The 57,671-nt window shown below is 46.8% G+C and carries 56 protein-coding genes and 1 other annotated feature (1 of these 57 running past the window's edge); of the genes, 44 read left to right on the top strand and 12 right to left on the bottom strand.

The features are described from left to right. Positions 1–68 carry the beginning of an ABC transporter substrate-binding protein gene (locus NZ043_RS00280; RefSeq protein ID WP_256332210.1) on the bottom strand. 1,237 nt of this gene lie to the left of the window's left edge, so the window shows 68 of its 1,305 coding nt (coding positions 1–68); the start codon lies at positions 66–68; its stop codon lies off the left edge, out of view. A gap of 177 nt (positions 69–245) precedes the next feature. Here NZ043_RS00280 and NZ043_RS00275 point away from each other — a divergent pair, with 177 nt between their 5' ends. Together NZ043_RS00275 and NZ043_RS00270 are read left to right on the top strand one after the other, a co-directional pair. Continuing rightward, positions 246–2,123, top strand: coding sequence for a sensor histidine kinase (locus tag NZ043_RS00275; protein WP_133386017.1), 1,878 nt, complete (start codon positions 246–248; stop codon positions 2,121–2,123). Positions 2,124–2,127: 4 nt separating this feature from the next. Continuing rightward, positions 2,128–2,937, top strand: a complete 810-nt coding sequence (locus NZ043_RS00270; protein WP_083677409.1) for a response regulator — start codon at positions 2,128–2,130, stop codon at positions 2,935–2,937. On the opposite strand, the gene NZ043_RS00265 is transcribed toward NZ043_RS00270, so the two are convergent. The 4 genes from NZ043_RS00265 to nirB form a co-directional block, all read right to left on the bottom strand. Then, a complete protein-coding gene (locus NZ043_RS00265; RefSeq protein ID WP_062835575.1) occupies positions 2,938–3,567 on the bottom strand; it encodes a YfbR-like 5'-deoxynucleotidase in 630 nt (209 codons plus the stop codon). A gap of 284 nt (positions 3,568–3,851) precedes the next feature. Further along, positions 3,852–4,634 carry a formate/nitrite transporter family protein gene (locus NZ043_RS00260; protein ID WP_091028330.1) on the bottom strand — a complete coding sequence of 261 codons (783 nt, stop codon included), beginning with the start codon at positions 4,632–4,634 and terminating at the stop codon, positions 3,852–3,854. Between the two features lie 47 nt (positions 4,635–4,681). Continuing rightward, the gene (nirD, locus tag NZ043_RS00255) at positions 4,682–5,008 is read right to left on the bottom strand and encodes a nitrite reductase small subunit NirD (RefSeq protein ID WP_249912119.1); all 327 of its coding nucleotides are present in this window, start codon (positions 5,006–5,008) and stop codon (positions 4,682–4,684) included. Between the two features lie 58 nt (positions 5,009–5,066). Then, entirely contained in the window at positions 5,067–7,496 is a 2,430-nt protein-coding gene (gene nirB, locus NZ043_RS00250) for a nitrite reductase large subunit NirB (protein ID WP_133385580.1), read from the bottom strand. 275 nt (positions 7,497–7,771) lie between these two features. On the opposite strand from nirB, the gene NZ043_RS00245 reads away from it, so the two are divergent. After that, positions 7,772–8,479 (top strand): metal-dependent hydrolase, encoded by a 708-nt coding sequence (locus tag NZ043_RS00245; RefSeq protein ID WP_249912121.1) that lies wholly within the window; start codon positions 7,772–7,774, stop codon positions 8,477–8,479. 226 nt (positions 8,480–8,705) lie between these two features. On the opposite strand, the gene NZ043_RS00240 is transcribed toward NZ043_RS00245, so the two are convergent. Both NZ043_RS00240 and NZ043_RS00235 read right to left on the bottom strand, forming a co-directional pair. Then, complete coding sequence (locus NZ043_RS00240; protein ID WP_074095924.1) at positions 8,706–9,029, bottom strand: hypothetical protein; 324 nt, start codon at positions 9,027–9,029, stop codon at positions 8,706–8,708. Between the two features lie 160 nt (positions 9,030–9,189). Then, positions 9,190–10,263, bottom strand: coding sequence for a M42 family metallopeptidase (locus NZ043_RS00235; RefSeq protein WP_074095923.1), 1,074 nt, complete (start codon positions 10,261–10,263; stop codon positions 9,190–9,192). Positions 10,264–10,964: 701 nt separating this feature from the next. On the opposite strand from NZ043_RS00235, the gene spoVAC reads away from it, so the two are divergent. From spoVAC to leuS, 17 genes are all read left to right on the top strand, one after another. Continuing rightward, positions 10,965–11,417 carry a stage V sporulation protein AC gene (spoVAC, locus tag NZ043_RS00230; RefSeq protein WP_047844446.1) on the top strand — a complete coding sequence of 151 codons (453 nt, stop codon included), beginning with the start codon at positions 10,965–10,967 and terminating at the stop codon, positions 11,415–11,417. Next, entirely contained in the window at positions 11,414–12,430 is a 1,017-nt protein-coding gene (spoVAD, locus tag NZ043_RS00225; RefSeq protein ID WP_076214289.1) for a stage V sporulation protein AD, read from the top strand. Before spoVAC ends, spoVAD begins: the two co-directional genes overlap by 4 nt. Before the next feature lie 5 nt (positions 12,431–12,435). Beyond that, positions 12,436–12,786 carry a stage V sporulation protein AE gene (gene spoVAE / locus NZ043_RS00220; RefSeq protein ID WP_091028336.1) on the top strand — a complete coding sequence of 117 codons (351 nt, stop codon included), beginning with the start codon at positions 12,436–12,438 and terminating at the stop codon, positions 12,784–12,786. Between the two features lie 208 nt (positions 12,787–12,994). Then, entirely contained in the window at positions 12,995–13,951 is a 957-nt protein-coding gene (locus tag NZ043_RS00215; protein WP_036615157.1) for a MoxR family ATPase, read from the top strand. Between the two features lie 66 nt (positions 13,952–14,017). Next, on the top strand, positions 14,018–15,202 hold the full coding sequence (locus tag NZ043_RS00210; protein WP_235431636.1) for a DUF58 domain-containing protein: 1,185 nt from the start codon (positions 14,018–14,020) through the stop codon (positions 15,200–15,202). Then, the gene (locus tag NZ043_RS00205) at positions 15,199–17,412 is read left to right on the top strand and encodes a transglutaminase domain-containing protein (RefSeq protein WP_339310150.1); all 2,214 of its coding nucleotides are present in this window, start codon (positions 15,199–15,201) and stop codon (positions 17,410–17,412) included. The genes NZ043_RS00210 and NZ043_RS00205 overlap by 4 nt, the downstream gene beginning before the upstream one ends. A 110-nt stretch (positions 17,413–17,522) precedes the next feature. After that, positions 17,523–18,050, top strand: coding sequence for a YqeG family HAD IIIA-type phosphatase (locus tag NZ043_RS00200; RefSeq protein ID WP_036615148.1), 528 nt, complete (start codon positions 17,523–17,525; stop codon positions 18,048–18,050). Next, a complete protein-coding gene (yqeH, locus tag NZ043_RS00195; RefSeq protein WP_017687184.1) occupies positions 18,047–19,174 on the top strand; it encodes a ribosome biogenesis GTPase YqeH in 1,128 nt (375 codons plus the stop codon). The genes NZ043_RS00200 and yqeH overlap by 4 nt, the downstream gene beginning before the upstream one ends. A 44-nt stretch (positions 19,175–19,218) precedes the next feature. Beyond that, positions 19,219–20,088, top strand: a complete 870-nt coding sequence (gene aroE / locus NZ043_RS00190; RefSeq protein WP_339310148.1) for a shikimate dehydrogenase — start codon at positions 19,219–19,221, stop codon at positions 20,086–20,088. Between the two features lie 82 nt (positions 20,089–20,170). After that, a complete protein-coding gene (yhbY, locus tag NZ043_RS00185; protein WP_017687186.1) occupies positions 20,171–20,464 on the top strand; it encodes a ribosome assembly RNA-binding protein YhbY in 294 nt (97 codons plus the stop codon). Positions 20,465–20,479: 15 nt separating this feature from the next. Next, the gene (locus NZ043_RS00180; RefSeq protein ID WP_074095918.1) at positions 20,480–21,070 is read left to right on the top strand and encodes a nicotinate-nucleotide adenylyltransferase; all 591 of its coding nucleotides are present in this window, start codon (positions 20,480–20,482) and stop codon (positions 21,068–21,070) included. After that, positions 21,054–21,620 carry a bis(5'-nucleosyl)-tetraphosphatase (symmetrical) YqeK gene (gene yqeK, locus NZ043_RS00175; RefSeq protein ID WP_289389906.1) on the top strand — a complete coding sequence of 189 codons (567 nt, stop codon included), beginning with the start codon at positions 21,054–21,056 and terminating at the stop codon, positions 21,618–21,620. The genes NZ043_RS00180 and yqeK overlap by 17 nt, the downstream gene beginning before the upstream one ends. A gap of 17 nt (positions 21,621–21,637) precedes the next feature. Further along, a complete protein-coding gene (rsfS, locus tag NZ043_RS00170) occupies positions 21,638–21,985 on the top strand; it encodes a ribosome silencing factor (RefSeq protein WP_036615136.1) in 348 nt (115 codons plus the stop codon). Continuing rightward, on the top strand, positions 21,982–22,887 hold the full coding sequence (locus NZ043_RS00165; protein WP_036668546.1) for a S1-like domain-containing RNA-binding protein: 906 nt from the start codon (positions 21,982–21,984) through the stop codon (positions 22,885–22,887). Before rsfS ends, NZ043_RS00165 begins: the two co-directional genes overlap by 4 nt. 129 nt (positions 22,888–23,016) lie before the next feature. After that, the gene (locus NZ043_RS00160) at positions 23,017–23,787 is read left to right on the top strand and encodes a class I SAM-dependent methyltransferase (protein ID WP_249912226.1); all 771 of its coding nucleotides are present in this window, start codon (positions 23,017–23,019) and stop codon (positions 23,785–23,787) included. Between the two features lie 226 nt (positions 23,788–24,013). Next, complete coding sequence (locus NZ043_RS00155) at positions 24,014–24,970, top strand: aminoglycoside phosphotransferase family protein (RefSeq protein WP_249912124.1); 957 nt, start codon at positions 24,014–24,016, stop codon at positions 24,968–24,970. 111 nt (positions 24,971–25,081) lie between these two features. After that, positions 25,082–25,351: a binding site (T-box leader), on the top strand. A gap of 78 nt (positions 25,352–25,429) precedes the next feature. Next, entirely contained in the window at positions 25,430–27,874 is a 2,445-nt protein-coding gene (gene leuS, locus NZ043_RS00150; RefSeq protein WP_339310145.1) for a leucine--tRNA ligase, read from the top strand. Here leuS and comER read toward each other — a convergent pair. After that, a complete protein-coding gene (gene comER, locus NZ043_RS00145) occupies positions 27,855–28,700 on the bottom strand; it encodes a late competence protein ComER (protein ID WP_127545169.1) in 846 nt (281 codons plus the stop codon). The genes leuS and comER overlap by 20 nt on opposite strands. 185 nt (positions 28,701–28,885) lie before the next feature. Between comER and NZ043_RS00140 the strand changes: the two genes are divergently transcribed. From NZ043_RS00140 to NZ043_RS00130, 3 genes are all read left to right on the top strand, one after another. Then, positions 28,886–29,521: a helix-hairpin-helix domain-containing protein gene (locus tag NZ043_RS00140; protein WP_339310142.1), complete on the top strand. Its 636-nt coding sequence runs from the start codon at positions 28,886–28,888 to the stop codon at positions 29,519–29,521. A 39-nt stretch (positions 29,522–29,560) separates the two neighbouring features. Continuing rightward, entirely contained in the window at positions 29,561–30,082 is a 522-nt protein-coding gene (locus NZ043_RS00135) for a cytidine/deoxycytidylate deaminase family protein (RefSeq protein ID WP_091028354.1), read from the top strand. Positions 30,083–30,184: 102 nt separating this feature from the next. Then, complete coding sequence (locus tag NZ043_RS00130) at positions 30,185–33,052, top strand: ComEC/Rec2 family competence protein (protein WP_133385573.1); 2,868 nt, start codon at positions 30,185–30,187, stop codon at positions 33,050–33,052. 69 nt (positions 33,053–33,121) lie between these two features. Here the strand turns inward: NZ043_RS00130 and NZ043_RS00125 are convergent, their stop codons facing one another. Then, positions 33,122–33,577, bottom strand: a complete 456-nt coding sequence (locus tag NZ043_RS00125; protein ID WP_091028359.1) for a hypothetical protein — start codon at positions 33,575–33,577, stop codon at positions 33,122–33,124. Between the two features lie 259 nt (positions 33,578–33,836). Beyond that, complete coding sequence (locus NZ043_RS00120) at positions 33,837–34,139, bottom strand: hypothetical protein (protein ID WP_062835531.1); 303 nt, start codon at positions 34,137–34,139, stop codon at positions 33,837–33,839. A gap of 351 nt (positions 34,140–34,490) precedes the next feature. On the opposite strand from NZ043_RS00120, the gene NZ043_RS00115 reads away from it, so the two are divergent. From NZ043_RS00115 to holA, 3 genes are all read left to right on the top strand, one after another. Beyond that, a complete protein-coding gene (locus NZ043_RS00115) occupies positions 34,491–35,039 on the top strand; it encodes a sigma-70 family RNA polymerase sigma factor (protein ID WP_017687205.1) in 549 nt (182 codons plus the stop codon). Next, positions 35,036–36,319, top strand: coding sequence for a zf-HC2 domain-containing protein (locus NZ043_RS00110; RefSeq protein WP_289389901.1), 1,284 nt, complete (start codon positions 35,036–35,038; stop codon positions 36,317–36,319). The genes NZ043_RS00115 and NZ043_RS00110 overlap by 4 nt, the downstream gene beginning before the upstream one ends. Before the next feature lie 256 nt (positions 36,320–36,575). Continuing rightward, positions 36,576–37,592 (top strand): DNA polymerase III subunit delta, encoded by a 1,017-nt coding sequence (gene holA, locus NZ043_RS00105; protein ID WP_091028363.1) that lies wholly within the window; start codon positions 36,576–36,578, stop codon positions 37,590–37,592. A gap of 189 nt (positions 37,593–37,781) precedes the next feature. Here holA and rpsT read toward each other — a convergent pair whose 3' ends face one another. Further along, positions 37,782–38,054, bottom strand: a complete 273-nt coding sequence (gene rpsT, locus NZ043_RS00100) for a 30S ribosomal protein S20 (protein ID WP_024628504.1) — start codon at positions 38,052–38,054, stop codon at positions 37,782–37,784. A gap of 175 nt (positions 38,055–38,229) precedes the next feature. Between rpsT and gpr the strand changes: the two genes are divergently transcribed. The 18 genes from gpr (at position 38,230) to NZ043_RS00010 (ending at position 56,294) form a co-directional block, all read left to right on the top strand. Next, positions 38,230–39,231, top strand: a complete 1,002-nt coding sequence (gene gpr, locus NZ043_RS00095) for a GPR endopeptidase (RefSeq protein WP_091013937.1) — start codon at positions 38,230–38,232, stop codon at positions 39,229–39,231. A 146-nt stretch (positions 39,232–39,377) separates the two neighbouring features. Then, on the top strand, positions 39,378–40,673 hold the full coding sequence (locus NZ043_RS00090; RefSeq protein WP_133385572.1) for a stage II sporulation protein P: 1,296 nt from the start codon (positions 39,378–39,380) through the stop codon (positions 40,671–40,673). A gap of 53 nt (positions 40,674–40,726) precedes the next feature. Then, a complete protein-coding gene (locus tag NZ043_RS00085; RefSeq protein WP_076211674.1) occupies positions 40,727–41,086 on the top strand; it encodes a hypothetical protein in 360 nt (119 codons plus the stop codon). Positions 41,087–41,231: 145 nt separating this feature from the next. Then, entirely contained in the window at positions 41,232–43,046 is a 1,815-nt protein-coding gene (gene lepA, locus NZ043_RS00080) for a translation elongation factor 4 (protein WP_076332291.1), read from the top strand. Between the two features lie 222 nt (positions 43,047–43,268). Further along, complete coding sequence (gene hemW, locus NZ043_RS00075) at positions 43,269–44,453, top strand: radical SAM family heme chaperone HemW (protein WP_036668565.1); 1,185 nt, start codon at positions 43,269–43,271, stop codon at positions 44,451–44,453. Between the two features lie 118 nt (positions 44,454–44,571). Continuing rightward, the gene (locus NZ043_RS00070; protein WP_017687214.1) at positions 44,572–45,042 is read left to right on the top strand and encodes an N-acetyltransferase; all 471 of its coding nucleotides are present in this window, start codon (positions 44,572–44,574) and stop codon (positions 45,040–45,042) included. 255 nt (positions 45,043–45,297) lie between these two features. Continuing rightward, positions 45,298–46,329, top strand: coding sequence for a heat-inducible transcriptional repressor HrcA (gene hrcA / locus NZ043_RS00065; RefSeq protein WP_076211670.1), 1,032 nt, complete (start codon positions 45,298–45,300; stop codon positions 46,327–46,329). Between the two features lie 35 nt (positions 46,330–46,364). Next, positions 46,365–46,937 carry a nucleotide exchange factor GrpE gene (gene grpE, locus NZ043_RS00060; protein WP_133385571.1) on the top strand — a complete coding sequence of 191 codons (573 nt, stop codon included), beginning with the start codon at positions 46,365–46,367 and terminating at the stop codon, positions 46,935–46,937. Positions 46,938–47,098: 161 nt separating this feature from the next. Continuing rightward, entirely contained in the window at positions 47,099–48,943 is a 1,845-nt protein-coding gene (gene dnaK, locus NZ043_RS00055; protein ID WP_091028373.1) for a molecular chaperone DnaK, read from the top strand. A gap of 129 nt (positions 48,944–49,072) precedes the next feature. Then, on the top strand, positions 49,073–50,197 hold the full coding sequence (dnaJ, locus tag NZ043_RS00050) for a molecular chaperone DnaJ (protein WP_062835521.1): 1,125 nt from the start codon (positions 49,073–49,075) through the stop codon (positions 50,195–50,197). A gap of 241 nt (positions 50,198–50,438) precedes the next feature. Further along, complete coding sequence (locus NZ043_RS00045; RefSeq protein WP_017687219.1) at positions 50,439–50,807, top strand: hypothetical protein; 369 nt, start codon at positions 50,439–50,441, stop codon at positions 50,805–50,807. 281 nt (positions 50,808–51,088) lie between these two features. Then, positions 51,089–51,268 carry a YfhD family protein gene (locus NZ043_RS00040; RefSeq protein WP_017687220.1) on the top strand — a complete coding sequence of 60 codons (180 nt, stop codon included), beginning with the start codon at positions 51,089–51,091 and terminating at the stop codon, positions 51,266–51,268. Next, a complete protein-coding gene (locus tag NZ043_RS00035) occupies positions 51,261–51,653 on the top strand; it encodes a hypothetical protein (RefSeq protein ID WP_133385570.1) in 393 nt (130 codons plus the stop codon). Before NZ043_RS00040 ends, NZ043_RS00035 begins: the two co-directional genes overlap by 8 nt. Positions 51,654–51,843: 190 nt before the next feature. Next, on the top strand, positions 51,844–52,809 hold the full coding sequence (gene prmA / locus NZ043_RS00030) for a 50S ribosomal protein L11 methyltransferase (RefSeq protein ID WP_133385569.1): 966 nt from the start codon (positions 51,844–51,846) through the stop codon (positions 52,807–52,809). Between the two features lie 3 nt (positions 52,810–52,812). Continuing rightward, entirely contained in the window at positions 52,813–53,493 is a 681-nt protein-coding gene (locus NZ043_RS00025; RefSeq protein ID WP_133385568.1) for a site-2 protease family protein, read from the top strand. Between the two features lie 138 nt (positions 53,494–53,631). Then, positions 53,632–54,396, top strand: a complete 765-nt coding sequence (locus tag NZ043_RS00020; protein ID WP_133385567.1) for an RsmE family RNA methyltransferase — start codon at positions 53,632–53,634, stop codon at positions 54,394–54,396. A 2-nt stretch (positions 54,397–54,398) separates the two neighbouring features. Continuing rightward, positions 54,399–55,745, top strand: coding sequence for a tRNA (N(6)-L-threonylcarbamoyladenosine(37)-C(2))-methylthiotransferase MtaB (gene mtaB / locus NZ043_RS00015; protein WP_047843791.1), 1,347 nt, complete (start codon positions 54,399–54,401; stop codon positions 55,743–55,745). Between the two features lie 111 nt (positions 55,746–55,856). Then, entirely contained in the window at positions 55,857–56,294 is a 438-nt protein-coding gene (locus NZ043_RS00010) for an NUDIX domain-containing protein (protein ID WP_133385566.1), read from the top strand. 63 nt (positions 56,295–56,357) lie between these two features. Here the strand turns inward: NZ043_RS00010 and NZ043_RS00005 are convergent, their stop codons facing one another. Beyond that, a complete protein-coding gene (locus tag NZ043_RS00005; RefSeq protein WP_076328112.1) occupies positions 56,358–57,359 on the bottom strand; it encodes a Na/Pi symporter in 1,002 nt (333 codons plus the stop codon). Between the last annotated feature and the right edge of the window lie 312 nt (positions 57,360–57,671).

The following is a 57,671-nucleotide window of genomic DNA, read 5'->3' as shown; positions in this document are numbered from 1 at the left end:
CCGGCAAGCAGCAGAGTGGAGAGCAGGAGCACACTTGCAAGCGAAAATAGAAATCGTTTTCTCATCATTAAACCTCCCGGAATATAAAGAAAATTGTCACTTGCCGAAACGCTTAATGTAAGCGTATTCTTATGTGGATAACTTTACTGTGAACAGCGGATGTGCTCAATAGACAAAAGCGTTCAGTTGGGTGGACATTTTCGAATGGTGTGACAGATATCATCATAGGACGAGGTGTGTGGGAATTGCGATATCGATTTGGAACGCTTCAGCAAAGTCTGTTTGCCTATTACTCTGCGGTATTTATTATCTTTTCGCTGATTGTGGCGGGGCTTCTGTATGTTTTTCTCGCAAGTGACATTCGTCATCGAAGTGAAGAACAACAGAGACAACTGGGGGTGTCAATCGTCAGTAACCTGGATCAGGAAGTGGTGAAAATGAACAACTTCTCCATGAATATCGTGTACTCCAATCTGGTCAAAGAACACTTCAGTCACTACTTGGCACCAGCGGAGGATAGCGAGCAGACAAGGACGAGTGATCCGGCATTGTATAAGGATACAACCACACTAATTGATGTCATTCTCGCGATCATTAGCAGCTCCAATACAGCCAAACAGGCCAATATCTATGATGTAAATGGCAAGATGCTGGGAGCGGGTGCATTCAACGGTCAACTGTCTGTGGATCTGACTAAGCGACCGTGGTACAAGGAAACCTGGGAGCGGAGCGGCTGGCGGGTGATTCAACTGTTAGAGGGGGGAGCTTTGCCCATGCCAACAGGTGAGGGGAAATCAGATCAATCCTACATTTCCCTTACTCGGGTGTACAAAGATGGCAACTATGTCAGCCAGGGTGTTGTTGAGATTTTGCAGGATGCCGGAACCCTGTTCCAGCATTTGAATGATTTGCAGGCGAGTAACGATGATCTTCGGATCTATGTAGTGGATGAACAAAATACACGGTTGTATCCACTTTCTTCGGTTGATGATGCTTCTCAAGCTAGCCACTTCGATGATGTGGACTTGATTCAGAATCTTTCATTTCCACCGGATACGATGCAGGAGATCACCGATCCGTTGAATCATTCCAAACAGATGATGACGTACATGACGTCACAGGAGACAGGATGGACCGTTGTTGTCATGCAGTCCAAACAGTCCCTTTTCGCGAGTCTCAACCGGATGGCTGTGATGTTTATCGGTGCGACGTTAGCTACTCTCATGCTGATTCTGGTTCTCTCGTATCTAATCTCCAAACGGGTTACATTGCCGCTACATCGCTTGCAGCGCATTATTCAGAAAACGGGTGAGAATGATCTGGTATCGGGTCAGGATTCCGGTCAGTTGTTCAAGCTGGAGCATCCCGGTTCTATCCGGGAGATGGATGAGCTAAATGATACGTTTATCCGGCTGAATCAACAGCTTGTGCAATCGTTTCAGGACAGGCTGGCGATGAAATCTCAGGAGACAGAAGCGAGATTACTGGCGCTGCAATCCCAGATGAACCCGCATTTTCTCTATAACAACATCACGAATATTAGCATCATGGCGGAAGAAAGCATGAATGAGCAGATTGTCGCGTTCTGCGCCAATATTGCGTCTATGCTGCGTTATATTTCTACTCCGGGAAAGAATGGGGTTCCACTGTCTCAAGAATTGGATTATTGTGAGCGATATCTGGAGTGTATGAAGATTAGGTTTGAGGATGATCTACACTACGAGTTTCATATTCCGGAAGAGATGCAGCTTATCCAGGTTCCGATGCTGATGGTACAACCACTACTCGAAAATGCCATGAAATATGGACTGGGTGATACCCCGCCATGGAAACTGAATATTACTGGAGATATGGATGCGGTACAGCAGACCTGGCAGATCCACGTGGAAGACAACGGGCCTGGCATGGAACCCGAAGCACTTGCCAAGATCATGCATTACATCGAACAATCACAGGAGTGGGAGCGTATGCCTGACCTTGAAATTAACGGAATGGGACTCAAGAATATATGGGTCCGATTGAAATTATGGTATGGCACGGCAGCCCGCTTGCAGATTACAAACAAGCCTTCCGGCGGTGTCCAGATTACCATAGGTGGTTCCATTGGAAAGGAGCATGACTGAACCCATGACAATCAAATACAGAACGATTATTGTGGAAGATGAAGCCCTGATTCGCCGGAATGTCTCACGCAAATTCAGAGAGTTGGACACCCGGTTTGAGGTGATTGGTGAAGCGCGGAACGGTCAGGAAGCGTTACAGCTCATTGAACATTCCGTACCTGATCTGGTTGTAACGGATATACAGATGCCGGTAATGAATGGATTGGAACTCGCCAAACATCTGTATTTTGCCTATCCGCATGTGAAAATTGTCATTCTGAGTGGTTATCATGAATTCGAATATGCGCGGCAGGCGATCAGTTACAAGGTGGAGGATTATCTGCTCAAACCATTATCGGAAGAACAGCTTCGGACACTGCTGGATGCGATGGAATTGAAGCTTGGGAGCGCTGTGGATTCGCTTGCCCATGTCAGTGCTGTGCTGGATGAACAGGTGAAGCCGGAGGATATCGCAGAGGCCGTTAAGTTGTATTTGAAGCAGAATTACATGCATGAGATTACACTCCAGGACATGGCAGGACAGATGCATTTTAGTGTGGACTATCTGGGAAAGTGTTTTAAGAAAGTAACGGGCGAGACTCCGCTGAAATATATGACAGGTCTGCGGATTAATGAAGCGAAGCGTATGCTCGTCACGCACGAGAATATGGATATCAAGACCATTGGTGGAGCGGTAGGGTACAGTGATTCCCACTATTTCAGCCGGATTTTCAAAAACAAAACGGGCATGTACCCTAGCGAGTACCGACTGCAATTGCAGGAACGAAAAAAAGCCCTGTCCATGGATGATGAGAACCATGTTGACTTGAGCTGATTACTGGGCCAGAGCTTCTTCGGTTATTTTGCGAATATCAAACGGGGAGCGGATACCTTCATCGATCATGTCGGGGAGAATCTGTTCCAGGAAATACTGTACACAGTGGAGGTCGATATTTTTGATTTTGACCAAGGCATAACGGTACATAACGATAAATTCTTTCTCCGTATTGCCACGTTGGAGCTCAGCAAAGGCTTCATATACCTGATCCATCTTGTCTGCGACTTCGAGAATCAGTCCTTCAACCGATTGGTCTTTACCCTCACGCAGCTGTCTGCGAAATATAGGCTGGAACTCTTCAGGAATATTTTCATTAATAAAATGTTCAACCATACCTTCTTCCACCTTTTGCAGCATCGAACGCAGCTCTAGTGAATAATGTTTGACTGGTGTTTTGATATCACCGATGAAGATTTCGCCATAATCATGACTGCTGGTGATCTCATATAATTTCTTCCAATCAATGGTGACTCCATGCTGTTCCTCAATATCTGCGAGCGTTTTGGCGTATTGTACCACTTTCCAGGAATGAGCGGATACGCTGTGTTCTTCGAATTTGAATTTGCCAGGTGTACGAATAATACGTTCAAGATCATTCAGTGACCTGAAGTACGTATGGATTCCCATATAAGCGTTCATCCTTTGCTCGTTGAGTATAAGTGTGAGTATGAGTCGACTATACGCTAGTTATGTCAACTGTGGATTAACGCGGATAGGGACAAAAGTAAAATGAAGTTTTAATTTTCTATAGAAGGACGAGATTATGAAAGGGAACCCTACGAGAGAGTAGCAGCTTATCGACAAACATTAAAAAGCCACGATGTGTGATTGAACGTGAGTTCGGCATCCATCGTGGCTTCAGTGTGGAGATGTTGTGCTCTAGCGCTACATAAGTGCAGTTGAATCAAAAATTATGATTTTTTACGTACCGGAGAAGTATACCAGTACGCCATTCCAACAAAGAGGGCACCGCCGATGATATTACCAAGCGTTACCGGAATCATGTTATGGAACCAACCTGCCATCGTGATTGTATCCGGGTGGTTTGGCAGCAACCAGGATAAAGAGAGCAAAGTCATATTGGCAACACTGTGCTCATAACCACTTGCGATAAATGCGTACAGACACCACCAGATAAGAACAAGTTTGGCGATATCCTCTTTGGAGCGAGCTGCCATCCAGATCGCCAGACAGACGAGCCAGTTACACAGAATGCCTCGGAAGAACAACTCAGACACGGGCGCCGCCATCTTTTTGGCAGAGACGACAAACAGCAGATGTTCCGGTGTGGCCGTTTTGAACAGACCGCTACCGACAATGAGTAGACTTAATAGAATTGCGCCGAGCAGGTTACCAACAAAGACGAGCCCCCAGTTCTTCAGCGTTTCGTTCACTGTGGTTCGGCCAGCCAGCGTACTCATGGTGAAGAACATATTGTTACCTGTAAACAATTCCGATCCGGCAAAGATGACCAGCGTGAGGGCAAGTCCGAAGGACATGCCCATCAACATGGTTTGCAGTGGTGACTGTGCCGCAAGGAGCGGAGCACCAATACTGAAGATCAGAACGATGCCAAGCCCTACATAGGCACCAGCCATTAAGGCAGCAACCATATAACGTGGCAGGCTTGCGTTCATTTGATCCCGTTTTTTAACCGCAGCTTCAATAATTCCCTCAACACTTGGTGTATACATCACGGTTTCCCCCATTATTTTGCATCAATCTTTGAACGTTTCAATGGCTATATTTCGATCCAAACCTGGCCGTTCTCTACCTTCACCGGATACATCTGCACTTGCCCATTGTCCGGTGCTTGCACAACACCAGTAGTCAAGTCAATTTTCCAATCATACAGCGGATCGTACAGATAATGCCCGGACACAATGCCTTCAGCCAGCGGTCCACCTTTAGGATGGGGGTTGTGATTATCTGCAGCGAAGATGGTACCATCCGATGCACGAAAGACAGCAAGCTGATGATCCTTAATTTCAACTACTCTTCCGATTCGTGGCAGGAATTCTTCAACTACTCCGGCAGGGAAGTAGGTGCCTGATTGTTTTGTCGTCATCTTAAACCACTCCTTATCTATATTTAACATTCCGGCAGCATTAATCTTGCGAGCTTACTTATGGACGAGCCGATACTTCGATACCATGGAACATTTTGCTTTGGCCTTCTTCATTGCGAATCGCTTTTTGCCAAGGTTCTTCAACATGCTCAAGTGCAAATTCAATTCGTTGCATCAACGCTTTACGTTCCTCAAGGTTATCCACGACAACCGAACGAATATGCTCCAGACCCATGCGTTCCACCCACTCGGACGTCCGTTCCAGATAGTTACCTGTCTCGCGATAATATTGCATGATGGCTCCGCACAGTTCAATCAACTCGTCATCTGTTTTCACTTTGCATAAGGAATCAGCCAGTCTAGCTTTAATACCGCCGTTACCACCGATGAAGATTTCCCAGCCTCCGTCGTTACCAACGATACCGATATCTTTGGTACATGCCTCTGCACAGTTTCGCGGACAACCGTTGACAGCATATTTAAACTTGGCTGGCAGATCCAGACGTTCGAATTTTCGTTCAATGCGAGCGCCCATGGCCATGGAATCCTGTGTACCGAATCGGCAGAATTGGGAGCCGACACATGTTTTGACCGTACGCAGCGATTTGGCGTATGCATAACCTGAAGGCATATCCAGTTCAGCCCAGACTTTGGTCAGATCTTCTTTTTTGACACCAATCAAGTCGAGACGCTGACCGCCAGTAACTTTGACTGCTTTCACATCATATTTGACTGAAACGTCAGCGATACGTTTGAGGTCCGCTGGTGTAGTCACCCCGCCATACATCCGAGGTACAACCGTATACGTTCCATCCTTTTGAATATTTGCGTTCATACGTTCGTTAACAAAACGGGATTCTTTCTCATCTTCGTGTGTGTCTGGTGCAATCATGCCAAGGTAGTAGTTGATCGCCGGACGACATTTGGAACAACCTTCAGGTTGACTCCAACCCAGTACATTCATGACCTCTTTGGTCGTTTGTAATCCTTTTGCACGAATCTCGGCTACAATCTCATCCCGTCCCATGGAAGTACATCCGCAGATGCCCTGTTTGGCTCCAGTACTGAAGCTGTCTCCAAGTACATATTGCAGAATCTGTTCCACAACCGGTTTACAGCCACCGCAAGAGCGGGTTGCACCGGTACAAGCTTTGATTTCATCAACAGTGGTAAGGCCCTGGTTTGTAATTACATCAACAATGGTTCCTTTGGTTACCCCGTTACATCCACAGACGATCTCGTCCTCGGGCATCGTTTCAACAGAGGTTGCTTTCTTATGACCGCCGCAGCCTGTACCCATGAGTGAGCCATACAATTCTTCGGTCATTTCGGTTTGATTTTTAATCAGTTTCTGCAATTCGGCAGAATCCGTAATGTCACCGAAGAGAACGGCGCCGACCATTTTATTATCACGAAGCAGAATTTTTTTGTAAGTCCGTTTCCAGTCATCTTTGTGCGAAATGACGGTGTGCTCTGGGCTGTCGATGAATTCACCGGTTGAAAACACGTCCACACCCGAAATTTTCAATTTCGTAGATACTACGGAACCTTCATAAGGAGCCGTTTCAACCCCGCAGATATGTTTCGCCAGAATCATACCTTGCTCGAACAATGGGGCAACGAGGCCATAACATACCCCGCGGTGCTCTGTACATTCCCCTACCGAGTACACATTCTCAAGTGAAGTCTGCATATAGTCATTCACGACAATACCCCGGTTCACTTCCATACCGCTTTCGCGGGCTACAGCCGTATTGGGTTTGATGCCTACAGCCATGACCACAAAATCAACATTCAGAACCGTATCATCTGCAAAACGTATCCCTTCAACGCGTTCGCCGCCCAGCAGTTCGGAAGTCTGCGCACCCATCTTGAACCGGATACCCTGACGTTCGAGTTCTGCTTTCAACATGGCTGAAGCTTGTGGATCAAGCTGACGCTCCATCAGATCCTGCATCAAGTGCACTACGGTAACTTCCATGCCAAGTTGTACCAAACCTTTGGCAGCTTCAAGGCCTAGCAGTCCGCCCCCGATAACGGCCGCTCTTTTGTACTGTTTAGCGGCATCGAGCATGACATTGCAATCGGCGATATCACGGAAACCGACAACACCTTCTTTGTCATGTCCAGGTACTGGGAGAATAAAGGAGTTGGAGCCAGTCGCAATGATTATTTTGTCATAAGGAACGCGAGTTCCATCTTCAGTCACAACTTCGTGCGTATCCGAATCAATTCGGGTTACGGTTGTTCCTGTATGGAGGGTAATACCATAATCCTGATACCAGTGGAGATCATTCAGTACGATGTCATCCAGTGTTTTGCTTCCTTCCAATACATAGGACAACATAATGCGGTTGTAGTTAGGGTAGGGCTCTGTGCCAAAAACAGTAATATCAAATCGCGTAGTTAATTTTAAAATTTGCTCAACGGTACTGATTCCTGCCATTCCGTTACCTATGATAACGAGTTTCTCTTTTTTTCCGTTCATGTGTGTATGCCTCCTTGGATAGACGCTGTACATTACCAACAATTTTAGTGGTTTATATTTGAAATTATACAAGTAGTTGATGAGAGTTTATGTGATTTAATTCACTAATAAAGATAGAAGAGTCATAAATATAATAGTGTGAGCCCCATCACAGAAATTTATAATTATTTTCACACAAATAAGAAATGCGAACTATTGTTCTTATTTTGTTTTCGTTGTAAAATCGGAACTGGGCCGTATTGTTCCCGATTTCTTCGAAAGGACGTTTTTGCATCATGATGGGAAGATCCCACCTTATTATCGGGACAGGCGTGTCACTTTCTGTTCTGCAGTTGGCCGGTATGCCAGTGACAGCGCCGGCAGTTACGGTTGCACTGATTGGTTCGTTATTGCCTGACATTGATGAGCCGAATTCGCTGCTGGTATCCAGAGCCTTGCCTAACAGTCTGATCAGGTTGTTACAGACGATTCTGTTGCCCACAGCTGTATTTGTGTACTTCTATGTTCATGCCAAACCATGGAACCTGTTGCTTGCGATCCTCATTGCGCTTGTGTCATTCCTGCCTTCACGTTCGCTTCGCAAAGTGTTGATGTTTGCGATTGGACTCGGACTGGTCTTCTATGGTCACGCGTTCGCACCGTGGAACTTGATTGCAGGCAGTTTGTTAATGCTCTGCACCACACTGACTCATAGGGGACTGACACATACCCTGTACGGAACCGCAATATGGGCGGGCTTGTTGTACAGCACGACCCAGCAGCAGGGACCGGAGATCTGGGTAGCGGGAGGCTCGGCATATGCGATGCATCTTTTGGCCGATTCACTAACCAATCGGGGTATTCGTCCGTTACCACCGCTCAAGTGGCGCATACGGGTGAATCTGATGAGTACAGGGACCAAGCGTGGGGCCGTTGTAGAGAATGTCTGCATTGTGCTTACCCTTATTTTGGCCTGGATTGCATTCTCGCCGCTATTTCTGTAATGACCAAATACCAGTCCTGTCTAAGGACTGGTATTTCATTTTTTTGTTCTTTTACCTGTAAGCCATGAGAGGATTATGGGGGTCAACTCGTTGTTGGCGTGCTTGATAAACCGTCAAGATCAGAAGAGCCAAATGCAAATAAAACAACAAGAATAAGCACAATTAATAGCTCGGCAAATCCGATTCCGTCAAACTCGGACATGACATCCACCTCATTTCTTGGCCACTAAGAATTAATTCTCTGTTGAAATGCCTGTATAACATCATTAAGCGTCATATCGCCGCCAGTTTCATCCAGGAATTGTACCAGTTTGTCTGAATTGGAGGGTGTGACCTTTTGAAGTGTTTTATATTGACCAACCAATTCTACAACCAATGTAGCCTCACGAAACAACGTGACAGCATCCACTCTCAACTTTCCGCTCACCAATAGCGCTGCTACAATCAGTTCGAGATTTTTCCCTTTAAGGCTTCCATTAAGGAGGGTATTAGCAGCATTTGGTTTTTTGTTAGAACCTTTATTTGATTTTCCGTTCCTTCCCACTGCCATAACAGGTCCCCCACTGGTTGGTGTTTAATTCATCTTCCGTTATTGTATCTTATGTGTAATTCCCTATAATGTTCGGCCTATTAATCTATGTGTCCAATTCATATAGTTGTGGATATAAAAAAGAGACCTCCCGAATAGTTAGGAGGTCTCTTGTCAACTGTTACGCGTTATTAATAATGGTATTCATTGTTGTCCGATCCAGACCTTTGACCAGTTTCACGATCAGTTCTTTGGCCGCATCGTAGTCATCCGTATGAATAATGGAAGACGAGGTGTGGATATAACGAGCGCAGATACCAATAACTGTTGATGGTACACCAATTCCACTCAGGTGTACTTGACCTGCATCGGTACCACCTGGTGAGATGAAATACTGCATTTTGATCTGATTGGATGAAGCCGTATCTTGAACATATTCCACCATTCCACGATGGGTGAACATACCCGGGTCAAAAATACGAAGCAATGCGCCTTCTCCGATATGTCCAAATGACTGTTTGTCACCTGTCATATCATTCGCCGCGCTACAGTCAAGTGCAAAGAAGATATCAGGCTGAATCAGATTGGCCGCCGTACGTGCACCGCGAAGCCCCAGTTCTTCCTGAACCGTTGCACCAGCGTAAAGCGTGTTAGGCAGTTTTTCCTTGTGCAACGCTTCAACCAGTTCAAGTGCAAGTCCTACGCCGTAACGATTATCCCATGCTTTGGCCATGATTTTTTTCGGGTTCGCCATCGGCGTGAATTCACAGATTGGCACGATCTGCATCCCAGGATGAATGCCCCAGGATTCTGCTTCCGCACGGTTGTCTGCCCCAATATCGAGATACATGGAATTCAGATCAACAGGTTTGTTCCGCTGGGACTCGTCCAGCAAGTGTGTAGGTGTAGAACCTACAACTCCGGTAATGCGACGATCCGGTGTGATGATTTCCAATCGCTGAGACAGTACAGCCTGACTCCACCATCCACCCAGTGGACGGAATTTGACCATACCCGTTTCCGTAATGCCTGTAGTCATGAAACCAACTTCGTCAAAGTGTCCGGCTACCATAACTTTAGGACCGGATTCCTCCCCGCGTAATACACCAAATAGACTCCCCAGGCGATCCTGGACGAACTCATCGGTATAAGCAGAAAGCTTATCTTTCATCCAGCCGCGAAGCTCACGTTCAAAACCGGATGCGGAAGGGAATTCCGTCAACGTACGGAACATATCCATCGTTTTTTCATTCATGTGTCAACAACTCCTCTGTTGGTATGTATTTCAGGTCACAGTAGAACGGCTACCCGCCTGTTGTCCTTTTAAGATGTAGTTCAAAAAGTCTTTTATCTTTTTGAACATGCACTTTAATATGCTGAGGACTTGTTATTTAACCACTGGTCACATTACAGTATGAACCTTGCGCAAGTGATTGTCCATGTTTATGTCACGTATTTAAGGCATATTTTGGGCGCTTACCGTGTCCAAGTTTCATGACTCTATCCGCTGTAGTCGCAGTCCTGATGCCACTTCAATGAATATGAATATATGGAGGAGATGTCATCATTTTGTGATGTTCTTTTTGTTCAATATTTGTTGGTCTGTTTATAGGAAGGAGCTATATATCCAATGAAGCCTCCAGAAGAGGGCACGGAAAAAGTACTGTTTATCGTTCTTTTTATCTTGCTCGTGATTGTTCTTCTTTATTTATAGAACGTATCTAAAAGTCCTCAGAACCGGCGTATTCCCATCTTGCTTCCACAACATGATCTTGTTGGAAACATATACTGTCTGTCGCCGGATACATAACCTTCCGATTATTAACAAACAATGAATATAGGATTACACACATTGGCATTCAGCCGTAGCTTTGAACCATTTTCACATAGAGGAGGTCTTGTATCTTGCCAGCTCAATCTGCATCCGGAAGCGAAAAAAAATCATCGTCCCTGTCCATGGATGAAAAGGAGTACAAAAAAGTCGCAAAAAAACATGAGCCGCCTCGTCCAATCCTGAAAAATTGCCTCAAAGCATTTCTGGTTGGGGGTACCGTCTGTTTGATTGGACAGGCAATTCAAGAGGCTTTTATGGCCGGTTTCGACATGACATCGAAGGAAGCTTCCAGTCCTACGGTGGCGGTCATGATTCTCATATCGGTTATTCTAACGTGTCTCGGCGTTTACGATAAAATGGCTCAATGGGCAGGAGCAGGAACTGCTGTGCCAGTTACCGGCTTTGCCAATTCCATGTGTTCTGCTGCACTGGAACATCGTGCTGAAGGACTGGTGCTCGGTGTAGGGGCCAACATGTTTAAACTTGCTGGTTCCGTTATCGTGTTTGGTGTCGTGGCAGCATTTGTCGTAGGGATTGTTTACGCCTTTTTGGGATTTGGAGGTGGGCACCTGTGAAACGATTGGGTCGCCAGACATGGCAGTTTGAGAATCGTCCGCGGATCATCGGTAAAGCCGCAGTTGTAGGACCAGAAGAAGGCGAGGGTCCACTGTCATCTGATTTCGATTATGTCTACGACAACCTCGAGATCGGCGAGAAAACGTGGGAAAAGGGAGAACGCAAACTGCTCGAACAGGCCTCTCAGCTGGCTTTGGTAAATGCAAATATCACCAAGGAAGAGCTTCAATTTTTTGTTGGTGGAGATCTGATGAACCAGATTATCAGCAGTTCCTTTTCAGCGCGAAAACTGGGTGTGCCTTACCTGGGTGTCTTTGGAGCCTGTTCTACTTCCATGGAAACGTTAGCGTTAGCATCCATGATTGTTGACTCTGGAGCTGGAGATTATGTCCTTGCAGGAACGGTGAGCCACAACTGTACGGTTGAAAAACAATTTCGGTATCCGACGGAGTATGGCTCCCAGAAGCCGCCTTATGCGCAATATACCGTCACAGGATCAGGGTGTGGTGTGGTCTCCCGTACTGGTGATGGTCCCGTTGTTACCAAAGCCACTATTGGACGCATTATGGATTTGGGCATCAAAGATCCCTTTAATATGGGTTCAGCCATGGCGCCAGCAGCAGCCGACACTATAATTTCTCATTTCAGGGATACGGGATTGGAACCCGGCTATTATGATCTCATTGTGACTGGGGATCTGGCTTCCGTCGGTCTGCCAATTACGAAAGAGCTTTTGCAAAAAGAAGGCATTCCCATGGAACAGACGGTTTTTAATGATTGCGGCCTGATGATCTATGATCGGGAGAAACAGCCTTATGTTGTTGCCGGGGGAAGTGGCTGCGGATGTTCTGCCACCGTTACCTATGGTCACATTTTGAACCGGATGCAGAAGGGTGATCTTAAACGGGTGCTCGTCGTTGCTACGGGAGCGCTGTTATCTCCGATTTCGTACCAGCAGGGTGAGAGCATTCCCTGTATTGCACATGCCGTAGCTATTGAAAAGGAGGGATAAAGGTAATGCAGTTCTTGTGGGCATTTATTGTTGGCGGTTTGATCTGTGTTGTCGGACAGCTTCTAATGGATGGGGTTAAACTGACGCCAGCTCATACCATGAGTACACTAGTTGTGGCAGGGGCAGTTGCTGATGCACTCGGTCTCTATGATCCGTTGGTCAAGTTTGCAGGAGCAGGTGCTTCTGTACCCATCACAAGTTTTGGCAACTCCTTGGTACATGGGGCATTGACTGAACTTGAGAAAGAGGGATGGATTGGAGTTATTACCGGGATCTTTGATCTGACAGCAGCGGGAATATCGTCAGCGATCATCTTTTCTTTTCTCGCGGCATTGGTGGTTAGACCAAAAGGCTAACATAGAATGAGAAATCTCCTTGAACATATTGCGATTCAGCAGAGGCTCCGGATAACTTTTATCCGGGGCTTTTTTGTCGTATTCATGCGTGAACTGCGGTGAATCTGACGGGCTGGAAACAAATTGTGAGTTCCTTCGAGTGTACTCGTGACTCTGGATCATGTACAATAAAAGGAAATCTGTATGCTTTTTTAGGAGGTTAGACCACATGCCTGTGCGCAAAGAGTCGATCCAAATCATATCCGCAGTTCGTTCAAATCTGGAATCCTGTATTATGGGGAAATCCTTTGAAATTCAACTTTTACTTACAGCTTTGCTTGCAGGCGGGCACGTTCTGATTGAAGACGTACCGGGAACTGGCAAAACGCAATTAATCAAGGCATTATCGAAATCCATGCGTGGTGAGTACCGGCGTATTCAATGTAATCCTGATATTTTACCTAGTGATATTACGGGCGTATCTGTGTTCCATCCGAAGGATGAGCGTTTTTATTTCCGGCCAGGTCCTGTGATGACCAACATTTTGCTGGCTGATGAGATTAACCGGGCCACAACAAAAACCCAATCGGCTCTGCTCGAAGTGATGGAGGAGCGCAGCGTAACCGTTGATGGCGATACGTATGATCTGCCACATCCATTCATGCTCTGTGCAACTCAGAATCCGATTGATTTTGAAGGTACGTATACGTTGCCGGAAGCACAACTCGACCGGTTTATGTTGAAAATAAGTCTAGGTTATCCCGATAAGGAAATTGAGAAAATTCTATTGAAACAGCATCAGCTCGGTCAGCCTGTAGATCGCCTTGAATCCGTGACTCATATGGACCAGATCTCGGCAATCCAGCAGGAGATTAAAGAGGTCTTTATCGGTGATCCGGTTATGGACTATCTGCTTGATGTTGTTCGCCAAACCCGCTCCCACCCATCTGTATTGCTGGGTGCCAGCCCACGGGCAGCCATATCGTTCATGATGGCCGTAAAAGCCTTTGCTTTCTTACAGGAACGTGATTATGTGCTTCCGGATGATGTGAAAACGATGGCCCCTTATGTGATCTCTCATCGTATTGTGCTTCGTCCCGAATCGAGACTGGACAGTATGAGTTCCGAGGCCGTTTTGAATGCCGTACTCCAGCAAGTACGCGTGCCCGTCTCCATGGGGCAATAGTTCATGAAGCCGCTTTTGAGAACAGTCAATAGAGGGTTACGCCACCCACGCGTATGGAGCATCGCAATGGTGTGGATGTGCTGTCTGGCTTATGTTTTGTTTCAGGGCGGGAAGACATCCCTTATGCTGCTGTCGATGGTGACCCTGCTCTGTGTGTACCTTGCCATTGCTGGATTTAGCGGGGTAAGACGTGCTCAAGGAGTTCGTAGGTTATCTTCTGGTCCAGACCACGAAGAATTGCTGCATGCGGGTGACCAGGTTCAAGTACAGCTGAGTTTGACTATTCCGGGATTCCTCCCGCTTCCCTATGTTGTTGTGCGTGAAATGCTGCATCGGCATAACGGAGAATCGTGGTCGTTCAAGGAAAGTTTGATTCCCAATATGAGAGGTAATGGCGAGTTGTCTTTTCAGACACCGCCACTTGAGCGGGGGAAGTATGTTTTTTCAGAAACGGAATGTGCCAGCGAGGACATATTTGGACTGATTGAACATCGGGGAAAGTTTAAGGCCAAAGGTGAGTTTCGCGTACTGCCAAGAACGGTATTTATTCCATATTGGCAGCTCTACGACCGCAAATCACGGTTATCCGGTCCTCAGACGGCGTTAACCCGCTCACGGAGAGAGACCACTCAGATCAATGGTGTACGTGACTACGTATACGGAGATCGACTTTCCCGCATTCACTGGAATGCAACGGCAAAGACAGGGAACTGGAAGTCCAAGGAGTTTGAACATGAGTCTGTGCCCAAAACCATTCTGGTTCTGGATGCGCTGGCATCAAGTTATGAACATGGGGATGCATTTGAAATTGCCGTTTCCACGGCTGCCTCTCTGCTGGAGTATGGTGTCAGGGAACGAATGGGGATGGGGTTATTGACATTGTCAGACCAGACATCCTTCATGGCCCCCAGTGAAAGTCTGATGGAACGACAGAAGATGATGCATCATCTGGTGGATATTCAATATAACGGTCAGGATACCCATCTGTTGCCCGGCGTGGAAAGAATCGCACGTCAACTGCCTCAGGGAGCTTACTTTGTCGTGATTTCTCCCCAGAAGGATGAAAAAATAATGGAACTGTTGCGCTGGGCCGATACGCGGGGCATGACTCCATGTCATATTCTGATCGATACCAGTGAATCCCGCCGAAGTGCCGAGTGGAATGCCATGTTGCGTGGAAGAGGCACGAGGTCATTCACTGTTTCTCACTTGCAGGAGCTTCCAACGGTGATGGGGGGAGGTTCTGTATGAGTACAAAAGGAAATGAAAGTATTGCGGGCAAACGATCCTGGTATCATGCAGCGTCATTGCTCTGGATTTTCCTGATTGGAATGCAGTGGATTTCATTTACGCAGGAATCGTGGTACACGGAGACCACTTCTCTGGTGTTATGGACACTTGCAGCAGTCAGTGTGCTGGAGGTCATTCTGCCCTTTAAAACAATGTATCGGGCGATCATCAAGGCGGTCGTTGTTGGTTACATTTTGCATAAAACGCTGATTGATTACACCGTGTACATCCCTTATGGCTCTTTAACGGACCGAGCGGAGCAATTCATATTACACATGACGCCGTACATCTGGTTCTCCCTGTGTGCATGGGTGATGCTTGAAGCTGCGCTTCGACTCGTGACCACAACACGTCGTATTCTTGTTTTTCTGGGTGTTAACATCATTTCGATGGGGATTCTCGATTCTTTCACCCAGATTCCACTCTGGATTGAAATCGCGTGGGTGATGTTTGCGGGAATGGGATGGCTCGTATGTCAGCATTTCCGTAACTATCAGCTACAGTATCCACAAGGTTGGAAACGAATTATCCGGTATCCTTATAAAGTCCTGGCCAATATTGCCATTATCTTTTCTTTAATTATTGTAGCCAGCGTCAATATGCCGGAGATTCCACCCACCTTGACGGACCCCTATACGGCATGGCGTAACTATACCGGAACTTCCACAAGTCAGGCAGGTAACGGAAACCTTGATATTCCCGCGGCTACCGAATCGGGATACAGCAGGGAAGACAATCAGCTTGGTGGAGGGTTTAACTTCGACTATACCCCTGTCATGTCTGTCACGACCAATGAGCGCAGTTACTGGCGCGGTGAGACACGTGCAGAGTATACAGGCACAGGCTGGGATGACCGTGGACGGGGTGCAACAGAGAATGTTGAAGCTGGACAGCCTCTGGAGAACCAAGAATCCGGTAATGTGAATACCAAACAAGTGACTCAGAACGTAACGATGCTGAATGACAATGTCTATCCGATTCTCTTTGGTGCTTATTCGATCTCGGAAGTTAGCTCGATTAATGGTGAAGACCGAACGGAACGGATGTTGTGGAATGCCGAACAGGCTGAACTGCATGTGGTGACAGACCGTCAGCAACCACAGTATCCCAAGACATATACTATCGTATCGGAAGCCCCTGTGATTGTGGAAGATGAGCTTCGTACGAAGTCATTTGAAGATCTGTATAACAGTAATCCGGCAGACGATATGTACTTGCAGTTACCTTCCCGTTTCCCTGACCGGGTATCGGATCTGGCAGCCGAGATAACAGCATCTGCGAATACTCCGTATGAAAAAGTGGCATTACTGCAAAACTATTTACAAACTAATTTTGAATACACAAACAATCCGGATTTATCTCGAAAAGTAAGCAGCGACTTTGTGGAAGGTTTCCTGTTCGATATTATGGAAGGCTACTGTGATTACTTCTCCACTGCGCTGGTGATGATGGCGCGCTCGGAGGGCATTCCTGCAAGATGGGTTAAAGGTTATGCGCCTGGACAATTGTCCCTGAATTCGGACATGCAGGCTCCACGTCAACCTGGCGCGGAGATTGAGACGACCTACACCGTTACCAATGCAGATGCACACTCCTGGGCAGAGGTTTACTTTGGTGAGTATGGATGGATTCCTGTTGAAGCAACGCCGGGCTTTGATATGCCGCTGCTGACGGAACAGCCTGATGTACAGCCTGTAGATGAGCCTGAAGAAGAGCCAGAAGAGGAGCCGGTACAAGAGGAAGAGCAGACCCCTGCACCTGAGCAGACATCGTCTGCCATCCCGACTTTTGTTATCTGGGCTGCAGGAGCCATTATTGTATTGTGGGTAGCATATATGTTCTGGCGTAATCGTTTCTCCATGCGATTCTTCCTGCTTCGTCTACGGACAGGTGGACCGCTCACCCCTGAACAGAAGGTAGTGGCAGAGACCGAGCGTTGGATTCAGTATGTGAAACGCAAAGGGTTAACCCGGAGCGGAGACGAGACACTTCGTGAATCGGTAGCCCGCTGGAGCCAGGCAAAACCTGCTGCAGAAGCGACATTGCATGAGCTTCTCACGAAGTTTGAACAGACTCGTTACAGTCCGGCGTCCGTAACTGCCGACGACTGGAAGGGCGTCTATCAGACCGCCTTGAAGCTGCGGAAGGAACTGAAAGCGGAACGAGCATAGTTGTTGCCCGTCCCGTTTTTCCTTTTTTCCTATGCCATCAGGCGCTGTATGCATTTTCAGGAAAGACGGATTTGTGATATAGTGTGTCGTATGAAACTGAGGTGACTTCTTTGTTTAAAATGTTAATGCCCAAGCTGCGTGTAGACACGGTTTTTGACATTAATCTGGAAGAGCTGTACGCTCAAGGCTACCGTGGAATTATAACTGATCTGGATAACACACTCGTTGGAGCCAAAGCCCCTGACGCTACGCCCGAACTGATTGAATGGTTTGCACGTGTGAAAGAGGCAGGTTTCAAGCTGATGATTGTGTCCAATAACAATTTGAATCGTGTATCCCTGTTTGCGACCCCGCTGGATATCCAGTTTGTGCATAGTGCACGCAAACCATCGAATGTACCGTTTCGTAGAGCAATGAAAATGATGGAGTTATCTCCTGAAAACACGATTGTAGTAGGCGATCAGATGCTTACGGACGTTTATGGAGGGAACCGAATGGGGTTATATACCGTTCTGGTACTGCCAATCTCCATTGGGGACGAAGGTTTTATGACCCGCTTCAATCGACGCGTGGAACGGATTGCTCTAACGAGTTTACGCAGGAAAGGCTTATGGCTTGAGGAGGAAAAGAAGAAATGACAGAACCGCATAACGGCAATCTTGCCGTAAGGTGCAGCGGATGCGGCGTGCATCTGCAAACAGAAAATTCGGAATTACCAGGGTTTATCCCCGAGAAGGCACTGGATCGTGAACCGGTTATATGCCAGCGCTGTTTCCGCATCAAAAACTACAATGAGTCATCATCCGTTACGGTGGATCAGGACGAATTCCTGGCGCTGCTTAGCAAAATCGGGGATAAGGATGCACTTGTCATCCATATCGTTGATTTGTTTGACTTTGATGGCAGCATTATCTCCGGTCTGCAACGTTTTGTAGGCAACAATCCGGTATTGCTTGCTGTGAACAAAACGGACTTGCTTCCGAAAGTAACCAACTGGAACAAGGTTCGCAACTGGGTACAGAAGCAAGCCAAAGAACAGGGTTTGCGTACCGTGGATGTCGTCTTGTGCAGTGCAAAGCAAAATCAGGGCTTCGACCGACTGCTTGAGCTTGTAGGTACGTATCGCGAAGATCGTGACGTGTACGTGGTTGGCGGTACCAATGTGGGTAAATCCACACTGATTAACCGTCTGATCCGTGATTACAGCGATCTGGAGCAGGAACTGACCACATCCCGTTATCCGGGAACAACGCTGGATATGGTGAACATTCCGCTGGATGATGGAAAATATATTATTGATACGCCTGGAATCGTGTATCCATGGCGTTTCAGCGAGATTGTTTCACGTAAGGATCTCGCTGCCATCATGCCGGAAAAACCGCTTAAACCGGCTGTGTATCAGCTGAATTCCGGTCAGACGCTGTTCTTCGGCGGCATGGCTCGATTTGACTTTGTGGAAGGTGATCGCCAGTCGTTCACTTGTTTTATCAGCACTGCGCTTGATATTCACCGGACAAAGCTGGAGCGTGCAGATGATCTGTACCGCGACCATCTGGGAGAATTGTTGTCTCCGCCAACCCGTGAGGATGCAGCAGAGATGGCTGAATGGACCAGACATGAATTCCGCATCAAACGCGGCAGTCAATCGGATGTATTCATCTCGGGTCTGGGCTGGATTAAGGTTAATGGCGATATTGGAGCGCTGGTTGCTGTTCATGCTCCAAAAGGCATTCGTGTACAGATCCGCCCATCCTTGATCTAGTAAATTCTCAGAATCTGTACATCAGATGGATCGGAGGCGGACTTATGTCTGAGCAGAACAAATTCAACTCTTCACTTCCCGTGTTGCTCGGTGTTATGGGTGATCCGATTGCTCACTCCAAGTCTCCGGCAATGCAGAATGCGGCTCTGCAGGCTGCAGAAGTGAATGGAATGTATATGCCACTGCATGTTCATCCGGATCAACTGGAGGCGGCAGTTCGGGGAATTGTGGCACTGGGCTATCGTGGTGTTAATGTCACCATCCCGCACAAAGAGCAGGTGATGCAGTATCTGGATGTGATCGATGAAAGTGCTCGCCTGATTGGTGCGGTGAATACCATCGTTAATGAAGGTGGAACACTGACAGGGTACAATACGGATGGTATTGGTTATGTCCGATCGCTGAAGGAAGAGGCTGTGCCGGAGCTTGCGGGCAAACGTATTGCTGTCCTGGGAGCAGGAGGAGCGGCGAGAGGCGTTATATACGCACTTGCATTGGAGAAGCCTGAACGCATCCACATTCTGAACCGTACAGCGGACAGGGCTATTGCACTTGCTTCTGATTTACGAGGCCATGGCTTGGGAGAAATCTCGGGCAGTGGTATGGAAGACGCTGCAACGGTACTGGCTACGGCTGATATCGTGATTAACACAACGGCTGCCGGAATGCACCCACATGTTGATGACGTACCGGTTGATCCTGCACTGATCCGTGAAGGAGCAGCGGTGAGTGATCTGATCTACAATCCGCTGGAGACCCGTCTGCTTCGGGAGTCACGGATGCGCGGATGTACGGTTCACGGTGGTCTGGGGATGTTTGTATACCAGGGCGCAGTGGCCTTTGAACATTGGCTTGGCATTCCGGCTCCTGTGGTGACGATGAGACGAGCAGTACTAAACAGTTTTGAAGTGTGAAAATAATAATTGAATGGTCAGGTCCGGACAGTTTTTGCGTTGTCGATCAGGGCCTGCTCAACATAAGGAGTATGGAGTATTCATGTTAAACGGTAAACAAAAGCGCTTTTTGCGGTCACAGGCACATCACCTGACCCCTGTATTTCAGATTGGTAAAGGTGGAACCAATGAGCACCTGTTCCGTCACATCGAAGATGCGATTGAGAAGCGCGAATTGATGAAAGTGCAAGTATTGAACAACAATGACGAGGACAGAAAAGAGATGGCAGAAGAAGTTGCCCGTGAAACGGGAAGTGAGCTTGTACAACTCATCGGTAACACAATCATCCTGTACAAAGAATCTCGCGATAACAAACAAATCGAACTACCTAGATAAGGGAGCGTGACGCAGGTGAAGATCGGCATCATGGGTGGTACGTTTGATCCGATCCACATGGGACACCTCCTGGCAGCTGAAGCGGCAAGGGACTCGCATGCACTGGATGAGATCTGGTTCATGCCTTCCCATGTTCCACCTCACAAACGCGGAGCCGGAGCTTCGGGACAACAACGTCTCGATATGACGGAAGCGGCTGTGAAGGGTGTGCAGCAATATGAGGTGCTGGGTATTGAGATGGAATTGGGCGGAGTGTCTTATACAATTGATACGATGAAGGAACTGTGGCGGCGCCATCCTGAACATGAATTTTATTTCATTATCGGGGCGGATATGGTGAACTATCTTCCCAAATGGGAGCAGATTGAAGAACTTGCCGAACGCCTAACCTTTATCGGGGTTGGTAGGCCGGGTTTCCAGTTACATCTGGATGATCTACCAGACGAGTTACAGGATCGGGTCTTGCTGGCCGAGATGCCCTTGGTGGATATTTCATCAACAGCCGTACGCAGACGTCTTGCCAAAGGTCATTCGGTACGCTTCATGATTCCTGATGAGGTGCACCAATACATTGTAAGGAGCGGTTTATATGGGACTAAGCCGTGAGAAACTAATACAAGCCGTATCCGGGCAAATGCCGGAAAAACGCTGGAAGCATACACTTGGCGTGATGGAGTCGGCAGTGATGTTGGCTGAAAAATACGGTGCTGATCCTGTAAAAGCGGATCTGGCAGCGATATTGCATGATGTGGCGAAGTACTGGCCCGTAGCGGAGATGGAAGCGGTCATCCGCGATAACGGATTAAACCAGGAACTTCTGCAGCATGACAAGCAGCTCTGGCATTCGGAAGTCGGTGCTTTTGTAGCCAAGCGTGATTACGGTGTAGAGGATTCCGAAGTGATTAATGCCATCCGGTGGCATACCTCGGGTCGGGTGGGCATGAGCCTGCTGGACAAGGTGGTATGTCTTGCCGATTATATTGAACCGGGGCGAGATTTCCCGGGAGTGGATCACATTCGCGAACAGGCTGAACATAGTCTGGAGGAAGGATTAATTGCCGGATTCGACTCGACGATCAGCTTGCTGATCTCGCAGCGCCGTGTGATTTATCCTTTAACCGTGTTGTCGCGCAATGACTTGATTGCTCAATTATAGATTATGGAGGTTGGTTCATGACAGTATCATCGAAAGAACTTATGAATATGGCGGTTGCTGCCGCTGACGACAAAAAGGCATCCAATATTGTAGCGTTGGATCTGATTAATGTTTCTCTGGTGGCAGATTATTTTGTTATTTGTCACGGGAATTCCGATACACAGGTACAAGCCATTGCCACTGAGATTCGCAAACAGGCTCATGCAGCCGGAGCGACGATCAAAGGTATCGAAGGTATGGATTCCGCACGTTGGGTACTGATGGACATGGGCGATGTTGTTGTTCATATCTTCCACCGTGACGAGCGTGAATACTACAACATTGAACGACTATGGTCTGATGCCAAAGTGGTGGAAACTGTATGAGTTTGATTGCTGGAACAGTCGTCTCTTTGCCGGTGTCACGTGAAGTGTCTCCGTTTGGCTTCTTTTTGACGACAGGATCGGAAGATGTACTGCTTCACTATACCGAGTTAACGCGTGATATTAAGATTGGTGAGACGCTTGAGGTCTTTGTATTCTTTGATACGGAAGATCGTCTGGCCGTAACGATGAAAAAGCCTTATCTCATGCTTGGCGAAATGGCACGACTGGTTGTGGCTGATGTTCACCCACGACTGGGCTGTTTCCTGGAAATGGGACTTGGACGGCAATTGCTGCTTCCTATTCGTGAATTGCCTGAGCTGGAAGAACTGCGTCCTCAAGTGGGGGATGAAGTCTTTGTAATCATGGAACATGACAAGCAGGGACGTCTGCGTGCCAAATTGGCCGGGGAACGTGAGCTTTCACCATTGTCTTTCCATGCGCCAACTTCATGGTTAAACGAGTGGGTTGAAGCGACGGTATACAAGCCGCTGCAGATGGGTACTTTTGTACTTGTAGAGGGCGGTGTACTGGGCTTTGGCGCGATTGGTATGATTCATTCATCTGAACGTAGTCATATGCTGCGTCTTGGTGAGAAAGTTAAATGTCGGGTGACACTGGTACGTGAAGACGGACGTGTGAATCTGGCCATGACTCAACTCAAACAAGTTGGACGTAACGAAGATGCAGACAAGCTGCTCGCCTTTATGAAAGAGCGTCCTATGGGCGGCATGCCTTACTCTGATGCAACTCCGCCGGATATCATCAAGCAGCGCTTTGGCATCAGTAAGTCCGCTTTCAAGCGTGCCTTGGGCAAATTGATGAAGGACGGATTGGTGGTCCAAAAGGAAAGCTGGACGTATCTGTCCGAATCTGCTCCTGCGGATCAAAGTGAAAACAAGTAATTCTTTTGATTAAATAGTTGTAATATGGAACTCGCATAAGGCAGGGATAGGCTGGGTAAACACCGGATGCCCCTGTCTTTGCTTTTGTTAGCAGGATTGGAAAATGAAATTGAAAGTGCGGTGCCTGACATGTCTTACCGGAAATTTGCCTATGTGTATGATGAATTAATGGAAGATATGCCTTATCCAGACTGGATAAGGTTTGCAAGAACAGCATGGGAAAAGCATGGAATGCCCAAAAGTGTCGCTGAACTTGGCTGTGGAACGGGCTCCATTACAATCCCGCTCGTGAACTCCGGTTTCGAAGTGACAGGCATTGACCTCTCATCAGATATGCTGTCGGTTGCACGCAGCAAGATGGAGGCTACGCCTCAGGGTCATCGCTTGTACCGTGAGGGCAGTGTCCGTTGGGTGCAGCAGGATATGCGGGAATGGCGAGTTCCGGAACCTGTGGATTCGGTGATATCTTTCTGTGATTGCGTCAATTATCTGCTTGAACAAGAAGATGTCATTCGAACATTCCAGCGGACATACGAGATGCTGAAGCCTGGTGGAACGTTCCTGTTTGATGTGCATCATCCCAATACCCTTATTCGTTATGATGAAGAGCAGCCTTTTGTACTGGATGAGCGCTCCGTGTCGTATATTTGGACTTGTGATCTGGATCAGGATCGCTGTGAGATTGAGCATCATCTCAGTATTTTTTCGCGTGTGGATGATGGTAGCAAGGATATGTACCAGCGCTTTGAAGAAGTTCATGTACAGCGTGCATATAATCCGGACTGGATGAAGCTGGAGTTGTCCAAAGCAGGCTTTAGAGACGTGAAGGTATATGCGGATTTTGAATGGAAAGAGGCCGGAGACAGCGCACAGCGCTTGTTCTACGTGGCTGTGAAGTAAGAGCGAATAATGAGAACTGTCCTTATGTATGTTGCATAAGGGCAGTTTTTTTGTTTGATTTACCATGGAGAATGAATAGCAATATTCTTAAATAGGGTAAAGGAATGCAAGAAAAGATATATCGACGTGACAAAAAGTATTGCCAGTTAAAGTAAAGGAGGCGATAATAGTCGGATAGAAAGCGTTTTCTGAGGAAATAAATCAAATGTCAATGTGAGGTGTAGAAGTGGAAAGTACATATAAAACAAGACTTTCGTCAGAACAGTTGAATGCCATAATAAAGCAGCATTTCTCTGCAAGTATACAGGACTACAAGGAAATGGTGGATGGCTGGGCCAATCATGCATATCTCATTACCCTAAGTGACGCACAGCGGGTGGTACTCAAAATTGCACCGTCGGCTTCGACAAATCTGATGCGCTGTGAACAGGATCTCATGATTGCCGAAGTTGAGGCACTACGCCTCATCACGGAGCTACAGGATGTTCCCGTGCCCCAAGTGCTGGCTTATGATGATTCGTTAACTATGGCTTCAGCGCGTTATTTTATCATGGAGTATATGTCTGGAACACCCTATAATCAGGTTAAGGATCAATATTCTGCGGAAGAGCAGGAAGCCATTGAACACCAGCTGGGTCGGTACAATCGTCGAATTAATGAAATCAAGGGTGAGAAGTTTGGATATTTCTCGGAGCAAAAACAGCGATATTCCACATGGAAAGAAGCATTTATGAATTTGATGGAGGACATTCTTACCGACGGGGAAGAAGCCGGGATTACATTTTCGATCGATTACCCTGAATTGAGAGGTTTGATTGAACAAAAATCAAATGTGCTGGACGATGTCAAAGAACCTGTGCTTGTCAGTTGGGATCTGTGGGACGGCAATGTTCTAGTAGACAAAGGTCGTATCACAGCGATTATTGATTTTGAACGTTCACTGTGGGCAGATCCTTTGATGGAGCATTATTTCAGTCATTTTAACTATACTCCCGGTTTTGTGAAAGGGTATGGGCATGCGATTACAACTGAAAGTGAGCTGAAAAGAAGAAGTCTATATGACTTGTACTTTGATCTGGTGCTGCGCATAGAGTGCGCTTATCGCCAATATGATAATCAGGAACATGTGAATTGGACCATTCATAATCTGGAGGAAGGCATTGAGCGTTTTCGGTTATCCTGAACAGCAACTAGCGTTATGAAGGGTACAAACCGTAGACTTCAAGATGGCGATTATAACGTGTAATATTGACTTTGGTCTTGCTTTTTTATATAATGGTCCCGATATTGTATACATATTTCGATGATAAGGATCAGTAGTAATTCCTGTACATAACAGAGAGCCGGCGGTTGGTGCAAGCCGGTTGACAGTGATTTGCGAACTCGCCTTGGAGAAATGCGGTGATTACACCATTCTGTTTAACCTGCTTGTATAAAGCTTGGGTTCAGGAATGGAAATCCGCATCGGTTAACCGCCGTTACAGGTCCAAAGGGAGTGGATGACGAAGCACGTTCGTCCGCTAACTAGGGTGGTACCACGGGAATTCAACCTCTCGTCCCTAGCGCTGCAAACGCTACGGGATGCTGAGGTTTTTTTGTTGCAATTAAAGCTAAAGCGAATAACCTGAAGGAGGAACAATAGATGAGTGAGAATAACCAGCCAAAACACGGCTATCAGCCACAAGTCATGGAAAAAAGTTGGCAGCAATACTGGGATGCAAATAAAACGTTTAAAACGGGTGAGGACCCTGCTAAACCGAAATTTTATGCACTGGATATGTTCCCTTATCCATCCGGTTCAGGTCTGCACGTAGGTCACCCGGAAGGATATACGGCAACGGATATCGTTTCCCGTTACAAACGTATGCGCGGTTACAACGTATTGCACCCAATGGGTTGGGATGCTTTCGGCCTGCCTGCTGAGCAGCATGCACTGGATACAGGTGAACATCCACGAGATATTACATTCCGTAATATTGACAATTTCCGTCGCCAGATCAAATCGCTTGGTTTCTCCTATGACTGGGATCGTGAGATCAGCACAACGGACCCTGAATATTATAAATGGACACAATGGATCTTTATCCAGCTGTACAATAAGGGCCTCGCTTATGTGGATGAAGTTGCAGTTAACTGGTGTGAAGCCCTTGGAACGGTACTTGCTAATGAAGAGGTTATTGATGGCAAGAGTGAACGTGGTGGACATCCGGTTGTACGCAAACCGATGCGTCAGTGGGTCCTGAGAATTACCGAGTATGCAGAGCGTCTGTTGGAAGACCTGGAAGAGCTGGATTGGTCTGAAAGCATCAAGGATATGCAACGTAACTGGATTGGTAAATCGACAGGTGCAGAAGTTGTATTTGCCATTGAAGGTCGCGAGGAAGTCATTAAGGTGTTCACTACCCGTGCGGACACATTGTTTGGTGCGAGCTTTGCAGTACTTGCTCCGGAACATGAATTGGTAGAAGCAATTACAACCGATGACCAACGTGAAGCTATTCAGGCTTATCAGGAGCAGGCTTCTCGTAAGAGTGATCTGGAACGTACAGATTTGGCCAAAGACAAAACAGGTGTTTTCACTGGCGCTTATGCAATCAATCCCGTTAATGGTGCAAAACTGCCGATCTGGATTGCTGATTACGTTCTTGCAGGTTACGGTACAGGCGCGGTTATGGCTGTTCCGGGTCATGATGCACGTGACTGGGAATTTGCGAAGCAGTTCGGTCTGGATATCATCGAGGTTATTCAAGGTGGCGACGTTACACAAGAGGCATATTCGGGTGATGGCGCGCATGTGAATTCCGATTTCCTGAACGGACTGAACAATGAAGAAGCGGTTGCCAAGATGATTGCTTGGCTGGAAGAGAACGGTAAAGGACAAGGGAAAGTAACCTATCGTCTGCGTGATTGGCTGTTCAGCCGTCAGCGTTACTGGGGTGAGCCAATCCCGATTCTGCATCTGGAAGACGGAACGATGAAGACCGTACCGGAGGATCAACTTCCACTGCTGCTGCCTGATATCGACCAGATCAAACCTTCGGGTACTGGAGAATCACCACTGGCGAATGTTACGGAGTGGGTGAATACGGTAGATCCGGAAACGGGAATGAAGGCACGTCGTGAGACCAACACCATGCCACAATGGGCAGGTAGCTGCTGGTATTACCTGCGCTTTATCGATCCGCACAATGACAAGGAACTGATCTCCAAGGAGAAACAGCAGCAATGGCTGCCAGTTGATCTGTACATTGGCGGAGCAGAGCACGCGGTACTTCACTTGCTGTACGCTCGTTTCTGGCACAAAGTGCTGTATGATCTGGGTGTTGTGGAGACCAAAGAACCTTTCCACAAACTGGTTAACCAAGGTATGATCCTGGGTACCAATAATGAGAAAATGAGTAAATCCCGTGGTAATGTCATTAACCCGGATGAAATCGTGAATGAATTCGGTGCAGATACATTGCGTCTGTACGAGATGTTCATGGGACCATTGGAAGCGACAAAACCGTGGAATGCAAACGGGGTTGAAGGCATGCACCGCTTCCTGTCACGTGTATGGCGTCTCTTCATTAACGAAGACACAGGAGCCATCAATGACAAGATTACGGTGGACGGTGGAACGGATGAGTTCAAGCGGACTGCTCATAAAACGATCAAAAAAGTTACGGAAGATCTGGAACACCTGCGCTTCAATACATCCATCAGCCAGCTGATGATTTTCATCAACGATGCATACAAAGCCGATACACTGCCTCGCGAAGCGATGGAAAACTTTGTGCAACTGTTGTCACCACTGGCACCGCATATGGCAGAGGAACTGTGGAGCCGTTTGGGTCATGAAGGTGGAATCTCTTACGTGGCTTGGCCTAAATATGATGAGTCCATGACAGTGGATGCGGAAGTAGAAATCGTTGTTCAGGTAAACGGTAAAATCGTAACTCGTGCTACGATCGCAAAGGATCTGGATGCACAGGGTATGCAGGACTTTACGATGGAGCTGGTACCTGTTAAGCAGGCGCTGGAAGGCAAGACCATTCGCAAGGTCATTGCCGTTCCAGGCAAACTCGTTAATATTGTTGCCGGTTAATCTCACCGGCTCGGAATAGTTCATCCAGCTTTAACAAATCTTCATCATATTTGTCATGTGTCGTGTGGATCAGGCTGTCGAAAACACCGTCGAGACTTACCTTCAGCAGTGCAAGTGCCTGAGCGGTAATACCGCCAGGTACAGCGACACGAGCCTGAAGCTCTTGAGGGGTGTATCCTCCTTCGGTGAGCAGCTTGCCTGTGCCCAGGAGCATTTCGCCAGCCAGAGCGCAGGCATCTGCCCTTTTGATACCTGTCAGCTTCACCGCACTTTCGATCCACTGTTCCAAAAAGAACGATATGAATGCAGGTCCGCAACTGGAGAAGTCGGATGTAATTCGTGTACAGGCTTCATCCACTTGGTACGGCCTGCCTATATGACTGAGCATACTTTCCAACACAGCGCGGTCTTCACTGGTCATTCGTTCGCCATGTATGCAGAGGGATGCTCCACTGCCGACTTGGTGTGTGACGCTGGGAATTACCTTGGAGACTTTGCAAGGAAGTGAAGATTCCAGATGTCGCAGCTGCACGGGACTGGTGATCGAGACAATTATATGATTGGGATTCACGACAGGCAGGATGTCGTCAATAACATGTTTGAATTCAAGCGGCTTCACGCACAGGAAGATGATGTTACTTCGGATCACCGTTTCCCGATTGCTCTGGGATTCATGCAGACCGGGGTAACGGAGGGATAACTGACGTACTTTGGACGGGGTTCGATTGCTGGCGGCGATCTGCCGGGGCTCAAGTGCACCCGATTGGATCAGGGCATAGATTAGCAGGCTGCCCATGCTGCCGGTTCCGATAAATCCAACCTTCATTGTTTCAGGCCTCCTTTCATGCTTTACGGTACTGGCGCAGTTCATTCCCTCTATTCTATGCGTGTGGACCTGTTTCACATGACATGAAAAATGCACAACTTGTTTCATCAGGAAAGTTCAACGGTTCGGAAGCACCGCCCGTGTTCGAAATGAATGATTTTGAATTCAGGGAGAGGTGTGGAAGAATGAGATGGAATAAAGGAATGACCATTGCTGCTGCGGTGGTTGGAAGTATACTCATATTATGGTCGGGCAAAAGTGAACAACCACCTAGTGGCTGGGAACCCTTGCAGCTCGGCACCGAGAAGCCGACGATAGAGCAGGAACTCCCTGCTGTTCAGTCGGCTACTTCGGTTCAGGGCAATACAGGAACATCTTTTGGAACGGATGTAAGTGGGCTGCAGACTGGAAATGAGGCAAAGGCAGGAGAGTCTAAAGAGCTTGCGAGCGTTGCAGTTGAAGGTGATTCAGTAGTTCAAACTACAAGTCAGACGAACGATATTCCATCGGCTACTGCTACTTTGACTGAACCGGTTGTGCAGGGTACGAATTCGAATCCTTCGGTTACCTCCGAGACGGGCTCGAACAGTAATCCACCTGTAGTTCGTGAGGAAGCTGGCGACAATGGCAAGATTGATGTGAATACCGCACCTGTCTCCAAGCTTACAGAGCTTCCCGGAATCGGGGAGAAGAAAGCTCAGGCCATTGTGGACTATCGGAATGCACATGGTCCTTTTGCAAAAGTCAGTGATCTGACAAAGGTCAAAGGAATCGGCATGAAGATGCTGGAGAAGATGGCACCTTATGTGCAGATTCGGTAATATTAGAATAAAAAATGTGTTGAGCGGGAGGAAAGCAGCATGAGTACAGTAGAGGTACGCAAGGACTGGGATACGTATTTTATGGACATCGCGTATATGGTTTCCACCCGTTCCCGCTGTTCGCGTCGTCATGTGGGTGCAGTTCTTGTTCAGGGAAAGAAACTGCTGGGAACAGCCTATAATGGTGCACCCACCGGCGTCCCGGATTGTTCTGAAGCAGGTTGCATGATATCGGAAGAGTATGAGTTGGTCGTGACCGATGGGCAAGAAGAAATGGTGAAAAAGCAACGATGCATTCGCACAATTCATGCGGAGCAAAATTTGCTTTTATTCACAGATCGAATCGACCGCGAAGGCTCGTCCGTGTATGTGACCGACGAACCGTGCTGGACATGTGCCAATATGCTGGCGAATAGCGGGATTACAGAAATCGTGTTTCATCGTTCTTATCCTAAAGATACCGGCAAGGTTACAAATATGATGGAACAGAAGGGCATAACATTCCGCAGGCTGGAGAATTACCAGCCCCCGCGGGAAACGATGATGACCGTGAGCAATTAATGTAAATATGATCGAATACGCGAGGGAGAACCTCCGGCAAGCCTGAATTGGCTTTCCGGGGGTTTTTCTGCGTTCAACGGGTGAAATGAAGGAGGGGTAGAAATGAAAGGCAGACCATTATTAAGTTTTACGATTTGTTGGTTGTGCGGGAGCGGGATAGCTTGCGCGTTAACAGGCTGGACGTTAATCTGGGGGTTAATTGGAGCTCTGGCATGTTTGCCACTTTTACTTCGTTTTATGGATGTGCGTGGATGGTCTGTTTTATTTTTACTCGCTGCCTTTATTGGAGGCGCTACACATTGGGAGTGGAATGACGCACGCAATCATAGCCGTCTGCCTGAGACTACCCATATCGCTACTAGAGAATTAGATGGTCTGGTAGCCGAAATTCAGGGTGAGCTTGTGTCAGATGTACGTATTGATGGAGATCGGGCTGATTTTAAGATGCAGATGTCTTCAATATTGCCCATATCGGATTCATCAGCAGATACAGATCTGGCAGCATCATCTGCATTCCAAATAGATGAACAATTAATGGTACAAGTCAGACTGTTGGAGGAAGAAGAACAACAGGTAGCAGCGGGTTGGAAGAGGGGAGATGTAATTACGCTTAATGGTTCTTTTGCCCTTCCTGGCGAAGCAAGGAACTTTGGCGGGTTTGATTATCGCAGTTATTTGCGAACCCTGCATATCCACTGGTTGTTCAAAGTGAAGGGAGTCAGTTCCGTCACAGCAGTTGCTCCTGAGGGACTTGGACAATATAACGTACTACGGTGGACGGATTGGACTAGGCATAAGTTGGGCTCGGCGGTTGAGCAGTTATTTCCAGAGCCTCATTCAGGATATATGAAGGGTCTTATTATCGGGATGGCTACTGATATCGATCCAGGCACCTATGGTCAGTTTTCACAACTGGGTCTAACGCATATCCTGGCAATCTCCGGGACCCATGTAGCTGTATATGTAGCTTCTCTTCTCCTTATTCTATCCTGGCTAAGGCTTACCAGAGAGACGGCACTTACGATTGTTCTGATCCTGGTTCCAGCTTATGTACTGTTATCCGGTGGATCACCTTCAGTTATTCGAGCAGGGATTATGTCCATGATTGGGTTGTATATGGCACGTCGCGGTCTCGCCAGAGACGGTCTTCAGATGATCAGTGCAGCAGCATTACTGATGATGTGGTGGGACCCGTACTTTTTGCTAAGTGTGAGCTTCCAGTTATCCTTTCTTGTGACCGCAGGTTTGATGATCTACATGCCATTGATTAACCGACTGTTCAGCAACTGGCCGAAATCTCTGGCTGCAACAGCATCCGTTACGGTGACCGCTCAGTTGATTTCATTCCCAGTAACCATTCTCTATTTCAATCAGTTCTCATTACTTTCATTTGTGGCCAACTTTCTGCTGGTTTCTTTAATCAGTGCCATTGTATTACCTCTAGGGACGGTTGCCATGCTGTTGTCATTCCTATGGGTTCCCTTGGCGAAACCTCTCGCGTGGGTTGCGATTCAACTGAATCAACTGACATTTGTAAGCGTGGAGTGGATGAACAGCCTGCCAGGTTTTGTATTGATCTGGGCAACACCTTCCCTGTTATGGATTGCTGCATATTATGCCGTGTTGTTTGCCCTACTCTACCTGTTGCATCATGGCAATGGTGAGCAGCGAGAAACAGCGTTTATTGAGGAGGATACGGCACCTCTTGTGAGGCGACAACCTCCAGTTACCATGGGGAATGTGGGCATTCGCTCTTCGATGTCTAACGTAGCACAGGATCAAGGTAAGAACCGTGTAGATGGAAAAGAAACTTCATTAACGACATTAGGAGCCAGTATTGCCTGGCCGGAGTATACAAGTGCATTTACTGCACGAGGTGCAGGTTATTATGCGCATCAACGAATGAGTAAAGTTCAGCGTGGGTTGTGCGGCTTGCTCGCAATCAGCTTTGTTGCTGGATTGTGGTTGGCATATCAGACTCCCAAGCCTGCTGGAACCGGCATTGTGCAGTTTTTGGATATTGGTCAGGGAGACAGTACATTGATTACAACCCCGGAAGGCAAACACATTCTGGTGGATGGCGGGGGAACAGTTAGTTTTGGGAACACCGAAAAGACTTGGAAAACAAGACGTGATCCTTATGAGGTAGGTGCCAAGGTGGTTGTTCCTCTGTTGAAAAAAAGAGGCATCCATCAACTGGACGCTGTCATTGTAACGCATGCAGATCAGGATCATGCCGGAGGACTACAGGCTGTGCTGGAACAGATTCCAGTTAAACGTTTCATGTTTAATGGCACGACCAGCGGTAAAGAAAACTTTGATAAATTACTGAATACAGCCATGGAACGGAAAATTCCTCTGTACGCCATTCAGCAGGGCATGTCCTATAAGGCTGACAAGCAGACGAGTTTACATTTTATAGCTCCGGATCTGGCACATATGGATGTAAATGTATCAGGCAATTTGCCTGTGTCTGAACACCAGAATCATGATTCCGTTGTATTTTTGCTGGACATGGCTGGGACTTCCATGTTGTTCACTGGAGATATGGATGCTGCAGCCGAGCAGGACCTGCTCTATATGATTCAGGATGGATCATTAGCTGCCCAGTTTGAACAGAAAGGTGCAGATATTGGAGTTACAGAGGGAGTTGTAAAAAGGGTACTTACACGCCCGTTGCAGGTTGATTCAAAAGATACTTCTGCATCTGTCTCCATTGACGTTCTAAAGGTCGCTCATCATGGTAGTAAAACGTCGTCCACCGAAGCCTGGCTCCAATACTGGAATGCCAAAACCGCCGTGATATCTGCAGGACTTAACAATACATATGGGCATCCCAATCCGGGAGTGATGGAACGTTTGGAGGCTATTGGGTCAGATATTTATCGGACGGATCAGATGGGTGAGGTCCAGATGAGAGTGAAAGATGGGAAGATCGATATCCGGTACAAGCTGGTTGGAGTTGAGTAACGGATTTTACAAGCCCCGCATAATAAGCAGGTTGAAGAGTGCATAAAAACGGATGTGACGGCACGCAACCTATTTATCGGTGTGATGATAAATGTAAAAACGCCGATTTAATACCAACTGGAAGGTTAAAAAGACAAGAGAACATAAAACAATGTGGATAGTTTGAGCAGAAAAAGTATTGAAGTTACGTGTAAATATCGAGTAGATGATCCCACCTGTGAAGCCTAATAGAACATATGCTGCAATAGCAACGATTAATCTCATATACGTATTATCTTTTTTTCTGTATAAAAGTAATCCATCCGCCAATATAGAAAGTGGCGTAATTAAGAAAAGTAAAATAGCGAGGTTAATCAATAATCCAACCGCAAATTTATACCCGAATGAATAATAGTAAGTATTCTCTAATCTTTCATCTATAGGGACATAGTGATATATCCCCATTGCAAGTGAAATGAGAACTGCAGTTAATACAGCTGCAACTATTTTTCCGCGCGGCCTATTGATTCTATGGGATTTTGTCATTCGAATATTGACCTCCATCTTAAATAACTATATTCAACAAGAGATAAACTAAGGGAGTTACTATATTTTAACATACAGAGGTTGAAGAAACAGTTAAACGATTTTATGCTGATTGAGATGATACCAATTCATCACTTAATCACTTCAATTGATTGCAGGTTACAGCACAGCACAAAAAAAGCCCGCTTTCCGTTACACTCCACGAGGGAGAATATCGGAAAACGGGCCATTTTTTCAAATGGTAGAAGAAATATAAGAACTACTCCACGCCATCCTTAAAGTGTTTGTTCCAGTGTTTATCGCCTTTGTGCAACAGATCTTCTACCGTTTTCTCAAGAGTCATCAACAGCTGTGCTCTGACATCAAGTACGGTTTCTCTGTACAAGCGTTCTTCCGATCCAACGATTTTATCGCCGTATAATGCCTGTGCAGCTACGTACTTCCGATGTTCCTCGACCAGAGTATCAATGGACTCCAATGCATGTTCCACAAAGTGGGAAATACTTTGGTATTCTTTGGGCATTTGTTCTTTTAAAGCTTGAATTTTCGCAAGAGCTGGCATGCTCATCACCTCGTGTTTATGAATGTAAATTTACAATACACTATTTTCATGAAAATTGCATTAAAATCAGCTTAAATTTGGACAAATTTCGACTTTTTTTATTTTAGGAGCCAAAAAAGTGCTTATCTATAATGTATGCCATTGCATTTGAATTGAGTCGTGTAAGTAATGGAATCCCTTTTGGATACGTTTGGTGACTCATTATGCAATTTCTGTTATTCTAAGAGAAGATTTCAGCGGCCCTAATACATACGCCGTTATTTTGTTATGGCAAATTAAAAAAATACTTAACTTTGCAACAATTTTATTGATGATTACGTCTGTAAGGTTGCAGGGAGAGGGGGATCCTTTGTGGTAGAGCCGGAACTCATCAGAGCCGCTCAATCGGGCGATCGCGACGCTCTAATTACCCTATTGCGGGAGATTGAACAACATGTCTATCGGACCGCATATTACATTCTAAATAATGAACAGGACGCTTTGGATGCTGCGCAGGAAGCGTTGATCCGAATTTACACCAAAATCAACTCATACGAAGAAAAGGCCCAATTCAAAACATGGGTACAACGCATCGTTACGAACATCTGTATTGATAAATTCAGAAGAACCAAGCCGTCTGTCTCCATTGACGAACATGACATGGTTTTTCAGGATAATCAGGATGTGGAATACGAGGTCATGTCTACATATGTGGCCCAAGACATTCAGGATGCGATCAACAAGCTTCCCGAGCATCATCGTACCGTTATTGTTCTAAGATATTTGCAGGACTTATCCTACAATGAAATTGCGGATTGTCTCGATCTTCCGTTGAATACGGTGAAATCTTATTTATTTAGAGCCAGACAGCAATTACAGAATCTACTACAGGAATATCAGAAAGGTGGTGTGACAGGATGAAATGCGAAGAGGTGGTGGAATGGATGCACCGCTATCTGGATCATGATCTGGGCGAGGCGGAAACCGCGCAGATGCTACAGCATGTGGCGAAGTGTCCGGAGTGCGCCGAGAATTTTAGTTTACTCAGAGCTCTTTCCAGAGAACTGGAAGAATTACCGCAAGTAAGCCCGAAATTTAGTCTGGTTGATGCGATTATGCCACAGCTTGATGCCATTGACGAAGCACGGAAGGAACAAAGTAGCACCATACAGGAAATGAATCCTGTCCCCGCTGCATTTGAGAATTTACAACGTTCAAGTGAGAGGAAAACGAAGCAAAAATGGCTTAACTCAATGGCAGGACGTATGTCCATGGGTGCAGCGGCAGCAGCAGTTGTTTTGGGATTTGCCATCTGGGGATACCAGCCTGAACAGATTGAGAATGCCGATTCCATGCTGATGAGCTCTGGGGCTTCTCAAGAGAGTGGCAATGTGGATGAGAATCCATTGAGCAAGAGTATTGAAAATTCTGATCCTGCCACTTCAGCCCAACCAAGCAGCAACGATGTGTTTGTGGATCAATCGAATGTTTCACCGACTGAACCAGACAACCAAGGCGTAGAAACCTTGCCTGAAGAGAATGGTGGAGATAAGGTACAGGAGCCTGAAGTTCAATCAGATCCGGCACCTCAACAACCGGCTACCGAATCAACACCTGCTCCGAATAAAGGAACTCAGGATAATTCGTCTAAAACTCCTCCGACCGATAATCAGAATAATCAGGTTCAGAACCAAGATTCTGAGCAGAGAATTCAGGGATCAGGAGATTCTCCTAAATCTTCTGCAGATGGGGAAGAGAATGGAGTAACAGAAACGGAAAATGGAGATGCGAAATCCTTCACTTCTCAGGATACAACACCTAATATGACTGAAGATGTTCCGGTTGAAGGTAATACTGTACCTGATTCCAGTGCAGGTGCAGACGCTTCTGGAGGAAACAAAGGATTCGCGGCAGGACCGGATCAGGGAATGACTACAACGGCAGCACCAAAAGAATGGAAATCACCTGACGGCTCCTATGTAGTTATGCTTATTGGTGATCAACTCAGCATATACTCCAAACCTGCCAATGAACCGGATGTTCTAAATTTGGTTGAACAACGCAGTATAGAGGGGACACTGAAGTCAGCGAGTTGGTCCAAGGATGGTACTCTATTTAATTACGAAACGGACAAGGACGGAACAACGGCGAAGAACTCGTTTAATGTACCTGCTGTTTCAGGTGGAGCTCCTGCGAAATAATTAAAAATGGGGAGTGCGCTCCTCTAAACGAAAGAACATTTTCAGTATGACAAGCATATAGTGGAAGTAACAAAACGTCCTATCTCAGTTCAAACAACTGACGTCGTATGACCGCGCACCGGCTTTTTCTAGAACTGCTGGTGTCTGCGTTTATATAGATGTAGGACAGGGGACCTTCATCCATAACTGGATGTAAGGTCCCTTTGTTGTCTTGCGTTTTTTCTGGTAGGATAAGAGGGATAAGGAGGCGCCGTGAATGGATGTAAAAAGTGCAACAAAGGCAATACGTAATGGAGAAACGGCACCGATCTATGTGCTGTACGGAACGGAGAAGTACCAGATACAGCAATTTACGGATATGTTAAAAGAACAGGTTATTGAAGAAGAACATCGTGATTTTGCGATTATTCCATATGATTTGTCTGAAACGGCTGTGGAGGTCGTTATTGAAGAAGCAGAGACTGTACCTTTTCTCGTTCCTCGCAAATTAATTATTGTAAGGGACGCGAGCCTGTTCACCGCAGGTAAAGAATCCAAGATTGAACATCAGGTTGATCGTCTGCTTACATATATGGAAAATCCGGCAGATTACAGTACGATTGTTTTCTTGGCCCAAGGGGATAAGCTGGATGAGCGTAAGAAACTGGTGAAGGCTGTCAAGAAACAGGCAGTAGTTCTTGCTTTTGCTCCGCTCAGTGGAGATGAGTTATTGAATTGGATAGTGAAACTGGCGAAGCAGCGGGATGTTTCCTTGGAGACGGGAGCGGCGGAAACGTTGATCAGCTATGCAGGAACAGGTCTTCAGACCCTGTCTGCTGAAGTAGACAAGTTATGTTTGTTTGCGGGTAATGGGGGGACAATCAAGCGTGCTGATATCGAGTCACTGGTTGCCCGTAGTACAGAGCAGAATGTATTCTCGCTGGTCGAAGAACTCGCTAATTTGCGACTGGAGAAAGCGTTGGCTCTTTTCTATGAGTTGCTGAAGCAGCGGGAAGAACCGATTAAAATTGCGGCTTTAATCGCACGTCAGTTTCGGATCATGATCCAGGTGAAAGAGTTGGGCCAACAAAGTTACTCCCAGCAGCAGATTGCCAGTCAGCTTGGTCTGCATCCGTATGCTGTTAAGATTGCGGGTGAACAAGCTCGTAAATTTCAGCCGGAACGTCTGAGAATGATTTTGAGTCACCTCAGCGAACTGGATTACCAGATGAAAACAGGAGCGGTGGATAAAGTGCTTGGTCTGGAGCTGTTCTTATTGAGACTTGGTGCCTGAATGGACACGTAAACGTAATAGATTACTAGTGTGAATAACAAACAAAGCGACCTTTACTCCATGATCGTTTAATCATCGGAATAAAGGTCGCTTTTGTTTGTGTCTTATACTTATCGAATCAGATACTAAAAAATCCTGAAAGCCTATGCTGTTCAGGATTTTTCCATTGGATCGTATAAGTAACGCTTCTTACGCTTGTGCGGAAAGAGCGTTCAGTTTTTTCGCCAAGCGAGACTTTTTGCGTGCTGCAGCATTTTTATGAACCAGACCTTTAGTTACAGCCTTGTCCAGCTTTTTGGAAGCAGCTTGAATCGCAGCTTTTGCAGTATCAACTTCGTTACTTACCAGAGCAGCATCAGCAGCTTTAACAGCTGTACGGAGTGCAGACTTCTGGGAAGCGTTGAGTGCGCGGCGCTTGTCGCTCGTTTTTACGCGTTTAACAGCGGATTTGATGTTTGGCATTACATTCACCTCCTGTAAGGCATTTGCATGAATACAAACGTTTCACAACTTAAAATATTCTATCACGCTAGCATGTAAAATGCAACAGATATTCCTACGATGTTCGACATGCTGTATAAAGAAACCCTTTTTCCCACACAATATGCTCAAATGCGGTAAGGGAGGCAGGGACAGAATGACACTGGATTTGCAAAACTATACAGTTCGTACCGATTTGGCGATCGACTCCAAGGAAATGGCGCAAGGTGGACAGAAACAGACGATCCCCGGACTGCGGGAAGATGTGGAGAAAAAAGAGGGCATTACGATTACACGTATTGATGTCCTAACTGAAGAAGCAGCAACGGCTATTGGTCGGGTGAAAGGTCACTATGTCACCTTGGAAGTACCTTCACTACGGAATGGTGATACCGAGTTGCAGGAGCGAGTTGCTGCCGAGTTCACACGTGAAATGGAAGATTTTATGGTTAAAGCTGGAATCAACAAAACATCCAAGGTCTTGATTGTTGGCCTGGGCAACTTGAATGTCACCCCGGATTCACTCGGTCCACTTGTTGTGGAAAATCTGATGGTAACCCGTCAGTATTTCGAATTGGTGCCAGATCAGGTAGCGCCAGGGTATCGGGAAGTCAGCGCGATTGCTCCCGGCGTGTTAGGTACAACGGGCATTGAATCCAGTGACATCGTACAGGGGATTGTAGATCGGACCAAGCCGGATGCCATTATTGCGATTGATGCGCTGGCCTCCCGTTCCTTGGAACGTGTAAATACAACGATTCAGGTAGCGGACATTGGTATTCATCCGGGATCCGGTATTGGAAACAAACGGCGTGGCCTGACTCGTGAAATATTAGGTGTGCCTTGCATCGCCATCGGAGTACCAACCGTATGTTATGCGTCCACTATTGTGAACAATGTGATTGAGATGATGCGTTCACACTTTCGCCAGGAAACGGATCAGACCAAACAGATCATGGGTATGCTGGACGACATCGGTGAGCAAGATCGCTTGAGTCTGGTGAAAGAGGTACTTGAGCCACTGGGTCATGACCTCATAGTTACCCCAAAGGAAATCGATGAGTTTATTGAGGGAATTGCCAATGTTATTGCTACAGGACTTAACGCTGCACTCCACGATGCAGTGAATCCGGATAACGTAGCCGCCTATACACATTAAAACTTAAAACTGCTGAGAAGAAGGTCCGAATCTATCGGACTTTCTTTTTTTTGTTTCTGGAATCTTTCATTTTCCTGTTCTATCAAATTGGGCCGGCTCATAGAGTTGAAGTATAAGAGTTGTCCAGCAGGGAAGGAGACAGCAGAATGAACAAGATATTGGCCTGGAATATTGGAAAGTGGAAAAAAAGATGTCTGCACGTGCTGGCCATGGGCCGTACGTTGTTGTTGCTTATGATCATATCTGCCTTGTTTTTTGTCGTACTGGGTCTGGGGGGCATGGCAGAGAAACGCTTGAATAATTCACCCGTTTCTTCCATGAAAGGATTTGCGAGTGCCGTATCAAGCCGCTTTTTCGTTGATATGCTCGGTATGGAGATGCCTCATCTCACCCAGAAGGAACAGATCTCTGCCATATCCGGTGAGAATCTCACCTCATTTGTTTTCCAATTACTAACGAATGTAAATCCTCAAGACCCCAAGAGCCTGATTGCGAGAGAAATGCCGGGCATGGGTTCCAACCAACCTGTTCTGCTCCGTCCTGGATCTGGTAACGAAAAAGCCGAGGCTCCTGAAGATTATCAACCCGGTCCCGGTCTTACGGATACGGCTTCCGCAGGTGGAGGGAAACCCGGTAGTGAACTGCATGTTCCACCAGGCCAGGACAATACGGATCCGCCTGAGTCGAGTGAGCCTGGAGATGGAGAAGGTAAAGAGGATCCCCCAGCGAAGAATGGTGAGAAAGACAATTCAGGCTCACCGACAACAGGCAAAAAATCAATTCTTATCTATCATTCCCATCCACGGGAAGGTTACAATCCACTGCTAGGTACGAAAAGTGATAATCCATCATCAGGCAAATCAACAGGCAATGTATTTCAAGTGGGGACCTACCTCTCAGACAGTCTGGAGAAGCTGGGAATCGGCGTAGAACACGCCAAGGATGATTATCCCACTAAAGTAAAGGATTATAACTGGAACTATTCTTATAAATACTCCCGTCAAACGGTAAAAGCGGCACTCGCTCAAAATGATGATCTGACATATCTCATAGACATTCATCGTGATTCACAGCGTCATGGCAAAACAACAACCACTATTAATGACTTGGGCTACGCCAAAGTGTATTTCATTATTGGACATGAAAATCCAAATTGGCGGCAGAATGAAGCCTTTGCAGCGAAAATTCATAAGAAACTGGAAGCCAAGTATCCTGGGGTATCCCGTGGTGTGTGGGGCAAAGATGGTGGAGGAGCCAACAATGGAGAGTATAACCAAACCCTCTCACCCAACAGCATTTTAATTGAGATTGGTGGTATCGACAACACAGGTGCTGAGCTCCAACGGACATCGAAGATTCTAGCAGACATGATTGCCCAAGTGTATTGGGAAGATCAGAAGGTGGACAAAGCCAGTGCGGAAACCTCGTCGCAGGGTGGATAGGAACCATATATGTAAGAAGGAAAAATAGTAGAGAGTGACAGGAGGCAATGCACATGTCCAGATTCGGTAAAAGACTGTTATCCATCGCTGTATTAATGTTGCTGGGTGTTCTGTTTGGAATGCAGCTGGCTGGCAGCAACTTTCATATGGGCAATCCATCGGGAGGCACGTCAACCGTTGTGACAACTGAGCCAACTTCATCGGTTACCGAATCTGTTCCGACTGCACCTGTCCAAAAGGAAATTAAAGAACCCCCATTTGTACCTGTTCAGTCACCAAGCCAAGTGCTTGGGGCAGATCAAAATAAGGCTCCGGTTGATGTGTTGGCAGACAAAACGGCTGGACTATTGCAAAATCTCTCACATAGTGGAATCAAGTGGGTGGTCTCTCTTTTTAGCGGCGTTGCTGAATAAAATACCATAATTTTAAGGTACAATATAACCTCTGGGAGTGCATGATAACACTTTATTATAAAGTTGAGACATCACGGGATTGATGCACTGTGCTTCAACTGTTATAATGAAGTGATTGACACTAGGCTGTTTCTGGGGGTAAGGAATGACTGACATTCGGGCAAGACAACGTAAAATTCGTAACTTTTCTATTATTGCACATATAGATCACGGCAAATCAACACTTGCGGACCGGATCTTGGAGCACACAGGTGCGCTCACTTCACGTGAAATGCAGGAACAAGTTCTGGATAAAATGGACCTTGAACGCGAACGTGGAATAACGATCAAGCTACAAGCAGTAGCCTTGACTTACAAAGCGGATGACGGTGAAGAGTATTTATTGAATCTGATTGATACACCGGGACACGTAGACTTCACATATGAAGTATCACGCAGTCTTGCTGCATGTGAAGGTGCTCTCCTGGTTGTGGATGCGGCTCAGGGAATTGAAGCCCAAACACTTGCCAACGTGTATCTGGCATTGGATAACAACCTTGAAATTTTACCGGTTATCAACAAAATTGACCTTCCAAGCGCTGATCCTGAACGGGTGAAGCAGGAAGTGGAAGATGTTATTGGTTTGGACACAAGTAATGCGGTTTTGGCTTCGGCCAAATCAGGAATCGGAATCAAAGAAATTTTGGAGCAAGTGGTGCAAAGTGTTCCGGCACCGACTGGTGATCCTGACCAGCCTTTGAAAGCGCTGATTTTTGACTCGCACTATGACCCGTACAAAGGTGTAATCGTATATGTACGTGTTGTTGATGGCAAAATTAAATCCGGTTCCAAAATCAAAATGATGGCAACAGGTAAATCATTTGAAGTCATTGAAGTTGGAGCGTTCAAACCTCGTATGACCATCGTGGACGAGCTGAACGTGGGGGATGTTGGATTTATCGTTGCAGGTATCCGGCATGTTGGCGATACACAAGTCGGGGATACGGTAACGGATGCCAAAAATCCAACACCGGAACCTTTGCCGGGTTATCGTAAAATTAACCCAATGGTGTATTGTGGTCTCTATCCGATCGAAACATCGGACTATGTTGATCTGCGTGAAGCGTTGGAGAAATTGCAGTTGAACGATGCGTCTCTGAGCTTTGAACCGGAAACATCCAGTGCACTCGGTTTTGGATTCCGTTGCGGATTCCTTGGACTGCTTCACATGGACGTTATCCAGGAGCGGATCGAGCGGGAGTTTAACATTCCGTTGATCACAACGGCACCAAGTGTAATCTATCACGTCACCTTAACCAATGGTGAAGTGATGAAAATCGACAACCCATCCAACTATCCTGAGGTGGGACGGATTGATTACGTCGAGGAACCGTACGTCAAGGCAGATATTATCGTACCAAATGATTATGTAGGTACCATTATGGAGTTGTGTCAGAATAAACGCGGTGAATATGTAAATATGGAATATTTGGACACAACCCGGGTTACCATTACCTATGAGATTCCGTTGTCCGAGATTGTATATGACTTCTTCGACCAGTTGAAATCCGGTACCAAAGGATATGCATCCCTGGATTATGAGTTGTCCGGTTACCGTCAGTCCAATCTGGCAAAAATGGATATTGTACTCAATGGCGAACAGGTGGATGCTCTGTCCTTCATCGTTCACCGTGACCGTGCCTATAACCGCGGACGCATTGTCTGTGAGAAACTGCGCGAGCTGATTCCACGGCAAATGTTCGAGGTGCCAATTCAGGCATCTGTAGGTACCAAGGTTGTTGCTCGTGAGACGGTAAAAGCAATGCGTAAAAACGTACTTGCCAAGTGTTATGGTGGTGACATCTCGCGGAAACGGAAACTGCTTGAGAAGCAGAAGGAAGGTAAGAAGCGGATGAAGCAAGTTGGTAACGTTGAGGTGCCACAAGAGGCATTCATGGCGGTACTGAAAATTGATGACTAGGACGTTTGCTTGCAAACGTCACGTGAATCCTTTTGGTACATCAATAATTTGTGTATGAAAGGATAAACGATATTTTGTTTCGGGTACAACACAGATTGTGTGTATCGAAATTGAATTGTAGGACGTTTGCTTGCAAACATGGTTACAACACAGAATATTAAATAACTAAGCTGAAAGGGAAGCCGGATGGCTTTCCTTTTTTCAAATAGAGGGGGACTTGCCATGACATTGGCAGCACACAGCCGGAAGACAGGTGCGCCCCAAGCGGTGTATCTTCACATTCCCTTTTGCACGAATAAATGTTTTTATTGCGACTTTAACTCCTACGTTCTGAAAGATCAGCCCGTGATGCAATATCTCGAAGCGCTAGAACGGGAGATGGAACATACAGTTAAGGCCAATCCACCGGGTGAGATCAAGACCATATTTGTAGGTGGGGGTACGCCAACAGCTCTGAAACCGGATGAGATGGCAGTATTTCTTCGTTCCGTGAAGACGTATTTCCCAAATTGGGCGGACGATATTGAATTTTCGATGGAAGCCAACCCGGGAACCACGGATGCGGAGAAGCTCGCTGCAATGAAAGAGGGCGGCGTCAACCGTGTCAGCTTTGGCGTGCAGGCGTTTCAGAATGATCTGCTGACAGGCATTGGCCGTATTCATAATACGGATGATGTATATCGCAGTTTGGAGAATGCTCGTAAAGCAGGCTTGAATAACCTGTCCATTGACTTGATGTTTGGGTTGCCAAACCAGACCGTAGAGATGTTGAATGAGAGCATCGACAAAGCGCTGGAACTGGATCTGCCGCATTACTCCATTTACAGCCTGAAAGTCGAAGAGAATACACTTTTCCATACACTGTATCAGAAGAACCAGTTACCTCTTCCTCATGAAGATGACGAACTGGAGATGTATCTTCTATTAATGAGACGTATGAAAGAAGCAGGTTATGGACAATACGAGATCAGTAACTTTGCCAAGCCGGGCTTTGAGAGTCGTCACAATATTACCTACTGGCGTAATGAGGACTACTACGGTCTGGGTGCAGGTGCACATGGATATGTAGGCCGCGAACGGCATATGAATATTAAAGGTATAAATCCTTATGTTGAAGCTTCGCGTGCAGGACTGCCTCGTCTGGATCATTTTGAGATTGCTCGCCCTGAGGCCATGGAAGATTATCTGATGGTTGGACTAAGAATGTTGGAGGGGGCTTCGGCCTCACGTTTTAGCGAACAGTTCGGAGAGTCCATGGAAGAAGTGTTTGCAAAGCCTTTGGGCAAAATGTTGAACGCAGGGCTGCTTGAGCGGACGGCAGACGGCTTCCGACTGAGCGAGCAGGGTATCCTGTTCGGAAATGACGTTTTTGCGGAGTTTATCGGGTCCATATCGCTGAATTCATAGCTTGAAATTCTATACGCTCTGTTGTATATTTATTCATATTGATTTTACAGAGCGTGTTAATTTAACAACTACGAAGTCAGCTTTCCTCTGGAAAGCTTGGTAATAGGAGGAGAGCAGGATGTCGGTAATATGCAGAAAAGCCGTGCCGGAAGATGTTGAACCACTGTATGAAATGATTAAGGGCTATGCAGAGCGTGGGATCATGCTTCCGCGATCACGGGAAATACTGCACCGACAGCTGGAGCACTTTGTTGTAGCCGAAGTTGATGGTGAAGTGGTGGGTTGCGGATCGCTTTGTCGTCTGGGAAATGATCTGGTGGAAGTCAGATCACTCGGTATCTCGGAAGGGCACAAAGGGCTCGGTATTGGCTCCCGATTGCTGGACCGACTGGTAGAAGAAGCGGAGAAACAACAGATTCCTAAGGTTATGGCGTTGACATATGAAGTATCCTTCTTTCTCAAAAACGGATTTGCCGTGGTGGAAAAAGAGATTTTCCCCGAGAAAGTATGGACCGATTGTGTTCATTGCAGCAAGCAGGATTGTTGTGATGAGATCGCGGTATTAAAAGAGCTTAACGTTTCAGCCTAACAACTGAATGGACTGCATGGATTGAGCCGAGTCAGCCTCTGCCCTACATGCAGTCCTTTTTTACTTCAAAGTATGTTCAATAAAGTTGTTAGGACTCGTCGACATTGGTCTATACTATAAATAGATGAGCCCACTCATCAAACTCACTTGACAATGTTCACGTCAGTTTGGTATTTTTGTATTACCGCTTAGCACTCATCTAACCGGAGTGCTAACGACATGGGACAGTACAGTCAGAAGGAGGGAATACTCACCATGTTAACAGAGCGTCAACGAATGATTCTGAACGCTATAGTGGATGACTATATCCGTTCAGCTGAGCCCGTAGGGTCCCGGAGCATTTCCAAAAGGGGAGATGTTGGATACAGTCCGGCGACGATCCGTAATGAAATGGCGGACCTCGAAGATATGGGCTTTCTGGAACAGCCGCATACATCGGCTGGACGCATTCCATCCCATAAAGGCTATCGATATTATGTCGATCATTTGGTTCCCTGGAATCAGGTGGAGCCTCAGGAGTTGGATGATCTGAAGTCGTTCTTCGCTGAAAAGTTGAACGTCATGGAGCAAGTTATTCAGCATGCATCCAATATTTTGTCACATATGACGAATTATACTTCGATCCTGCTTGGACCGGAAGTATTCCATACGTCCCTACGTCACTTCCAATTGCTTCCGCTGAACGAAAGTGAAGCTGTGGCAATCATTGTGACCAATACCGGTCAGGTGGAGAACAAGACGGTCCAGATTCCTCCAGAAATCTCGGTAGCCGAGATGGAGAAAGTGGTTCGACTGTTGAACACCAAGCTGGTTGGTGTGCCAATTTACAAATTGAAATCCCGTCTCTATACTGAACTCGGGCAAGAGATGGAACGGCATATTACACGTTACGAGGAAGTTATGCAGGTGCTGAACAGTGCCTTTGACAACGAACATGATAATCGTCTGTTCCTCAGTGGTGCCACCAATATGTTGACTCAACCGGAGTTTAAAGATATCGAAAAGGTAAAAGATATTCTTGACCTGCTGGAAGAGACACCAACACTCATGAAATTGATGATGCCCGTGCCGGGTGGATCTGGTATTCAAGTGCGAATCGGCACTGAGAATGATCATGAAGCCTTTGCCAACTGCAGCCTGATTACAGCCTCCTATTCATTGGACGGTGAGGCATTGGGTTCGATCGGTATTCTAGGACCCACGCGGATGGATTATGCACGTGTCATTCATATTCTAAATACACTATCCCGTGACTTGACGGCGATGCTGACACATCGTTTCAAATAAGATTCGGGAATGAACCATTTCATTCGTATAAGGAGGTGAACATCTTGAAAGAGGAGCAATCATTTACAGAAGAACAAGAGGTAACAGCAGCTGAGCAGGAGCCTATTAATGAAGCTGGCGCTGCAGAAGCACAAGCTGAAGAGATGGCTGGTCAGGAGCAGGATGAGCTTGCACGTCTGAAGGCAGAAGCTGAGGAGCAACAGCAGCGTTATGTCCGTGCACAGGCTGATTTTGATAACTTCCGTCGTCGTACTCAGAAGGAAAAAGAAGAATTGGCTAAATACGCTTCGATGAAGCTGGTCACCGAACTGGTACCGGTTATTGATAACTTCGAGCGCGCCATGGCTACTGTACCGGAAGGAGCAGAGGTCGAATCTTTCTCCAAGGGCATCCAAATGATTTTCCGTCAATTGGAAACCGTGATGAATAACGAAGGTCTGACGGCAATGGAATCGGTAGGACAACCGTTCAATCCTGAATTCCACCAAGCTATTATGCAAGTGGAGAGCGACGAGTACGAAGAAGGTATCGTTGTTGAGGAAGTCCAAAAAGGCTACATGCTGAAAGATAAAGTGCTTCGTCCAGCTATGGTTAAAGTCAGCTCATAATTTCCTTATAGGAAGGAATGGGTCGGCTCCATAGTTGAACAATGTGGGCGAAGTTTAATATAAAGGTTTGTACACATAGAGCACGATTAGCAACATGAACATCTAAATAAGGGTCAGATCAGACCCATTCATTTTAAATTGTTGAGGGAGGAAATTTTCGGATGAGCAAAGTAATTGGTATTGACTTAGGAACAACAAACTCATGCGTAGCAGTAATGGAAGGCGGCGAGGCTGTCGTAATTCCAAATCCGGAGGGCGCACGTACAACTCCATCCGTAGTTGGTTTCAAAAAAGATGGAGAGCGCGTTGTTGGTGAAACTGCAAAACGTCAAGCGATCACCAATCCGGATCGTACCATCATGTCGATCAAACGTCACATGGGTACTTCCCACAAGGAAACAATTGATGGCAAAGACTACTCTGCACAAGAGATCTCTGCAATCATCCTGCAAAAATTGAAAACTGATGCTGAAGCTTATCTGGGTCAAACGGTAACTCAAGCAGTTATCACTGTACCTGCTTACTTCAATGACAGTCAGCGTCAAGCGACTAAAGATGCGGGTAAAATTGCAGGTTTGGAAGTTCTGCGTATCGTCAACGAGCCTACAGCAGCAGCTTTGGCATACGGTATGGAGAAATCCGAAGACCAAACGATTCTCGTATATGACCTGGGTGGCGGTACGTTCGACGTATCCATTCTTGAACTGGGTGACGGCTTCTTCGAAGTTAAAGCAACGAGCGGGGACAACCAACTGGGCGGGGATGACTTCGACCAAGTAATCATTGATTATCTCGTAAGTGAATTCAAAAAAGATCAAGGCATTGACTTGAGCAAAGATAAAGCAGCGGTTCAACGTTTGAAAGATGCAGCGGAAAAAGCGAAAAAAGAACTTTCCGGCGTATTGACTACAACGATCTCCTTGCCGTTCATCACGGTTGCTGATGGCGTTCCTCAGCATTTGGAGTTGAACCTGAGCCGTGCGAAATTTGAAGAAATCTCTGCAGGTCTGGTTGAGCGTACGCTTGAACCAACTCGTCGTGCATTGAGTGATGCGGGTATGACGGCTAACGATATCGACAAGATCGTATTGGTTGGTGGTTCCACACGTATTCCTGCAGTCCAAGAAGCAATCAAAAAACTGACTGGTAAAGAGCCTCACAAAGGTGTTAACCCGGATGAAGTTGTAGCTTTGGGTGCTGCTGTACAAGCGGGCGTGCTGACAGGTGACGTGAAAGACGTTGTATTGCTTGACGTAACTCCACTGTCCCTGGGTATCGAAACAGCAGGTGGCGTATTCACCAAAATGATCGAGCGTAACACAACGATCCCTACAAGCAAATCTCAAGTATTCTCCACTTATGCAGACAATCAACCAAGCGTTGAGATTCATGTTCTGCAAGGTGAGCGTGAGATGGCAGCAGGTAACAAATCGCTTGGACGTTTCATGTTGGGTGATATTCCACCAGCTCCACGTGGCGTTCCACAGATCGAAGTTAGCTTCGATATTGATGCCAACGGTATCGTTAACGTATCTGCAACAGATAAAGGTACTAATAAAACTCAAAAAATCACAATCACTTCTTCCAGCGGTTTGAGCGATGCTGAAGTTGAGCAAATGATGAAAGATGCTGAGTTGCACGCTGAAGAAGATAAAAAACGCAGAGAACTCGTTGAAGCGAAAAACAGTGCAGATCAATTGATCTACTCTGTTGACAAAACGATCAAAGATCTTGGCGAAAAAGCAGATGCTGGCGAAGTTGAAAAAGCAAATGCTGCCAAAGAAAAACTGCAAGGCGTTCTGGCTTCCGACAACCTGGAAGATATCAAAGCTGCTACAGAAGAACTGACAGAGATCGTTCAACAACTGTCCGTGAAACTGTATGAGCAAGCTCAGGCGCAAGAGCAAGAAGCACAAGGTGCTGAAGAGCAACAAGGTTCCGCTAAACGTGATAACGTCGTAGACGCTGATTACGAAGTTGTGGATGAAGATAAAAAACAAAACTAATTCGTAGTTCTACGCGAATTAAACATCGGTGACGTTCGAATTAGAGGGAAAGTCATAGCCGGGGCTCCCGCGCTTTGGCTTTCCTTTTGTCACGATGTGCGATATGGTGAATGATATGGGGGTGGAAGAGTGGCTGAAAAGCGTGATTATTATGAGGTGCTTGGCGTTAGTAAAACGGCTAACGACGATGAGATTAAAAAGGCTTACCGTAAGCTTGCCCGTCAGTATCACCCTGACGTAAACAAGGCTGCTGATGCGGAAGCTAAATTTAAAGAAGTTAAAGAAGCTTACGACGTAGTGAGTGACGGTCAGAAGCGTGCACAATATGATCAATATGGTCATGTCGATCCGAATCAAGGTGGATTCGGTGGTGGCGGTGATTTTGGTGGCGGTGGATTTGGCGACATCTTCGACATGTTCTTTGGCGGCGGTGGCGGTGGACGACGTGATCCCAATGCTCCGCAACGGGGGAATGATCTGCAGTACACGATGACGATTGAGTTCAAGGAAGCTGTGTTCGGTAAAGAAACCGATATTACGATTCCGCGTACCGAAGGCTGTGATACCTGTCATGGTTCAGGTGCCAAACCTGGAACGAAACCGGAAACCTGCTCGGTCTGCCAAGGTAGCGGTCAGCAGGAAGTCGTGCAAAATACACCGTTTGGTCGAATGGTTAATCGTCGTGCATGTTCGAACTGTAGTGGTTCGGGCCAAATTATCAAAGAAAAATGTACAACGTGCAGTGGTAGCGGTAAAGTTCGCAAGCAACGCAAAATCCATGTCCGCATTCCAGCGGGTGTAGATGATGGCGCGCAACTGCGTATGACAGGTGAGGGCGAGGGAGGCCTGCGTGGCGGACCAGCGGGAGATCTGTATATTGTCATTCGCGTGAAATCACATGATTTCTTCGAGCGTGAAGGTGACGATATTTATTGCGAAATCCCACTTACCTTTGCTCAGGCAGCTCTGGGAGATGAAGTTGAAATCCCAACGCTGACCGAGAAAGTGAAGTTGAAAGTACCAGCTGGTACACAAACGGGAACGTATTTCCGACTCAAAGGCAAAGGCGTACCACGCCTGCGCGGTATGGGGCAAGGGGATCAACATGTGAAAGTGGTTGTGGTTACACCTAGTAAGCTGAATGACGAGCAGAAAGATCTGCTTCGCCAAATTGCTGCGCTGGATGGAGAGCAAACACATGAGCATGAACAATCTTTCTTTGATAGAGTGAAACGTGCCTTCCGCGGCGACTGAGAATAATATATAGCAAGTCCAAAAGGACACCACAGCGGTTTTTACCGTAGGGTGTCCTTTTTTGTACGCCTTTTTTTAGTGTTTCAGTGATTTTGGCAAAATCCATGGATTTATGCTATAAAGAACGACAGCAATTTGTGGGAGCATTTCGGTATATTCTGAGCGAACTTGCGGAAAGATAGCATGGCGAGAATGATATGCATAGCTGATATGCGAGAAATTAGGGAAGCAGGTGAAGCGGATGACCGAGAAAAATATTTTGGCGTACTTTCACAGCCCGGAGCAGGCTCAAGGAGCAGCCAAAAAACTGGAGGCATTGCGAGTGGAGGACCTGTCGATTAATCGATTCAGCCGATATGCGGGTGTAGGACCAAGCGGGGCTTCCTACAAGCCGGGCGTTTCCGGCAGTTTTTCATCATGGGTGCCCGATTCCATGCAAACAAATGCCAGTGCTGGAATCATGGCTGCGGCGGACCCTTCTGCAAGCGGCATGAGTGATGGTGGACAGGGTGGACCTACGGGAAGGGATGTATTACTAACGGTTATCGTAGATGAATCGGTACATCACCGCGCTATGTCTATAATCGAACAAGCCGGTGGAATGATCTAGTTTCAAGAAATATATATTTAGATCAACAATATAAGATTCAATCTAAACATTTACACAATAACGGAGAGGACAGAAAAAACCTGAAGAAGCGAAGCGTTCGCCTAAAAGCTTTCGCAAGAAAGCTACTTCGGAAGCATACGCTATCCCCGGATTTTCCCTTTGGAAGAAGGGAATTAAAAAAAATCTGGGGATAACAGCGATCGGAAGGTTGTTCTGTCATCGGAGTGTCAGTGTAAATACGATTTAGTTGAACTTATACAATTTGAAGGAGGAGCATTACAATGGCAGAACATGAACGTCCAGGCAAAATTTTAACGAAAACGGAAAAAATGAAACGTATGCAATCCGCGAAAAATGAGGACGTGGAATTCAGCGCTGAAGCTGCGGATCATGAAGATATCGAAGCACTACGCCGCAGTGAAGCGGCTGATCGACGTCAGGGACGGGAGCTTCATGACTGAAGATCGCTCGGCAGTGATACTCGAAGCTGTTTTTACAAGCTGGACTGAGGCCGAGTCTGCACGCAGAGCCCTGGAATTGTTGCACCCAAACCAATTGAGTATCGAGAGCCTTGGCAATGAAGCGTCTGCATTGGATTCAAACGATGTTAAGGGCTTCGATAATTCCCCTACAGCCGTCGTTGGAGGATTTAGTGGAGAACTGAATGTACTTGCCCTGATTAGTGATGAAACGGAAATGCTGTCCAATGGTCAGGTGTATGATACACCCGAAGAGGATTCGGCAAACAGGCTAAAACAAGAAATTTTGCTGACCGTGTCCGTATCCAACGATTCCCTCCCGCAAGCCGCTGAGATGATCACGCAGAATGGTGGGCGTTTTTGCTAAGTGAGATTCGAATTATGCAAAATGCTGAAGTAAATGAAACAGATATGTATGAATAGATGACAGGATATTCGAGCAGTCAGGCTGCGGATATCCTGTTTTGTTTTTCTTTTACTGGTGTGGCTTTGTGCTCCGGCTAGCTTGTGTAGTACAATAGTTGGGATGTTTGAAAAATGAGGAGGAAAAACCAAGTATGTTATGGCATGAACTAACAATACATACCACAGAAGAAGCTGTGGAGATGATTTCGAATTTTTTACATGAAGCGGGTGCTGGAGGGGTTTCAATTGAAGAGTCCGGTACTTTAAATAAAAAACGGGACACGACATATGGTGAGTTATACGACGTTCCTTTGAATGATATTCCGGAAGGCTTTGCGGTAATCAAAGGGTACTTCTCCGAAGGTACGGACATGGATGCACTACAGTCAGAAGTTAATCCGAGAATCGAGGAACTCTCCGAATTCGGAATTGATACAGGTGAGGTTCGTTATGAGACGCGTACAGTGGATGAAAATGACTGGGCAACAGCCTGGAAACAATATTTCAAGCCGGTACGTGTATCGGAACGTCTGACGATCAAGCCAACGTGGGAAGAGTATACGCCTGAAAGTCCGGATGAGAAAATTATTGAGCTTGATCCAGGCATGGCCTTTGGTACAGGAACACATCCAACGACCTCCCTCTGCTTGCGTACACTGGAAACGGTTATTCAGGGCGGCGAGGAAGTCATTGACGTAGGTACAGGTTCTGGTATTTTGGCTATTGGAGCGATAAAACTTGGGGCAAAACATGTACTGGCGCTTGATCTTGATCCAGTTGCGGTAATCAGTGCCAGGGAGAATGTGGAACTGAATGGGTTGGAGCAACAAATTACAGTTAAAGAGAGTGATCTCTTGTCCGTCCTCGGGAGTCAGGACCCTGCACTTGGTGTACAACTACCGGTTAAGGTTGTCGTGGCGAACATTCTGGCTGAAATCATTTTGTTGTTCGTAGACGATGTCTATAATGCGCTTGAGTCTGGTGGAACCTATATTGTATCAGGCATTTGGAAGAACAAAGAGCAGGTTGTACATGATGCACTGGTAGCCTCCGGGTTTGAAGTGAGTGCGATCCATCGTGATGAGGATTGGCTGGCGTTTGTAGCCAGAAAGGGGTAACGTATGGACTTTTGGAATTCGTTCTTTCGTTATCCCATCGATCAGCTTCCGTTTTTCCTGCTGACCATCCTGATCGCATTTACGGTGCATGAATTCTCGCATGCGTATTTTGCCAACAAATTCGGTGATCCAACAGCCAAGCTGTTGGGTCGGGTCACACTGAATCCGGTTGTACACTTTGACTTATTTGGTGTGCTGTTGCTCATTATTGCCGGCTTTGGTTGGGCACGTCCAGTTCCGGTTAATCGGGCTAACTTCGACAAACCTAGATTGATGGGTATCATCGTATCCGCAGCAGGGCCTCTGAGCAATCTGTTGCTCGCGATCATCGGTACAATCATCTATGCTTCACTGGTTGGTTCGGGAGCACTCGGCGGCATTGATAATGAGCGGTTGCTGACAGCAATCACAACGTTTTTCGCTATCTTTAACTTAACCAACTTTTTCCTGTTCCTGTTTAACTTGATTCCGTTGCCCCCACTGGATGGTTATCGGATTCTGGAAGATGTAGTGCCACCTTCAATCAGCCGCAAGCTGCAAGGGGTGGAGCAATGGTCCATTTTTATCTTCCTATTGATTCTTGTTATACCTCCGTTGCAAAATGTGACGATTCAACCTTTGTATGGGTTTGCGCAAACGATGTATGTAGATCTGGCAAAGCTGGTTATTGAATTATATCGCTAAAAGCGCATCGTGTTTTGGGCTGATATACTGGTCAGAAACACGTAAAAGTTGTATGATCATCTGTGGCGATTGGATTCACGCCTGTCATCGGGCGGGGTGAATTTCAGTCATAACAGGACAGAATGGGTGGATTGACTAATGCAGCGATATTTTGTATCTGCAGAACAGTTTAATGAACACGCTGTGATCATCACAGGTGATGATGCACGCCATATCGGCAAGGTCATGCGTGGTAAACCTGGAGATAAACTGATTATCAGTGACGGAAACTCCAGAGAAGCACTCGTGGAAATTGAGACTATTGAAGTTGGCCAAGTTACTGCCAATATTGTGGAACCTCTTGAGATGGACCATGAAGCACGGATTCGTGTAACCGTGGCACAGAGTTTGCCCAAGGGTGACAAGATGGAAACAGTCATCCAGAGATGTACTGAGATTGGAGCGGTATCATTTGTACCCTTCCTGTCAGAGCGTACGATTGTGCAATATGATGCCAAGAAAGAAGGCAAACGGTTGGAGCGGTGGCGGAAAATTGCCAAGGAAGCTGCTGAACAGAGTCACCGGAATCGTATTCCATCCGTTGAGCAGCCGCTTTCCTGGAAAGGGCTGTTATCTTCTTTTGAGGGCTATAGCCTGGTATGTTATTGTTATGAGAAAGAAAACGGTAAACAGCTGAGAGATGCATTGAAGCCGTTTATAGAGCAGCTTGCACCTGATGCAAGTGCAGAAGTTTTGATCGTGGTTGGACCGGAAGGTGGATTTTCTGAGAAGGAGACGGCAGAGGCTGATCAGGCAGGTGCTGTATCTGTTGGACTGGGCAAACGCATTTTGCGTGCTGAGACAGCTGGAATGGCAGCACTAACTTGCGTGCTATATGAATCCGGAGAAATGGGAGGAATGTAATTATGCCATCCGTGGCGTTTTACACCTTAGGCTGCAAAGTTAATTTCTATGATACAGAGGCGATTTGGCAATTGTTCAAAAACGAAGGTTACGATCAAGTGGACTTTGATGAACAGACAGCGGATGTATACTTGATTAATACTTGTACAGTAACCAATACCGGCGACAAAAAGAGCCGTCAAATTATTCGTCGTGCCATTCGGCGCAACCCGGAGGCGATTGTGGCCGTTACAGGCTGCTACGCGCAGACTTCTCCGGCAGAGATTCTGGACATCCCAGGGGTGGATCTGGTTATCGGTACACAGGACCGTGACAAGATTTTGCCATATGTTAATGAAATTCAGGAGTCCCGTCAACCCGTTAATGCGGTGCGTAATATTATGAAAACCCGTGTGTTTGAAGAAATGGATGTACCTGATTTTGCTGACCGCACCCGCGCATTCCTGAAAATTCAGGATGGATGCAATAACTTTTGCACGTTCTGCATCATTCCGTGGTCTCGTGGTCTCTCACGTAGTCGGGAAGCAAACAGCATTATTCAACAGGCGCATCAACTCGTACACGCCGGATACAAGGAGATTGTTCTGACCGGTATTCATACAGGTGGGTATGGCGATGACATGGAGAACTATGATCTGACCGATCTGCTGTGGGATTTGGATAAGGTAGAGGGTTTGGAGCGTATTCGAATCAGCTCGATTGAAGCCAGTCAGATTGACGACCGTATGCTCGACGTGATCAAACGTTCAGACAAACTTGTTCGTCACTTCCATATTCCGCTGCAAGCGGGTGATGATACGGTGTTGAAACGCATGCGCCGCAAATATACGACAGAAGAGTTTTACAACAAGATGCTTCGCATTCGGGAAGCAATGCCGGATGTAGCGATTACAACAGACATCATTGTTGGATTTCCAGGTGAGACGGATGAGATGTACCGTAATGGCTATGAGTTAATGCGGAAGATCGGTTTCTCCGAAATGCACGTATTCCCTTATTCCAAGCGTACGGGTACGCCAGCAGCACGAATGGAAGATCAGGTGGACGAAGAGGTCAAAAATGCACGTGTGCATGAACTGATTGACTTGTCTGAGCAGATGCAGCTGGAGTACGCTGAGCAGTTTGTTGGACAGGTACTGGATGTTATTCCCGAAGGTGAAGCCAAAGGCCGCGAGGGAAGTGGCAAGCTGCACGGTTATAGCGACAACTACATTCAACTGGTCTTTGACGGAACCATGGATATGGTCGGTAAAGTGTGCCGAGTCAAAGTGGTTGAAGCCGGCGTCAACGAGAGTCAGGCTACGCTGGTACGTGTGTTGGAAGAGAATCTTAAGTCCGCCGCGATGTAATCGAGGCGTCAGAAACAAGGATTTCATTTCCTTGGGGAGCTTACCCGGGGAGATGAGGTCCTTCTTTTGCAAAAAAATAAGATAAAGATATCGAAGTTGATGGGGGAGAGCATGATGAACAAAAAAGAAATTTCAGCAGGCGGAGTTGTTTATAGAACAGGGGAAGACGGACGTCTTCAAATTCAGCTTATCGTAGATCGTTATGGTAAAACAACTCTCGCCAAGGGCAAAATGGAAGAGGGAGAAACAATCGAACAGACGGCACTGCGCGAGATTTTGGAAGAGACAGGTATGGTGGGCCGCATTGTAGAGCCGGTTGATATTATTGCTTACACGTACCAACATGCAGATTTTGGCCCGGTGGACAAGGAAGTTCATTATTATCTCGTTGAAGCCGAGAGTGGAGATCTGCAGCCTCAGATTGAAGAAATCAAGGGTGTGGATTGGTATGCTCCGGAAGAAGCATGGTCCAGACAGCAGCAGAACGGATATGATAATAACGATGATATCTTGCGTGTAGCCCTGAACAAGTTAGGCATTAACGTATAACGCATTATTGTTCTAGATCGAGTCAGTTAGCCGCGCGTTCTGTGGGTCTGGATAGGCAGATCATCAAGCCACGGGTGACTTCGCCGCGGGGGCGTGGACCGGTGGTTTTTTGTGCCAAATCGGCAAGTAACAGAATGGCAAAGCAAGCAGTGAACTGGTGATGTTAAAAAGGGTCTGGGCATGCGCAATTTGTGCCCCGTAGTCCGCTGACAGCCAGGCCGAAGCTGCATGCAGCTGGCCGATCAGCGGCATAAACAGCAGCGCTCCCGCAATGTTTAATACAACATGGGAGGCTGCGACAAATTTGCCTGCGGATGCTCCGCCCGCGGCAGCAATCACAGCGGTGATGCAGGTCCCCACATTGGACCCGATCACAATGGCGATGCCGATCTCCACAGGTAATACCCCTGTGGCTGCGAGCGTAATCGCCATGCTAATGACAGCTGCGCTGCTGTGAATGAGCGCTGTCAGACAGGCACCTGCCAGGAAGCCCCACCACAAGCTGTCTGCCGAGCGGTCGAGAAACCATTGAAATACGCCCATGCTCCGCAAGGGTAAGGCAATGGATTGCATTACCTGAATGCCTGTCATAACAAGTGCAAATCCTGCGGCTGCGAGGAAGCTGTACTGGATGTTAAACAGAGTCTGGCGCGTGCGTTCAGGAGCGGCCAGATTGCGTTCACCAAGTACAACAAACATGGCCCAGCCCGTCAGCGACAGGACAAGCAGCGGCAGGGAAGCACGTCCGATCTGTAATCCCACCAGCTCCGTTGTCAGACATGTCCCGATGTTGGTGCCGAGGATGATGCCGAGTGTGCGTCCATAGGTAATTAATCTGGCATTAGCCAGTCCAATGGTGAGTACAGTGACCGCAGTACTGCTCTGTAACAAGGCCGTTGCGCCCGCACTGAAGGCCATACCTTTCCATGGAGCAGAGGTAGCGCGATTGAGCCAACCTGCCAACATGGGCCCTGCCATACGTTGCAAGGCGGTCTCCATCAGTTTCATGCCACCAAAAAAGATAATAAGCCCATAGAGTAGGGGCAATATCACATCTCTAAACATAGAAACATCATTCCTTCCGTCCGGGTTCCTTAACTCATCCTATGAGTAAGAAAAGACAACCATGACAAGCCTAAAGGAATTCAGAGGGAAGCGACCTAAATTACCCCACCCTAATTCGAAAGATACAGTGGTTCGTGCAAACGTAGTGGAGGGGACGAATCTAATCTGCGGAAGCAAGCCGCACATGTGCCGGTTATTTCAGACTTTTTTAGTAGGGAAGTCCAAAAAAAGAATAAAAACGCTCAAAACCAATCCGTAACCGTAAAGTCATTTAAATAAAGTGACCGTAGTAACAATTCGTCACTGAAGCAT

The organism is Paenibacillus sp. FSL k6-2145 (assembly GCF_037976585.1).
In the GTDB taxonomy this organism is placed as follows: Bacteria; Bacillota; Bacilli; order Paenibacillales; family Paenibacillaceae; genus Paenibacillus.
The sequence above is the reverse complement of the archived record's forward strand: the minus strand, read 5'-3'. Positions and strand labels throughout refer to the sequence as shown.

Bases quoted from the DNA above. Each gene is read 5' to 3' on its own strand.
- rsfS (WP_036615136.1), top strand. From the start codon at position 21,638: ATGACAGTATCATCGAAAGAACTTATGAATATGGCGGTTGCTGCCGCT.
- prmA (WP_133385569.1), top strand. From the start codon at position 51,844: ATGTTATGGCATGAACTAACAATACATACCACAGAAGAAGCTGTGGAG.
- NZ043_RS00205 (WP_339310150.1), top strand. From the start codon at position 15,199: ATGAGTACAAAAGGAAATGAAAGTATTGCGGGCAAACGATCCTGGTAT.
- NZ043_RS00125 (WP_091028359.1), bottom strand. From the start codon at position 33,577: ATGACAAAATCCCATAGAATCAATAGGCCGCGCGGAAAAATAGTTGCA.
- NZ043_RS00135 (WP_091028354.1), top strand. From the start codon at position 29,561: ATGAGTACAGTAGAGGTACGCAAGGACTGGGATACGTATTTTATGGAC.
- NZ043_RS00165 (WP_036668546.1), top strand. From the start codon at position 21,982: ATGAGTTTGATTGCTGGAACAGTCGTCTCTTTGCCGGTGTCACGTGAA.
- nirD (WP_249912119.1), bottom strand. From the start codon at position 5,008: ATGACGACAAAACAATCAGGCACCTACTTCCCTGCCGGAGTAGTTGAA.
- comER (WP_127545169.1), bottom strand. From the start codon at position 28,700: ATGAAGGTTGGATTTATCGGAACCGGCAGCATGGGCAGCCTGCTAATC.
- NZ043_RS00045 (WP_017687219.1), top strand. From the start codon at position 50,439: ATGACCGAGAAAAATATTTTGGCGTACTTTCACAGCCCGGAGCAGGCT.
- NZ043_RS00210 (WP_235431636.1), top strand. From the start codon at position 14,018: ATGGTGTGGATGTGCTGTCTGGCTTATGTTTTGTTTCAGGGCGGGAAG.
- yqeH (WP_017687184.1), top strand. From the start codon at position 18,047: ATGACAGAACCGCATAACGGCAATCTTGCCGTAAGGTGCAGCGGATGC.
- spoVAC (WP_047844446.1), top strand. From the start codon at position 10,965: ATGGATGAAAAGGAGTACAAAAAAGTCGCAAAAAAACATGAGCCGCCT.
- holA (WP_091028363.1), top strand. From the start codon at position 36,576: ATGGATGTAAAAAGTGCAACAAAGGCAATACGTAATGGAGAAACGGCA.
- NZ043_RS00215 (WP_036615157.1), top strand. From the start codon at position 12,995: ATGCCTGTGCGCAAAGAGTCGATCCAAATCATATCCGCAGTTCGTTCA.
- NZ043_RS00005 (WP_076328112.1), bottom strand. From the start codon at position 57,359: ATGTTTAGAGATGTGATATTGCCCCTACTCTATGGGCTTATTATCTTT.
- NZ043_RS00070 (WP_017687214.1), top strand. From the start codon at position 44,572: ATGTCGGTAATATGCAGAAAAGCCGTGCCGGAAGATGTTGAACCACTG.
- yhbY (WP_017687186.1), top strand. From the start codon at position 20,171: ATGTTAAACGGTAAACAAAAGCGCTTTTTGCGGTCACAGGCACATCAC.
- dnaK (WP_091028373.1), top strand. From the start codon at position 47,099: ATGAGCAAAGTAATTGGTATTGACTTAGGAACAACAAACTCATGCGTA.
- NZ043_RS00085 (WP_076211674.1), top strand. From the start codon at position 40,727: ATGTCCAGATTCGGTAAAAGACTGTTATCCATCGCTGTATTAATGTTG.
- NZ043_RS00130 (WP_133385573.1), top strand. From the start codon at position 30,185: ATGAAAGGCAGACCATTATTAAGTTTTACGATTTGTTGGTTGTGCGGG.
- NZ043_RS00270 (WP_083677409.1), top strand. From the start codon at position 2,128: ATGACAATCAAATACAGAACGATTATTGTGGAAGATGAAGCCCTGATT.
- NZ043_RS00140 (WP_339310142.1), top strand. From the start codon at position 28,886: ATGAGATGGAATAAAGGAATGACCATTGCTGCTGCGGTGGTTGGAAGT.
- NZ043_RS00035 (WP_133385570.1), top strand. From the start codon at position 51,261: ATGACTGAAGATCGCTCGGCAGTGATACTCGAAGCTGTTTTTACAAGC.
- rpsT (WP_024628504.1), bottom strand. From the start codon at position 38,054: ATGCCAAACATCAAATCCGCTGTTAAACGCGTAAAAACGAGCGACAAG.
- NZ043_RS00040 (WP_017687220.1), top strand. From the start codon at position 51,089: ATGGCAGAACATGAACGTCCAGGCAAAATTTTAACGAAAACGGAAAAA.
- NZ043_RS00090 (WP_133385572.1), top strand. From the start codon at position 39,378: ATGAACAAGATATTGGCCTGGAATATTGGAAAGTGGAAAAAAAGATGT.
- NZ043_RS00025 (WP_133385568.1), top strand. From the start codon at position 52,813: ATGGACTTTTGGAATTCGTTCTTTCGTTATCCCATCGATCAGCTTCCG.
- nirB (WP_133385580.1), bottom strand. From the start codon at position 7,496: ATGAACGGAAAAAAAGAGAAACTCGTTATCATAGGTAACGGAATGGCA.
- gpr (WP_091013937.1), top strand. From the start codon at position 38,230: ATGACACTGGATTTGCAAAACTATACAGTTCGTACCGATTTGGCGATC.
- NZ043_RS00020 (WP_133385567.1), top strand. From the start codon at position 53,632: ATGCAGCGATATTTTGTATCTGCAGAACAGTTTAATGAACACGCTGTG.
- NZ043_RS00120 (WP_062835531.1), bottom strand. From the start codon at position 34,139: ATGCCAGCTCTTGCGAAAATTCAAGCTTTAAAAGAACAAATGCCCAAA.
- leuS (WP_339310145.1), top strand. From the start codon at position 25,430: ATGAGTGAGAATAACCAGCCAAAACACGGCTATCAGCCACAAGTCATG.
- mtaB (WP_047843791.1), top strand. From the start codon at position 54,399: ATGCCATCCGTGGCGTTTTACACCTTAGGCTGCAAAGTTAATTTCTAT.
- lepA (WP_076332291.1), top strand. From the start codon at position 41,232: ATGACTGACATTCGGGCAAGACAACGTAAAATTCGTAACTTTTCTATT.
- NZ043_RS00235 (WP_074095923.1), bottom strand. From the start codon at position 10,263: ATGAATGAAAAAACGATGGATATGTTCCGTACGTTGACGGAATTCCCT.
- spoVAE (WP_091028336.1), top strand. From the start codon at position 12,436: ATGCAGTTCTTGTGGGCATTTATTGTTGGCGGTTTGATCTGTGTTGTC.
- NZ043_RS00110 (WP_289389901.1), top strand. From the start codon at position 35,036: ATGAAATGCGAAGAGGTGGTGGAATGGATGCACCGCTATCTGGATCAT.
- NZ043_RS00260 (WP_091028330.1), bottom strand. From the start codon at position 4,634: ATGTATACACCAAGTGTTGAGGGAATTATTGAAGCTGCGGTTAAAAAA.
- NZ043_RS00160 (WP_249912226.1), top strand. From the start codon at position 23,017: ATGTCTTACCGGAAATTTGCCTATGTGTATGATGAATTAATGGAAGAT.
- NZ043_RS00240 (WP_074095924.1), bottom strand. From the start codon at position 9,029: ATGGCAGTGGGAAGGAACGGAAAATCAAATAAAGGTTCTAACAAAAAA.
- yqeK (WP_289389906.1), top strand. From the start codon at position 21,054: ATGGGACTAAGCCGTGAGAAACTAATACAAGCCGTATCCGGGCAAATG.
- NZ043_RS00010 (WP_133385566.1), top strand. From the start codon at position 55,857: ATGATGAACAAAAAAGAAATTTCAGCAGGCGGAGTTGTTTATAGAACA.
- hemW (WP_036668565.1), top strand. From the start codon at position 43,269: ATGACATTGGCAGCACACAGCCGGAAGACAGGTGCGCCCCAAGCGGTG.
- NZ043_RS00265 (WP_062835575.1), bottom strand. From the start codon at position 3,567: ATGGGAATCCATACGTACTTCAGGTCACTGAATGATCTTGAACGTATT.
- aroE (WP_339310148.1), top strand. From the start codon at position 19,219: ATGTCTGAGCAGAACAAATTCAACTCTTCACTTCCCGTGTTGCTCGGT.
- NZ043_RS00245 (WP_249912121.1), top strand. From the start codon at position 7,772: ATGATGGGAAGATCCCACCTTATTATCGGGACAGGCGTGTCACTTTCT.
- hrcA (WP_076211670.1), top strand. From the start codon at position 45,298: ATGTTAACAGAGCGTCAACGAATGATTCTGAACGCTATAGTGGATGAC.